The sequence below is a fragment of the Flavobacterium sp. IB48 genome, assembly GCF_016405855.1.
GTDB lineage: Bacteria > Bacteroidota > Bacteroidia > Flavobacteriales > Flavobacteriaceae > Flavobacterium > Flavobacterium ginsengisoli.
In genome coordinates, this window is sequence record NZ_JAEFCA010000007.1 from 1 (window position 1) to 57,671 (window position 57,671).

A 57,671-nucleotide genomic window follows, 5' to 3' on the forward strand; every position below is an offset into this window, starting at 1 on the left:
ACCCACGACCTGCTGATTACAAATCAGCTGCTCTAGCCAGCTGAGCTACATCGGCCTCATTACGGGTGCAAATATAAAGCGGTTTTTCAATTTCCCAAAATAAATTTGCACTTTTTTACACTTTTTTTTTCTTATAATGCGTTGATTTTTTCAATCAATTGATTAGCAGCTTGTTCTAATTCAACATTAATTTGTTTGAAATGTGCTTTTTTATTTTCAACGTTCTTTGCGTTCACTTTTGTAATCAAAGTATCGAATGCAGCGATAGCTTCATCGACCAAAGCATTCGTTTCTGGAGTAGGATTTCCTGTTGTTGACATCTCAAACAAGTAAACTGCCTCAATAATATCTCCTAATACGAAGTTGATGTCTTTCTTTAAATTCTTAACGTTTGCCATTTTCTTTTTATTTTAATTTGCGTCTGCAAAAGTACATATTATCTTTAAATTTAATGCTAAGAAATGTAAATTTCTAAAATTGAAGCTTTTCCGCTCAAATTAAATGCATTTATAGCAGCTGGAACCAAAACAGTATCTCCTTTTTTATAAGCTTGCTTGAATCCGTCATATTCAATTTCAAAATCACCTTCGATACACATATATACTGTAAATGTTTCTCCATTTTTGGCAACTTCTAATTTATTTTCTAACGGAAGAAAATTCGTTGTAAAATATGGACAGTCTACAACAGTATTTGAGGTATTAACTTTTGTCTCGTATTTTTTCTGTGTATCTACTTTATTATAGTTAATTGCATCTAGAGCAAGATCTACGTGCAATTCTCTTTTATTTCCTTGCGCATCTACACGATCAAAATCATATAATCTATATGTAATATCAGAAGTCTGTTGAATTTCGGCAACAACCAAACCAGCTCCAATTGCGTGAACTGTTCCAGTTTCTAAAAAGAAAACATCTCCAGCTTTTGCTTTTACATCATCTAAGATAGACACCAAAGTATTATCGTGTAAATGTTTCAAATATTCTTCTTTACTAGAATCTTCTTTAAAACCAACAATAATTCTAGCATCTGCATCGGCTTGCATTACATACCACATTTCGGTTTTACCAAATGAGTTGTGACGTTCTTTTGCCAACTTGTCGTTTGGATGCACTTGAATAGAAAGATCTTCTCTTGCATCTAGATATTTAAAAAGTAACGGAAATTGCTTTCCAAAACGCTCATAAACTTTAGTTCCTAAAATAGCATCTGGTGTTTCATCAATCAAATCCATTAAAGATTTTCCTTTTAAAACTCCATTTGCAACGACACTTATATCACCTTGTACAGTAGACAATTCCCAGCTTTCGCCAGTAATTTTAGAAACGATTGGTTTGTTTAGAATAGTTTTTAGTTTTTCTCCTCCCCAGATTCTTTCTTTCAAAATCGGTTCAAATTGCAAAGGGTATAAATTCTGACTCATGTTTTTTAGGCTAATATATTTGTTTAATTAATTCTAATTTGATACTATTTTGGTAATCTATGATACTAATTCTTGAACAATTTCTAAGGCTTTCGGTATATGTTTGGCAGCATTTGCACTATCAAATATCGAAATTAATAAACCATTCTTATCAATTATATAAGTAACGCGTCCTGGCAAAAGCCCGAACAAATTATTACGAACACCAAAAAGTTTTCTTAATCTTTTATCTTGATCTGAAAGCAAAATAAAAGGCAATTTATGTTTAGAAGCAAATTTATGATGTGACTTTACACTATCGCTGCTAATACCAATTACCTCAGCTCCTAAATCTTTAAAATCTTCGTATTGATCCCGAAAACTGCAAGCTTCGGTTGTACATCCTGGTGTATTATCTTTTGGGTAAAAATAAATCACCAGTGGCTTTCTTCCTAAAACACTTTGGCTTTCAAAAAGTTCACCATTGTTGTCTTTCGCAGTAAAATTCGGAACTATATCTCCTATTTTTAATGACATTTTTTATTCTCCTTTATAAGTTACAAAATTTCGGTCCGTTTCGTTCAGCACAACTTCAAGATCAAAGTCGGCATGAATTCGTTGTCTAATTTTATTCCATATCACAACAGCAATATTCTCTGCAGTCGGATTCAAATCTGCAAATTCTGGAACATCCAGATTAAGATTTTTGTGATCAAACGGAATTTCTACTTCTTCTCGTATAATGTCCGCTAATACTTTCACATCTAAAACAAAACCAGTTTCCGGGTCAATCTTTCCTGTAACACTTACTGTTAAACCATAATTATGACCATGAAAGTTCGGATTATTGCATTTTCCAAAAACAGCGTCGTTTTTTTCAAATGACCAATCCTTTCGATGCAGTCGATGTGCAGCATTAAAATGTGCTTTTCTTGATATGGTTACTCTCATTTATGTTTCTGGTTAGTTGGCTATAATTTATGGTCTTCAAGATAATGATCAAATTCATCAAAAATTATCTTAAACCAAACGGTATAAATTTCGGGCTGTTTTTCAATATCTGCTTTCACATCTTCAATACTCATCCATTTCCAATCTTCGACTTCGTCTGGATTTATATTTGGTTCCTCATTATAATAACCAATCATAACATGATCCAATTCATGCTCTGTCAAACCATTATCAAAAGGCGCTTTATAAATAAAATGAAACAGCTCTTTCAATTCAGCCTTAAAACCCATTTCTTCAAATAATCTTCGGCTTCCTGCCTCGATGTTTGATTCTCCTTCTCTCTGATGACTGCAACAAGTGTTTGTCCAAAGTAAAGGAGAATGATATTTATGATGAGCACGCTGCTGCAGCATAATTTCGTTTTTACTATTTAGAATAAAAACCGAAAAGGCACGGTGCAAAAGCGCTTTTTCATGTGCTTCTAATTTTGGCATTAAGCCAATCTGTTCATCGTTCTGATTAACTAGTATTACGTTTTCTTCTGTCATAAGGCTTCTTAAGCAAACAAAAATACGAAAAAAGAAATGGCTTAAAAATCCTAATTAAGTTTGTCAAAAGCTTTGCTTTCAAATAAATTTCTATTTCCTTGATTTACAACTCTATAATTCTGCTAAAAATTAAAAGCTGTTAAAATTAAGACATAAAAACTAGATTGTCTCATTTTACGTAACTAATAAAAAGTTAAAACACACTTAAAAAAATCTCAATAATAACCTTGTCTGTAATTTGAAGCTAAATCTCGGCGTATCTTTGAAATACAGATTATAGCACCCAAGAACTTATGAAATCTAAAAATCTAATTTTCAGCCTTTGTTTTCTACTTCCGCTCTTTATTCTGCAAGCTTGCGGACAAAACACTAAAAAACAAACTACACAAACTGCTGTTATGGAAAATAAAATCAGTAAACCCGGAAATCCTTATTATTCGAATACCGATACAACAAAATTAAATGTAAGCAACGCCGAATGGAAAAAGGTTTTGCCTGAGGATGTTTATGCTGTAATGCGCGAAGCCGACACTGAAAGACCTTTTACTGGAAAGTATTGGAATTCTGATGAAAAAGGAACTTATTACTGCGCTTCTTGCGGAAACTTACTTTTTAGATCTACAGCTAAGTTTTCAAGCAGTTGCGGATGGCCAAGCTTCTTTGAACAGGAAAACAAAAAAAGCATAGTTTTTAAAGAAGACAACTCGCTTGGAATGGAAAGAACCGAAGCGCTTTGCGGGCGTTGCGGTGGACATTTAGGCCACATTTTTGATGACGGTCCTGCTCCTACTGGAAAACGTTATTGCATGAATTCGATTGCTCTTGATTTTATTCCCGATAATAAATAAACTAAAAATGAAAAATATACTTTTAATATGTCTTTTTACGCTTTCGCTAAATGGCATTTCTCAAAATAAAAAATCCAATCTCGAAACTATTACGCTTGGCGGAGGTTGCTACTGGTGCGTTGAAGCCGTTTACGAAAATCTGGACGGAGTAAAATCTGTTGTTTCTGGATTTTCAGGAGGAAATGTTGCTAACCCTACTTACGAAGAAGTTTGCACAGGAGAAACGGGCCACGCCGAAGTGGTTCAGATTACTTATGACAAAACTGTAACTGATATTAACGAGATCTTCAAAGTTTTCTTTACCGTTCACGATCCAACTACTTTAAACCGCCAAGGTGCAGATGTTGGCACACAATACCGCTCCGTTATTTTCTATAGAAATGACGAACAGAAAAAAGCGGCTCAAAGTATTATTGCCGAACTAAACAAAGCAAAAGTCTACAATAGTCCGATTGTGACCAAGGTGGAACCTTTTAAAGTTTTTTATAAAGCCGAAGATTATCATCAAAACTATTATGCGAACAATAAAAACCAGCCGTATTGCAAAATGGTGATTCAGCCTAAAATAGAAAAGTTTGAAAAGGTTTTTAAAGATAAACTGAAAAAGAAACAAGGCTAATACAACTTATTATTATCAACCGTCCACAAAAATGGACGGTTTTTTTTATTTCACCAAACCTTGTAAACACTGGGTTTTTCTTTTAATTGAAAAAATATTTTAATTTTTTTTCTCTTTTTTGTCCAATCCTGAAAGTTCGATTGTTATTAGGGTATAAACAATTAAAAAATTATACATCATGGAAACTAGACTTAATTTATTCGAACAAGGTCAAAAAGCAGTTAGCACATTATTTGGAATTAGCGGTTATTTGAAAAAAGGAACAATTGAAGCATCTCTTATGGAATTAATAAATTTCAGAATCTCTCAAATCAACAACTGCGGTTATTGTTTAGACATGCATTCAAAAGAAGCTTTAGCCGCTGGAGAAACAACACAACGTTTATTTGGATTAAGTGTGTGGAGAGAAACTCCGTATTTTACACAAAGAGAAAGAGTCGCTCTTGCTTTAGCAGAAGCTGTAAATGCTTGTGATGTTCCAGACGAAATTTACGAAATCGCAAAAGCTGAATTTACAGAACAAGAATTAATAGATCTTACGCTTGCAGTTGCTGCCATCAACGCTTGGAACCGTCTTAACATCACTTTTTCCAATGTGCCTGGAACTTATAGAGTTGGACAGTTCGGATAAACAGTAATTGATTTTATTTTGTAAAAACAATTAACTTTATACAACTCAAAGCAAATTATTCAATTTAAAAACATAAAAAATGAATGAGTTTTTATTGATTTTCAGAAGAGATTTTAAAACAAAAGAAACACAGCCGTCTCCAGAAGAATTGCAGCAGCATTTACAGCAGTGGCAAAACTGGTTTGGAAGTCTTGCAGCTCAAGATAAACTGGCAAGACCTTTACAGAAATGGGACGGCGAGGGAAAACTTGTAAATTCAAATAAGGGAATTACCGACGGGCCTTTTGTTGAAATTAAAGAATCTATTGGCGGATTGATTATAATTAAAGCCAAAGATTATGACGAAGCAGCCGAAATTGCGCAAGGATGTCCAGTTTTAAATTTTGGCGGAAATGTCGAAATTAGAATGGCCGTTTAGATTTTAAATCAACTTAAACAAAATGCCTTTGTATCTTTACTAAGGCATTTTTCTCTTAAAACATGGAGCACAAAGAACTTTTACCAAACTTATTCAGAACCGAATATCAAAAAATAGTTTCAGTTCTCTGCAGCTTATTCGGAATTCAGCATATCGAAATTGCAGAAGATATTGTAAGTGATACTTTTTTGACCGCTTCAGAAACTTGGGCAATTAAAGGCATTCCAGAAAACCCTTCAGCTTGGCTTTATACCGTTGCCAAAAATAAAACCAAAAACTATCTGAAAAGAAACAACGTTTTTGAGACCAAAATCGTTTCCGAAATAAAACACAATACTCCATTAAACAATCCTGAAATCGACATTGATTTGTCTGATCAAAATATTGCCGATAGCCAACTGGCGATGATATTTACGGTTTGCAATCCGTGTAATTCCGAAGAAGCTCAAATAGCCCTTGCCTTAAATTTATTATGTGGTTTTGGAGTAAATGAAATTTCAGATGCTTTTTTATCTAACAGGGAAGTCATTTACAAAAGAATTAATCGCGCCAAAGAAAAGCTAAAAGAAGAAAACATAAAAATTCAGCATCCGAACAATACTGAAATAAAAGACAGGATACAAACGGTTCTCAAAACCATTTACCTGCTTTATTCTGAAGGCTACTACTCTATTTCGCAAAACACCACTTTACGAAAAGATCTTTGTTCCGAAGCCATGCGTCTGACTTATTTATTGATTGAAAATGAAAGCACAAATTTGCCACAGACAAATGCTCTAATGGCGTTAATGTGTTTTCATTCTTCAAGATTTGATGCTCGAACTGGCTTAAATGGTGAAATTATTTTATATGAAGATCAGGATCAATCGCTTTGGAATCAGGAATTAATTGATAGAGGAACTTATTTTCTTAGTCAGTCTTCGACCGGAAATACACTTTCAAAATATCACTTAGAAGCTGGAATAGCCTATTGGCACACCATAAAAACAGAAACTTTAGAAAAATGGAAAAATATTCTGGAACTCTATAACAATCTAATCATTTTAGAATATTCGCCAATTGTTGCCTTAAACAGAACTTATGCTCTATCTAAAGTAAAAGGCAAAGAAGAAGCAATCAAAGAAGCTGAAAAATTGAATTTAACCGATAATCATTTTTATTATTCTCTACTAGGAAATCTCTATTCTGGAATTGACACAAAAAAGGCACTACAGAATTTTGAAACAGCTCTTGGTTTAGCTAAAACAGCATCCGACAAAAATATCATCAGCAAAAACATTGAACACTTGAAATTAAAGACAAATTAGATTTAGCATAAAAAAAGTGAAATGATAAATTTCATTTCACCTTTCTTATATATTGATTTTGAGTACTATTGTTTAGCTACTTTTTTAAATCGCATCACTGGTACATTATCATGAATTAAATTTAGTTTTCCGTCTTTATCAACAGAATAACTCGTAACTAATTTAATTTGTTTTAAAAACTCCTGTTCTCCACCACCTTCACAAAACATCATTGTAGTTGGCCCTGCTTCTCCAAAAGTCAAAGATTTACCTTTTAAAATATAGGGTGCACTATAACCATTACATCCATTATTCCCGTATACTTTTGTTTCTTTTTGATCGAAAGTAAGTTGTGGCTTTTTATGCGGATACAATCCTTCAAAAGCAATTCTTGGTCCAGAAATATACTCAAGTTCCCAAGTTGTGTCAAATAGATCGCCTGCGCTTTTATCTGTTTTTGATGTCTTACATGAAGCAAATAATAGCGTTAAAACTGAAAGGACTGCAAATGTGTATTTTTTCATAAAAATGTTTTTTAAAGATTTATAATTTGTTTTCTTTTTTTGAACTAAAATAATTCTATAAAAATCCTATTCTCAATATTCATGCCCAGTTACAGCTTTTCTTAAGTTTAAATTTAACTCAACGCTGTTATTTTCTGTCTCTAAGTTACTACAAATTATTTAAAGTTTTATCGCCCAGATGTTTAAAATAAAACAAGTAACACTATTTTTTTTGTAATTTGCATCAATCAAAAAGCCAAATCATCAACAAAAAAACCAAAAAATGAAACAATTTCTATTTTTGTTTGTATTTGCATTGACAACTCCGTTTGTTCAATCGCAAGAAAACCTTCCAACAGATTACCTAACAAAAGAATTCCATCATGGACGACGTGAAGCTTTTAGAGCTTTAATGCCTGCTAATTCTGTCGCCGTTGTTTTTTCTTATCCAGAAAAAGTTTTTTCTAAAGACATTAACTACAATTATCATCCAAATCCTGATATGTATTACTTAACAGGATACAAAGAACCCGATGCTATTTTAGTGCTTTTTAAAGAACCTCAAGGAACAGAAAAATACAACGAAGTTCTTTTTGTAAGAGAAAGAAATGCGTCTCGCGAAACATGGACTGGAAGACGTTTAGGAATTGAAGGAGCTAAATCTAAATTAGGTTTCACAACTGTTTACAACGGAAAAGACTTTAATGCCTTTGCAATTGATTTTGCAAAATTTGACAAAGTTATTTATGACGAAATCCCAACAGATGTTGCAGAAAACAACAGTCCTGATAATTTATATGCATTACTAAAATCTTTTAAATCTAAAGCAGGAATTACAACAGCAAATGAAACTTCTACAGATTTGTTTGACAAAATCACCAATTCTCTTCGTGAAATCAAAACTCCTGAAGAGCTTGTTTTAATGCGCAAAACGGTAAAACTTTCTTGCGTTGCACATAATGAGGTTATGAAAGCAGTTGGCCCAGATATGAGCGAAAATGAAGCAGACGGAATTCATGCTTACATTCACAGACATTACGGTGCAGAAGGCGAAGGTTATCCTCCAATTGTTGGCGCTGGAGCAAACGGATGTATTTTGCATTATGGAGACAATAACGCTACAAAAATTGACAATCAATTATTATTAATGGATGTTGGTTCTGAATATCACGGTTATTCTGCAGACGTTACAAGAACAATTCCTGCAAACGGAAAATTTACTGAAGAGCAAAAAGCAATTTACCAAATTGTTTATGATGCACAGGAAGAAGTTTTTAAAATCTGTAAAGAAGGAACTCCTATTCAAGATTTAAATAAAAAAGCAAAAGAAGTTATAACTGCTGGGTTAATTAAATTAGGAATTATTACAGATCCTAAAGATGTCCGAATTTATTATCCGCACGGATGTTCGCACTTTCTTGGTTTAGATGTTCATGATAAAGGAAATTATATGGGAACTCTAAAAGAAAACATGATTCTTACTGTTGAACCAGGAATTTATATTCCTGCAAATAGCAAATGCGATAAAAAATGGTGGAATATTGGCGTTCGTATCGAAGATGATATTTTAATGCTTAAAGATTCTTATGAAAATCTTTCTGCAGATTCTCCTAGAAAATGGCAAGACATTGAAGCTTTAGCCAAACAAAAAAGTACTTTTAATGACATGAAATTCCCTAAGATCTAATTAGTTTTTTTGCCACAGATTAAATGGATTATTAAAATTTTTAAATTAAAAACTTAAAAAAATCTGTGAAAATCCTTTTAATCTGTGGCCAAGAAAAAATAAAAAAAGCCTCAAAATAATTTGAGGCTTTTTCTTTTGAATTTTCCCGAACTTTACATTCTTAAATCAATTAAAAATGAAAGCACTTACCTTTTCTTCTTTTGGAGAATCAGATGTTTTAGAATATATAGAAATCCCTAATCCGCAATTAAAAAAAGACGAAATTTTAGTCGAAATGAAAGCCATCGGATTAAATTTTGCAGATGTTTACCGACGCAAGGGAAATTATCACTTAAAAGGAAATCCGCCTTTTATTGCCGGTTATGAAGGAGCAGGAATTGTTGTTGATGCAAATAATCACTCAGAATTTAAAATTGGCGATCGTGTGGCTTTTGCCGATGCTCCGTTTGCCAATGCAGAATTGGTTGCCGTAAATGTAAATCACATTATTCCGTTATCTGAAAATATTTCTTTTGAAACCGCAGCTTCTGTTTTGCTTCAAGGTTTAACAGCTCATTATCTTGCAACAGATAGTCATAAAACTGTTAAAGGAGAAACTGTTTTGATACATGCCGTTGCAGGTGGAGTTGGTCAAATACTAACTCAGATCAGTAAACTTTTAGGCGCAACTGTCATTGGATTAACTTCATCGGCTGAAAAAGCAAAAACTGGATTTGAACAAGGTGCAGATCATGTTTTTCTTTATAATGACGATTGGAAATCACAAGTTCTTAAAGTTACTCCAAATGGTGTCGATGCTGTTTATGATAGTATAGGGAGTACTTTGATGGAAAGTTTTGAAGTCACCAAAGAATGTGGACAAGTAGTTTTCTTCGGAATGGCGGGCGGAGATCCAGCACCTGTAGACCCAAGAATGCTAATGGATGGTTCTAAAACTTTAACGGGAGGCGATTTGTGGAGTTATTTAAATTCTAAAGAAGAACGAATTAAACGCGCAACTCAATTATTTAGTTGGATTACCGAAGGAAAAATCAAACTTTCAGAACCAACATCTTTTAAATTATCAGAAGGAAAACTGGCGCACGATTTTCTAGAAAGCAGAAAAAGCACTGGGAAAATCATTTTGATTCCTTAATTTTTTTTGCCACGAATTACACCAATTTTTACTAATTTTTATTTTTGGTTTTAAATTTAATTCGTGAGAATTGGTGTAATTCGTGGCAAAACATCATAATTTAACGACTTCCATTTTTGTCACTTCAGACAATTCTAGAATCCTATTTACTTCATTTTTATTGGCTAGAAAAAACAAATAACTATCGCCATACGTTTCATACGTCATTAATTCCAAATTCCTTTTTTCTAATTCAGATTGAATGTATGGAAACAAATCATGACTATAGGTTTCTTCTGGATAATCAAACCTGAAATCTTCACCAAGCATTTCAGAAATAAAATATTCTGCATCTTCTGGATCAAATTTCCAGTCGCTATGCCATGAATTCATACCTTCAAAAAAGTCAAAATCATAATCAAATTCATCATCATTTTGATTTCTCTTATCAAAAATTTCTTGGGATTGACTTTGTAATAGTTCTTCGTCGATTTCTCCTCTAGAAACTAATTGTAGAAATTCTTTAAATGTTTCTACAGTCGCTTCTTCATTTTGCACTAAATTTTCTTGAGAAGAAAGTTCTACTGTTTTAGGAATTTCAATATTTAAATATTGGCAGATTCCCTGCAAAACCAATTTAAAATCTCTAATTCCAATTTCTTCACTTTCATTCTTCGGATTATTTACATCTAAAAGTTCGCTTTCCAGCAATCCTTTTGTATAATCGAAGAAATGTCTTCCTGAATACAATATTTTAAAATCGTTTATTTCTAAACTATTCGTGCAGCAGAAAAAGATCACGAAGTTTTTTATAGAACGCTTAAAGAACTTTTTTTCTTCTGGGGTTGGCTCCGAATAAAATTGAATGTGTATAAAATCGTACTCTAAACCTTCTTGAATCTGCTCATCAGAAAGAGTCGAAATATTCATTTTTTTATAAAGTTCATTCAAAACTTCATAAGCATTATTGAAACCTGCTTTTTTAATTTCTTCATTTCCTTCTTCATGATCAAATGAACTTGGAAAGAAAAATAAATTCACCATCACATCTTCCTGAATTCCCTTTACTTTAAATTCAAGACTTGACTGCTCATTATATAAATAGGAGTAAATAGGATCAATAACATCAAAAGAGATAATCGATTTTGGGTCGTTATTGCGTCCAAATATGTTTGAGAAAAAGCTCATTACAATTACTGGTATTAAAACTAATCGTTAGAATATTTAAAACTCTGATTCATTTTATCAAAAGGAATCACTTCATTAACAATCGATTCTAATTCATGATCTGTTAATAATCCTCTAGCAGATTCAACTATTTTTGGCGAAACATGTATTTCGTAATCAATTATATCTCGTTCTAAAATAGCTGATAGAATTGCGTTTTGCTGCTCAGTCAGATACTTTTTGTGCGATTTAAATACTGATTCTATATCGTCTCTAAATTCCTCATCAGTAAGTTCATTATAGACATCTTGTTTCGACATATCAATCAATAAAACTTTGAAAATAAAATCCTGAAGGTTTTTTGCCAAATAATTAACTTCATTAGAGTCGTGCCAAACAAAAACAATCGGCACATCTCCATTGTTTTCTTCGTTTAAAAAGAAACAATAATGATCGCCACCGCCACTTTTAGCAAACGGAATAAATTTAAATTCTGGATTTATATTTCGATAATCTTCTGGATCTTGAAGTTCTTCTATTTCTTCTGCAACAGATTTTAAATTCAGTGATTCAAAATCATAAGAATGTAAAAGCAAAGGTGGATTGTCTTTTAAAGTAGGATAGACATCTGTATACCAATTTGGACCATATTCTCCAACATCTAGCATGCCGTCAGCCTCTAACTGTTTGTATAAGAAAGGGTATTCAAATCTGTATTTTTTTTCGATTTCTTGTATTGTCATCTTTGGGGAATATTCTATTAAAATCAGAATACTAAGATAACAATCTTTACTGGACCAAAAAACCTGAAGTCAATTATTTCAAGGATTCCGCAATCATTAAGGCGCATTTTTCGCCATCAATTGCTGCTGAAATAATTCCGCCAGCATAACCCGCACCTTCTCCGCAAGGATATAAACCTTTAATTTGCAAATGCTCCAAAGTCATAGAATCTCTCGGAATTCTAACCGGTGATGAAGTTCTGCTTTCTGGTGCATGCAAAATTGCCTCGTTAGTTAAATAACCTCGCATTGATTTTCCAAAATCCTGAAATCCCTGACGCATAATTTGAGTTAAAAATCCAGGAAAAACCTGTCCTAACTCAACCGAAGTGGTTCCTGGAACATAAGATGTTTTCGGAATATCTGCTGAAACTTTACTTTTGGTAAAATCAATCATTCGCTGAGCCGGAACTTTTTGGGTTTCGCCAGCCAAATACCAAGCTTTTTGTTCGATGCTTTTTTGAAATTCCATTCCAGCCAAAGCTCCGAATTTTGCAAATGGTTTAAAATCTTCCAATTTCAACTCGACCACAATTCCAGAATTTGCCGTTGACTGATCACGTTTAGATGGTGACCAACCATTTGTAACTACTTCTCCCGGACTTGTCGCACATGGCGCAATTACTCCGCCCGGACACATACAGAATGAATACATTCCGCGGCCATTCACTTGTTTTACGATAGAATACGGCGCTGGAGGCAAATGTTCTCCACGGAAATCACAGCTGTACTGAATACTATCAATCAGTTCTTGCGAATGCTCTGCACGAACTCCCAAAGCAAAAGGTTTTGCTTCTATAAAAATTTTCTTTTTATCTAATAATTCAAAAATATCACGCGCTGAATGTCCTGTTGCTAAGATTAATTTATTGGCATGAATTTTATCTCCGTTTTGCGTTACGATTCCTTCAACTTCATTATTCTTTACCAAAATATCGCTTACACGGGTTTCAAACAAAACCTGACCGCCAAACTCCCTAATTTTATTTCTAATATCTTCAATAATTTTTGGAAGTTTATTAGTTCCAATATGCGGATGCGCTTCTACCAAAATATCTTCAGAAGCTCCAAAAGCAACTAAAAGTTCTAAAATTCTAGTTACATCGCCACGCTTTTTAGAACGAGTATATAATTTTCCATCAGAATATGTTCCTGCTCCGCCTTCTCCAAAACAATAATTCGAATCTTCGTTTACAATATGTTCACGATTTATCGCTTTTAAGTCACGGCGACGGCCACGAACGTCTTTTCCTCTTTCGAGTACAATTGGCTTTAAACCTAATTCAATTAATTGCAATGCCGCAAAAAGTCCAGCTGGACCAGCACCGACAACAATAACTTCTTGTGCATTCGAAACGTCCTTATATATAGGAAGCTCAATTTTAGTTTCCTGAAAAGGTTCGCCTTTTAAATAAATAAGAACTTTCAAATTAATTTTAATCGCTTTCTGACGTGCGTCAATAGAGCGTTTTAAAATTGAAACGTGCTGAATTTCTTGAGCAGAAACTTTAATCTGCTTAGACAAATGATCTTTTAGCAATGATTCGTTTGCAGCAATTTCGGGTGTAACTTGAAGTAAAAGTTCTTTAGGCATTTTGTTTTATTTATTCTATTAGCTTTTCTTTCTATGAAAAGAACATGCAAAAGTACTATTTTGAAATGAGATTTTATATTTACTCTAAATTTTCACGCAGATTTACGCAGATTTTATCCTTAATTTATTTTTCATAAAATCTTTGCAATTTATTTCTAGCCACAGATTATTTGGATTAAAAAGATTTCTCTTAAGAGCAGTTAGACACACTGCAGTATATCTCTACAGAAAAAAACTTAGAACCTTAGCACCTCAGAATCTTAGAACCTTTGAGAAAGACTTTGTACCTTTGCTACTCTGAACCTTTGCACCTTTAAATAAAATGTCACGAAAAATAAAACTAATCTGGGATTTCCGTGGGCCAGCTTCTGCTAAAACTGCAGAACATCACGAAATTCATCTTAAAGAATATATTACAATAGAAAAACTGCCTTTAAATATTACTGGATTTAAAATCATAGACGAAATGTACGCCATAGCATTTATGGTCGTAACCGATGAGAATATGATTCAGGTAAGAGATGCTTTGAAACCGCATCGTGGGGAATTATATACTGAATAAAATTCCAATATTTTAAATTCCAAATTCCAAAACTGAAATACTTAAAAAAATGAAATCCCAAATTCCAATGCTATAGAAAACTTGGAATTTGGAATTTTTATTTTGAATATTCCCAAAAAGGGTTGGAATTTGGAATTTAAAAACTTTGGAATTTATTTTTTAGTTCGCTACTTCACTAATAAACTTAATACGCATTAAACGAAGTTCATCAATATCATAGTCGCCATCAAACTCTTTCAGCGCATCTTCGATTTTATCAGATTCAGATTCCATGAAATAATCGTGAATTTCTTCCTGCTGATCGTCATCTAAAATATCATCTAACCAATATTTGATATTTAATTTTGTGCCAGAATAAACAATTTGTTCCATTTCTTTGATTAATGCATCCATCGTAAGTCCTTTCGCGGAAGCAATATCATTTAATGAAAGCTTTCTATCAATATTTTGGATAATATATAATTTGTTGGCAGAATTTACTCCTGTAGATTTAACCACTAAATCGTCTGGGCGAATAATATCGTTGTCTTCTACATAACGACTGATTAAAGCAACAAATTCACTACCATATTTTTTAGCTTTTCCTTCACCAACACCATGAATATTATATAATTCTTGAATTGTTATCGGATATTTTAAAGCCATATCTTCAATTGAAGGATCTTGGAAAACTACAAATGGAGGCACTCCAAGTTTTTTGGCTACTTTTTTACGAAGTTCACGAAGCATTCCTGTCAAAACCTCATCGGCAGTTCCAGAAGATTTTGATGATGTTACTATTGCTTCATCATCCGCTTCGCTGTATTCATGATCTTCAGACATCATGAATGAAACTGGTTTTTTAATGAAGTCTAAACCAGCTTTTGTGATTTTGATTACTCCATAAGTTTCAATGTCTTTAGACAAATAACCAGAAACTAGAACTTGCCTCAATAATGCCATCCAGTATTTTTCGTCGTGGTCTGAACCTACGCCAAAATAAGGCTGAGTATCTGTTTTATGTGCTTTAATTACGGCATTAATACGCCCTATTAAAGTAAACACAATTTCTTTTGATTTATAAATATGTTTGGTATCACGAACAATTTCAAGCAATTTAACCACTTGTTCTTTGGCTTCTACTTTATGTTTAGGATTACGAACATTGTCATCCATATCGGCACCTTCACCATTTTCGCTATCAAATTCTTCTCCGAAATAATGCAACAGGAATTTTCTGCGTGACATTGAGGTTTCGGCATAAGCCACAACTTCCTGTAAAAGTGCAAAACCAATTTCCTGTTCCGCAACTGGTTTTCCAGACATAAATTTCTCTAGCTTTTCTACATCTTTATAAGAGTAGTAAGCCAAACAATGTCCTTCTCCGCCGTCACGTCCTGCACGACCAGTTTCTTGGTAATAACTTTCAAGTGATTTTGGAATGTCGTGGTGAATTACAAAACGAACGTCTGGTTTATCAATTCCCATTCCAAATGCGATTGTTGCTACAACAACATCGACATCTTCCATCAAGAACATATCCTGATGTTTAGCCCGCGTTTTGGCATCTAGACCTGCATGGTAAGGAACAGCGCTGATTCCGTTAACTTGTAAAACTTCGGCAATCGACTCTACTTTTTTACGGCTTAAGCAGTAAATAATTCCAGATTTACCTTTATGTTGTTTGATAAATCGAATAATATCCGACTCAATGTTTTTCGTTTTTGTGCGAACTTCATAATACAAGTTCGGTCTGTTGAATGATGCTTTAAAAGTATTAGCATCAGCCATGTCAAGGTTTTTCAGGATATCTTCCTGAACTTTTGGGGTTGCCGTTGCGGTAAGACCAATAATTGGCACTTTACCCAATTGCTTGATTATATTTCTCAGATTTCTGTACTCTGGCCTAAAATCATGTCCCCATTCTGAGATACAGTGTGCCTCATCAATAGCAACAAAAGAAATTGGAACACTTTGTAAAAAAGCCACATATTCTTCTTTTGTTAATGATTCGGGGGCGACATACAAAAGTTTGGTCAATCCAGATGTAATATCTTTTTTAACCTGAGCAATTTCTGTTTTAGTTAGAGAGGAATTTAATACATGTGCAATTCCATTTTCAGACGAAAGACTTCGAATTGCGTCTACCTGATTTTTCATCAAAGCAATTAAAGGAGAAACAACAATTGCTGTTCCTTCTTGAATTAAAGCCGGTAATTGGTAGCAAAGAGACTTTCCTCCACCGGTCGGCATAATTACGAATGTATTTTTTCCGTCTAAAATGCTCGTAATGACTTGCTCCTGCAAGCCTTTAAATTGGCTAAAGCCGAAATACTTCTTTAATTCTTTATGTATTTCAATTTCATTTGAATTCATTCTCTATATTAATGGTATTTTGTATAAATTTGCAACACATAAAGATACAACTTTCTTTTATACATACAAATTTTAAATATTCTGTTTTGATCACAAAAGAAAATATATTGGCGATCGCCAAGAAAACAATACTCTCTGAAAGTGAAGCAATTACAAAACTAATTGATTTTTTGGACGAAAATTTTTACGAAGCCGTCCAACGCATATACGAAACCAAAGGTCGTCTGATCGTTACAGGAATTGGAAAAAGCGCGATCATTGCTCAAAAAATGGTAGCTACTTTTAACTCAACCGGAACTCCTTCTATGTTTTTACACGCAGCAGAAGCAATTCACGGTGATTTAGGAATGGTACAAAACGACGATATCATTATCTGCATTTCTAAAAGCGGAAATAGTCCAGAAATTAAAGTTCTTGTTCCTTTATTAAAAAGGTTTGGAAACACTTTAATTGCCATTACAGGAAATACAACTTCATTTTTGGCAAAAGGCTCCGATTTGGTTTTAAATACAACTGTTGATACAGAAGCCTGCCCTATCAATTTAGCTCCTACAAATAGTACAACAGCACAGCTTGTAATGGGAGATGCATTGGCTGTTTGCTTAATGGAAATGCGTGATTTTAAACCCGAAGATTTTGCAGTTTATCATCCAGGAGGAGCTTTAGGAAAAAAATTACTGCTTAGAGTAAAAGATATGATTGAGCATTCATTAAAACCTGCAGTTACACCAGAAACTTCTATTAAAAAAGCAATTTTTGAAATTTCTGAAAAAAGATTAGGAGTTACAGCAGTAATTGAAGACAATAAAATTGTTGGAATTATTACTGATGGAGACATCCGAAGAATGCTAAACGACGTAGATACTATAGCAGACTTAACAGCAAAAGATATTATGTCTAAAAATCCAAAAGTAGTTTCCTCGGAAACTATGGCGGTTGACGCTTTAAATATTTTAGAAGATTTCTCGATTACACAATTAATCGTAGCCGACAATGGCGAATATAAAGGAGTATTACATTTACATGACATTTTAAAAGAAGGAATCGTATAATGGCAAAGAAAAACCTTGGCGAGATGTCATTTTTGGACCATCTTGAAGAACTTAGATGGTTATTAGTTAGAAGTACAATTGCAATATGTATTATGGCATTTGTCACTTATTTTATCAGTGATTATTTATTTGATCAGATTATTTTAGGGCCGATTAGGCCAACATTTTTTACCTACGTTTGGTTCTGTGATTTATCGCATTCATTAGGATTTGCAGACAGCATTTGTATTACTGAATTGAATTTTATCATTCAGAATACAGAAATGGAAGGGCAAGTAAATATTTTTGTATGGATGTGCCTTCTGGCAGGTTTTATCTTGAGTTTTCCCTATATTTTATGGGAAATCTGGAAGTTTATCAGTCCTGCTTTATATGAGAAAGAACGCAAAAATGCAAAAGTATTCATCTTTGTTTCTTCAATGCTTTTCTTCTTAGGCGTATTATTTGGCTATTTTGTAGTTATTCCGATGTCGGTTAATTTCGTTGCTACTTTCTCTGTGAGTGATGTTGTAAAAAATCAGTTTACACTAGAATCTTACATGGGAATGGTAAAAACAAGTATTTTGGGAAGTGCGATCTTTTTTGAGCTTCCAATTGCAATTTACTTCTTAACAAAATTAGGCTTAGTAACTCCTTCTTTTTTAAGAAAATATTGGAAATACGCCGTTGTAATTATTTTAATTATTGCTGCAATTGTAACTCCGCCAGACGTTGTGAGTCAAACTATTGTTGCAATTCCGATGCTAATCATTTACGAATTAAGTATCTGGATTTCGAAGATTGTGTATAAAAATAAAATGAAAGAAAATGTCTGATATAATTCAAGAATTTAATGACTATCGTTCTAAAATGAACGAAAAACTGCTTGCTGACAATAACAAAATTGTAAAGCGAATTTTTAATCTTGACACCAATGCTTATGCTGAAGGCGCTCTTGATGTAAAAACAAAAGAACTTTTAGGTTTAGTTGCATCAACTGTTTTGAGATGTGACGACTGTGTAAAATACCATTTAGAAACAAGTTATAAAGAAGGTGTTTCTAAAGAAGAAATGATGGAAGCAATGGGAATCGCAACTCTTGTTGGAGGAACAATTGTAATTCCACATTTAAGAAGAGCTTACGAATTTTGGGAAGCACTTGAAGAAGCTGGAAAATAAATAATTGTTAATACGTTTAACTGTTGAATCGTTTATTTGTTAATTTGCAACGAATAAACGATTTATCGATTAAACGATTAAACTTAAAAAATGAAATTAAGAGCCGATAATTTAATCAAAACCTATAAAGGACGTAGTGTTGTAAAAGGAATTTCTGTTGAAGTAAATCAAGGAGAAATCGTAGGGCTTTTGGGGCCAAATGGAGCTGGAAAAACAACGTCTTTTTACATGATTGTGGGATTAGTAAAACCAAATCAAGGAAACATTTATCTTGATGATTTGAATATTACCGATTACCCAATGTACAAACGTGCACAACAAGGAATTGGTTATTTGGCACAAGAAGCTTCTGTATTTAGAAAACTTAGCATTGAGGATAATATTCTTAGTGTACTGCAATTGACTAAACTTTCTAAAGAAGAGCAAATTGCTAAAATGGAAAGCTTAATTGAAGAATTCAGCTTAGAGCACATTCGTACTAACCGAGGAGATTTACTTTCTGGAGGTGAGCGCCGCCGTACCGAAATTGCACGCGCATTGGCAACCGATCCAAAGTTTATTTTATTGGATGAGCCTTTTGCGGGAGTTGACCCTGTTGCGGTTGAGGATATTCAGCGAATTGTTGCGCAATTAAAAAACAAAAATATCGGAATTTTAATTACCGATCACAACGTTCAGGAAACATTAGCAATTACTGATAAAACATACTTAATGTTTGAAGGAGGAATTCTAAAAGCAGGAATTCCAGAAGAATTGGTAGAAGACGAAATGGTTCGTCGTGTTTATCTTGGACAAAACTTCGAGCTACGTAAAAAGAAACTTGAATTTTAAGACAGTTATATATCAATGGTAAAAAGTAAAATTCTTTTTACCATTTTTTTTTAATCTAAGATTCTTAAAAAGTTGCAAATGAAATCAGAAAAACCAACTCAGGAAGATTACGACAACTGGCACAAAGACCCAAAAAATTGGTATTTCTTCAATAGCTTTTATTATAACCCAAAAGACAAAAGATTACTTCCTCCGAAAAAGATTCAATGGATGGGCTATACCGTAAATTTTGCCAATCCATATTCTGTAATGCTTTTATTGCCTTTTGTAATAATTGTTATTTTGGTTTTATGGAAATAGTTCTCGACAGAAACTAAAACTACTCAACAGTAATAAAATGCAATTGCTCTAAATCTCCATTGTAAATATTAACATCAACACGATGTTTTATTCCTGGCAGAGAAGCTTTTTCTGTAAATTGCCAGAACAACCAATCATCTTCAATTTTTTCTCTGTAGAAATTATAATTCGCAATCCAGAAAAGATATTCACTAAATTCTTCTTTTAAAAAATCAGAATAATATCGTTCTCCTGAATAAATTATTGGGCGAACTTGATAATGTTTTTCGACTTTATTCAACCAACGTTTCAATCCTTTTTTTAAACTATCTAAAGGCTGATTTTTAGGCAATTTTTCAATATCTAAAACTGGCGGAAGATCTCCTTTTTGCAATTTTACTGTTTTGATAAAAAGATCTGCCTGTTCAATAGAATTTTCGTTTGGACGATAATAATGATAAGCGCCGCGGATGATTTTATTCTCTTTTGCACCTTCCCAATTTCTTTTAAACTGTCTGTCTACGCGGTCGTTTCCTGCTGTTGCACGAATAAACACGAATTGAACAGGATATTTTTCATCCAAGATTTCGACTTCTTCCCAATCGACTTTTCCTTGAAATTCAGAAACGTCAATTCCAATTACTTTTCCTTTATGGTTTTCGAGAACACGAATGTTTCGAACATCAGAAAGATGTTTGTCTACCTCATCTTCATCTAAAACTCTTTCTGTTTTAAAACCTAAATAATAAGCAAGTCCTTTGCGATAATGATAAATTATCCCAATGAATAAAAGTCCGAAAAGAATCAATAAAAATGAACGAAAAAGCCTGCTTAGAAATGATCTTCCAGCGGGCTTTCTTGCATATGTTTTACGATAAGTCGTTTTTCTTGCCATTAAACAGATTTACTTTTTCAAGAAAAGATTATTGATAACTGACAACAATACATAAAAAGCAATAATTAGTGGAATTGCGATGTAATGAAGTAAAATAATCATCAATACCGAAATAACAAGAAACACAATTTGAAGGGCATTTTCTTTCAAACTGAATTTTTTAATTTTTAAAGCAAACAACGGAATCTCAGCATTCAAAATATAAGCACTACATAATGTTATAATCAACAAAACCCATTGATTGGTTAACAATTCAAGAATAAACAGTGACGATTCTGCATACATATCTAGAACAATTTGCAAACTAATAATAAAAAGAGCATTTGCTGGAGTTGGCAATCCGATGAAAGAATCTGTCTGACGAGTATCAATATTAAAATTAGCCAAACGATAACAAGATCCTAAAGTGATAATAAATCCTAAAAACGGAATTGCAGGGTGAGTTCCTAATTCATGACCGCTATGTACAAACATACTGTACATCACATATCCTGGAGCAACTCCGCTTGTTACCATATCTGCAAGAGAATCTAATTGCAATCCAAGCGGACTTGAAACTTTAAATAATCTAGCAAAAAAGCCGTCGAAGAAATCAAAAAAGATTCCTAAGCAAACCATGAAAAAAGCCATTAAATAATTGTTTTCGGAAATAAAGACAATTGCGACACAACCGCAGAAAAGATTAATTAATGTAATTAGATTTGGAATGTGTTTTTTAATATTCATAGCTTTAAATTTTGATAATGGCAGAGAACAAATTTAGTATAATAACTCGATGCAAAACGAGTTTTTTAGAGAGTTTTTTAATTCGAAGTATGACTTTGGGAATATTTAACTAAAGGAACTTATTAGATGAGTAAAATATTATATTTTTGATAAAAATTTTAAAACAGGCCTCGATCTGCAAAAACATATACGTTGAAGAAATATTTAGTGTTTTTATTATTTTGCAGCTGTACTTTTCAGTATGCACAAACCGTTCGAAAATACTCGAATGAATTTATGAATATTGGGGTCGATGCCGCAGCTCTTGGAATGGCAAGTGCTGTGACTGCCGCAACAAATGATGTAACGGCAGGTTACTGGAATCCGGCAGGTTTAACTCATCTTGAAGATCATCAAATTGCTTTAATGCATGCCAGCTACTTCGCCAATATTGCACAGTACGACTACATAGGTTACGCAAGTCCAATTGATGACAGAAGTGCTTGGGGAATTTCGATGATTCGTTTTGGAGTAGACGATATTATGGACACCACGCAGTTAATCGATAATCAAGGAAATATTGATTATAACAGAATCAGCTTGTTCTCTACGGCAGATTATGGCTTTACTTTTTCTTATGCTCGAAAATTGCCTGTTGATGGATTTCAATATGGTGTAAATGCAAAAGTAATTCGAAGAATAATTGGGAAATTTGCCAATTCTTGGGGATTTGGATTTGATATCGGACTTCAGTTTGAAAGAAATGACTGGAAATTTGGTTTAATGCTTCGCGATATTACCACAACTTACAATGTTTGGAATATTGATGAAGAAGAATATGCTAAAATTGCAAATGCAATTCCGGGAGAAAACAACGAATTGCCGGAAAGTACAGAAATAACATTGCCAAAAGCTCAATTAGGAGTTTCAAAAAGATTTGATTTCCATAACGAATGTAGTCTTGTCACTTCTGCAAATTTAAATATGCGCTTTGAGCAGACAAATGATATTATTTCATCAAAAGCTGTAAGTATAGACCCAGCTCTAGGGTTTGAATTTGGTTATACCGATTTAGTTTTCGTAAGAGCTGGAGCAGGAAATTTTCAGAATGTAACACAATTAGATAATACCGAAAAAATAAACTTTCAGCCTAATATTGGCTTAGGGTTTAGATATAAAGGCATACAGATTGATTATGCTTTAACCGATTTAGGAAATCAAAGTACCGCTTTGTATTCTAATATTTTTTCGTTAAAAGTAGATTTGGGTATCTTTAGATAATTTCGAAACCACAAAACATTTAAAATTTTAAATCATGAAAACTCTCATGTCCAAAAAAGCACTTTTAATTTTATTATTCTTATCAAGTTTTATTGGTGTCAGCCAAAGTTTAGCTTTATCGAAAGATGCCAAAATAAGTATTTTGACCTGCGGACTTGGAAACGAAACTTATTCTTATTTCGGACATACGGGAATTAGAGTTTTAGATCCCGTAAACAATTTTGATGTTGTTTACAATTATGGAACTTTTGATTTTAGAACTCCAAATTTTGTTTTAAAGTTTGCTAAAGGAGATTTGCAATATTTTGCAACTGTACATTCATTTGCTGATTTTTTTAATGAATACACTTACGAAAAAAGAAGTATTTATGAGCAGGAATTACTGATCTCTCAAGATTTAAAACAAAAACTTTTTGACCAGTTAAATGCCGTTTTAGATTCTGAAGAACGTTATTATACTTATAAATTCATCGATAAAAACTGTACTTCGATGGTTGTAGATGTAGTGAATAAAACTTTAGGCAGAGATGTTATTGTAAAAACACAAGACACAGACAAAACATATCGTTCTATCCTATTTCCTTATTTTGATGGCCATTTCTACGATCAGTTGGGAACAAGTATTATTTTTGGAACGAAAGTCGATCAAATGGGAACAAGAATTTTTCTTCCTTTTGAATTGAAAAATAGTTTAGACAAAACAAGTTTTCAAAATAAACCCTTAGCGGCAAAAAGCAAAACACTATTAGAGTTTGCAAAAGAAACACCAAAATCTTGGTGGAATAACATTTACACTTATCTCTTTATCTTGCTTTTTGTAATCTTTGCAAGAAACAAAACGGTAGATAAAATCTACTTTGTGATTTTATCTCTTATTGGGATATTCTTCGTTATTATGGGATTTTATTCTTTTCACCAAGAATTGGCGATGAATTACAATGTTCTATTATTTAGTCCATTTTTATTGGTTTTGGTTTTGTTTTCTATTTTCAAAAACAAATTATGGACTTATAGATTTTCGCTAATCAATTTTGTGTTTTTAGTGATTTACTTTCTATTTTTGATTAACAAGGCGCATTTCTTTATCACTTTACCATTAATCATTACGAGCGGGGTGGTTTTAGTGCGAACAGCAATTCGTAACAAAAAACCTATTCCAATTATAATCTAAAAAAATTATTGCCCTCTGTAGAATAAAACCGTTGTAATGGTTTTGAAAGTGATGCTTAAATCAAGAAAAACACTTCTGTGCTTGATGTAGTATAGATCGTATTGAAGCTTAATCAAACTTTCGTCTATAGATTCTCCATAAGAATAATTTACCTGCGCCCAGCCCGTAAGTCCAGGTTTAATTACATGGCGTGTTTCATAAAAAGGCATTACTGCGGCGATTTCTTCGACAAAAAATGGTCGCTCAGGTCTTGGCCCTATTACTCCCATATCTCCTTTTAAAACATTAATAAATTGAGGCAATTCATCAATTCTTGACTTTCGCATGAATTTACCAAACGGAGTAATTCTTTTATCATTATGACTAGCGAAAACAGCTCCATTGGCTTCTGAATTCTCTGTCATGGTTCTAAACTTATAAATCTCAAAAATGATTCCATTCTTCCCTACTCTTTCTTGAGTATAAAAAAGACTCCCTTTATTTGCGAAGATGTTACAAAGAAAAATTATTGGGATAAAAAATAGGGAAATTAATAGCCCTAAAATAGAAAACATGATTTCTATAAGTCGAACAAAAGACAAATAAAGCTTATTACTATTGCTTCTGCTGAAAGGAAAAAATCTATAAAAATCTCTTTCTATATGATGAACGGGGATTCTTTGCGTTTTACTTTCGTAAACTTGAGTGTATTCTCGTATAATAATTCCTTTTTCTAATAAATGAAGCAATTGCTGATATAAATCTGGAGTAATACCATCTGTATTCTGAGAAGCAATAATAATTTCTGAAATATGGTTCGTTGATACAAAATGTTCTAAATCGTCCTTTTTTATTTCTTTTACGTAATGAAAATCTAAATTTTCATCTGCAATAGAATCGGAGTTTACAAAACCAATAATTTTATAATGCGGATCGACATTCTCCAATCCTAAAACCAGTTTTTCAACTTCATTTTGATCACAAATCAAAACGACATTTTGAGAAAATCTATGAGAAGCTAAAAAGTAGCAGTAAAACAAACGCCATAATAGTAATGTAATTAATATTGTGAAATAAAATATTAATATTACAACTCTTTGTTTCGGAAGTAAGGGAGAAAGAACTGGCGTAAATAAATAGGCCAAAACAGTAGCGGTAGCAGTAAAAATAACATTTTGAAGAATCTGAAGATGATTACTTGCTATCTGTAAATTATATATTTCGAATATTACGCCAAAAATGTAAAGATACACTATTAATAAAACAATACTTAAAGAACTATTTATTCCAAAATCAAAATAATGATACTCAAATATTGAACTTAATAGATATAAAGCGGATAAAACAAATACAGCATCAAAAGAAAGAAGTAATATTCTCCTTTCCGAAATTTCGAAATGCATTTTCTTTTTTGACAACATTATTTTTCAGTTTGTTAGGGGCTTAAACTTGAGGCAAATGTATTATAAAAATTGAATTTAGCTAATTTGCTTCTCCTGTTTTTTCAGGAATTTTTATTTGTACTGAAAGAAGACTTAATGCATATATAAATGCAGGAGCTGCGGTTCGCATAGCAGCGTGATTTATCGTAAGAAACCAAAAAACAAAAAATGAGAAAAAATATATATGTTGTTTATTATTAATATATAATGTGAAGGGTGTGATAAGAAGAATCAAGAATGCAAAAATTCCGAACAAACCATGTTCACTAAACATTCTGGTTATTTCATTGTGTGATGCAACTTCTTCATGTGTAATTAGAGCTCTCTCATACTTACTCATTCCAGCACCTACGCCAAAGATTGGATTATCAATAAAAATATCTGTCTCTTGATTCATAATCTCTTCTCTACCTCCTAAACGATCTTTTTTCTCACGTCCTCTCGCATCTTTATTAGCATAACGTTTTTCAATAAGACCGTGAGTTTGAAACGAACTATAAAACCATATTCCTGTGCCAATTAAAATCGTCAGAACAAATACGAAACTAAATTTTCTTTTTCCTTCAGCATTAGAAAAATAATATAAAACGGCAAAAAGACATGCAATCATAGCGGCTGCTGTAATAATTCCTCCTCTCGAAAAAGTAACAATTCCTCGATAACTGATAAAAATAAATAGCCCTCCGTTAATTAACAATTGTAATCTAGACTTAGAAAAAAGCACTAATTGTGTAAAAAAAACGAACATTCCAAGACCTAAAATTGTAGAAACCTGATTTGGACCAAAACCTCCTGAAGTTTCAAAATTTGATTGAGTCCCCGTTACAACATCCTTAATATTCGGTGTATATAAAAACAAATAAACTGTAGTAGTAACTATTGGCAATCCTAATGAAATTAAAATATTCTGAAGTTTATCAAATGTAATTCTTCTTTTAAACATATAAACAGCACAAATAGCCAAACACAAGGGACCAGACAAATTAAAAACTAAAACTTTTTTAACATCTACATTAAAAGTAGCTTCGCTAGTGGTTACAAAAATTGCCGGAATTAAAAAAATTATGTAAATAAAATATATAAATGCATTTTTAGAAAAATTGCTATAAATCATTCCATAAAGCATAAAAGCCATTACGGAAAACTTTACATATTCATTATTAAAATTACCTGCTGTCATACGAAGAAAAACCTCAGCACCTACTAGGTATGCACTAACAAACAGTGCTTCGTTATTTCTGTTTTCGTTTCTAGTGATTACAATAAACCCTATTAAAACAATCAATAAAGCATATATTTTTGATAAAAAAGGAATAACAAAAATAATTAATGCTATTAATGCATGAAAAACGATTATGGCTAAATAACTAAGTTTTTTATTTTTCATTATAAAATATTTACTTCGTAATGGTCGTTAAAGGTTTCAACCATGTCATGTATTCTTTTAAAATTGATTTTTCACCGAAATTTCTTTTTACATAAAAATTCAGCTGTTTTCCTAATGATTTACGAATATGTTGATTCTCAATCAATATTTGAACTGAATTTATAAATTGCCCTAAATTATTAGAATCAATTATCAAGCCCTCTTTAGATGAGGGAATGACTTTTGAAATTTCGCCAACATTGGTTGCCACAACTGGTAAATTAGCTAGTCCGTATTCTAAAACAGCCAAAGGTAGTCCTTCTGAAAGAGAAGTTAAAACTGCTATTTCGCTCTGCTTTAACAATTCCTGAACGTTATTCACTGCTCCGTAAAAAAATACCGTTTCAGAAAGCCCTTTTTTTCTAACCAATTCTAATAGATTAGCGCTGTAGGAATCATTAAAGTCTTTGCCTATTAAATGAAAAGTCCACTCTGGAAATTTTTCATTAATTTCCTTTGCACCATTAATCAATAATTCATGGTTTTTTTGGGGGCGCAAATTTGCAACACAAATTATTCTTTGGCCATCATTTCCTTTTAACTGAAAATCATCAAAAAAAACAGCTGATTTGATTATAAAGTTTGGAAAATAAATAAGGTTTTTACAATTCAAATAATTTCGAGCCCATTTTTGTAAAGAATCGTTTACAGAAATAATTCCTGAAAAAAGAAAAGATGAAAATTTTAATGTCAAGTTTTTTCGTAATGCAAGATTTTGTGAAATCCCATAGTGATCATGCCAGATTATTTTAATCCATGGCATTGTTATTTTTACTAAAACTGCAATAAAAAATGAAGAGCTGTGTGCATGAATAAAATCTACTTTATTTTTTTTCAGATAATTTCTTAATCTAAAGATTGCAATTAAATCTATAGTAGATTTTCTCTTCAAGAATAAATATGTGACTTTTTGATCTATATGATCTAAAAGTAAACCCTCATTTCTTGTAGAGACTAATCCTGAAAATTCAATTTTGTTAGCAAGTGAATTTGCATAATTTATAGCCATACGTTCTGCACCACCAACCTCTAAAGAATCTATAATTTGTACAATTCTCATTTTATCAGCAATTTTTCGATTTCTTTTTCAAAAACATCTGTAGTAAAATTGCGTGACCACTCCATCGCTATTTTACTTTTCTCTATATACGCCCTTTGGTTCATTATTAAATCTCCTATCTGCTCAGTATCTTTATCCAAATTCAGATCAAGGAGAGTTCCACGTTTACCAAAATCTAACATATAAGGAACACATGACACTTTTGTTGCTATTGGGATACATCCCCAAAACATCCCTTCTGCTATGGCTTTGGGCCACCCTTCGCTTTTTGAAGGCAGAATGACAAAATGACTTTTTTGATAAGCTGCTTTTAAAGCTTCTCTATTCTGATTTCCTTTTATAATGATATATTCATGTAATTTATACATTTTAATATAACCTTCTAGAGAATCTCTCTCTACACCATCTCCATACAAATCTAGAGTCACATTATACCCCGCTGTTACTAATCTCTCAATTAATTTGATAGCATATAAAGGATTTTTACCTGACACTAAACTTCCAACAAAAACAACTTTAGTTCCGTTCGTAAAATCAGCTTTTTCAACATTGGTCTTTTCTAATTCTGAGTAAGTTGCTGTAAAAAATGATTTTGTATTCTTTGATTGATTTTCCCAATATCCATATACTAAAACCTTCATGTTTCTTGTTAGAAATGTATTATTAAGAATCCATTTTTGCATCTGGTAGCTCCAAGGTTGTTTATTTTTAGAATCCCAATTTCCAGCATATTTTGCTGTCTTAATTTTATTTGGAAAAAGAATCTGAACAAAGCAGCCTATTAGCCCCATGTTTCCTGGGCATCTTAAATGAATATGATCTGCCTCTTTCATTGCCCAAAATATCTTCCAAAAAATAACAGGTAATTTAAAAATTGATGTGATAATATTTTTTAGATTAATAAAACTAAAATCAGGAACTACTTTAAAATTTATTCTATCGTGTTGATACGAAATGTCTATTGGAGTTATTTCCCGATTTCTTAATGGAGCTACAATAATAACCTCATCAACATATTTCAGCCAAATATTCATTTCTTGAACATACGGCGAGTATCCCAAATATTCATTGTTTTTGTATACATGAGATACATGAGTTATAATAACAAATTTAACTGAGTTCAATCTTGGTATTTTTTTCTACTATTGTTAGAATTCTTTTAATATAATTTTTAGGATGCAAATAACTCTCACTCCAAAGTAAATTATTTTGACCCATTTCTAGATATTTCTTTCCAGAAAGCAAATATTCTATCTTTTCTGGCAATTCTTGATAAGCGCTTCGGTTACTAAGCTTTTCGTAATTAACGTGCTCGTGAAAATCATCGACAGCAATGTTGAGAGGAGTTGAAATTACAGCCTTTCCAAACAATAAATATTCTCCAATTTTCCAGCCTGGAGTATCTTTAAGTCCATCATCTGCTACACAAACATTAAATTTACTCAACATGTTAAAATAATTATTTTTATTTGAATGTTTCGCGTCTAATAGTAAATCAGGTGCTAGTTCTGCTGCTAATTGATCTGCAAGCAGCCCAACCGAAGCATTTTTAAATTCTTTCTTTAACAAACGACAAGCGTTAATTCTAAATTCGTTTTGAAATTTTCTACGTTCTTTTTCATCAGTATCCGCATGATTGTTTGGGTTCCATAATCGCGTATGAAAAATTATATTACCTCCAAAATCTTCTACTTTCTTCGGATATCTTTTAAAATCTAAAATAGCATGGGAAGAGTTTGTGAATAATGAAAACAAATCCATCGCCCTAATTATTTCTGTTCTACTATTTTTATTAAATAGTATATCCAAACTTAAATTCATTACCAATAAATGGCTCTTATACGACAATGAAAGATTAAAATTTAAAGGATAAATATTCTTCTCATGATTTTCCTCTCGAAGTGATCTCTTAAAATAATAGTCGTACAAATTAGCCGAGTCTATAAACTCTGGGGCATCAGAATAATCGAAAAAAATACGTTTATTATCAATATTCAATATTGCGCCACTATGAGCTACTCGTTCATTTCTAACTATATTAACTGTTGTTCTTTCGTTTTTACAATAATAAAAATAGGAATATATCAGCTGATTTAAATGAGGTACCCAAGATGATATTTCTAATTTCATATGTATTTTTTCTTTAAATAAATTGCTTATTTTTTTTATAATGGTCTATCAAAAAACAAACTAAACCATCCAATTGTTCTGCCAATAGCTTCAGTAAAAGGAGTTTTTTTATTTTTTTCGGTCAAGGCATTTGTAAATCGAATCAAAGTCAATAAAATTGTAATTGCATTCCATTTCAATCGATCTTTAATTTTTGGATTTGGATTTTTTATTCTCCACACATACCAGCCATTTCGAACAACCATTTTGCCATATTTATATTGATTTGGTCTTCCGGCTACGTCATGAAAATGACTTAATTTTGCATTTGTATTAATTACATTTTTACCAAATTGCTGTGCTCTCAAACTAAAATCGGCATCTTCATATAAGCCATATCCCTCAAAGAATTTAGAGAATTTTATTTCATTAAAAACCTTTTTCCTAAAAGACATTGACATCCCAATCAATAAATCAACTTCATAAATTTTACCCGTCATAGGAAATCCACAAGTTCTTCCGTGTGAATATAGTGGCATTCGCCCAGGCTCTAAATTAGACGCAAGTCTAAAATAATTTCTAGCAATATTTCTCAGACCTTCTGGATAAAAATATCCTTCAAACAAATAATACTTTTTAGTGTTATAAACGCTACTTTCTTTTTGTACTTGCCATTTATTTTCATTAATAGCTACTCCACCAACACCAACAATTTCATTATTATCTTGAAATGTTTTTACAATTTCGGCAAAATAATCAGGTTCTAAAATGGTATCGTCATCAAGAAAACATACTATTTCAGATTCAAGATTTACTTTAGAAATTCCAAAATTGCGTTGTTTAGTTAATCCTCTGTCATCATCTTTAACTTTAAAATATTTTAGTTTTTCAAAAGTATTTTTTTGAAAAAAAGTATTAGTTTCATCATTTGTTGAACCATCGACAATTAAGATTTCATCAGGATATAAAGTCTGATGTTTTACTGACTGAAGCAATTTACAGAGTGCCTCTGCGCGCATGTATGTACATATTATTAATGAAAAACGCATCTTCGAATTATACTTTTAAGACAAGCAGAATATTTCCCGCAGTCAGTTCTTCATCAGAATATTTACTAAAATCTTCATGAAGTTTTACCTTTTTAAACAAATCATATTTTTCAGTTCCTTTCTGTAAACTTTCGTAATCCAGATACAAAATTTCATAATCATATTTCTTAAATATCTCTATAAATTGAGGTAATCTTAATCTGTTATGATAATCAAATTTAGTTCTAATTTTATCCCAATCTGTTTCACTATATTGCAAAAAATCTTGTAGTGCCAAAGAACTATCTCCATGCTGTCTTAAATCGCTTGGGGAAATAAAATGAACTATCAACGAATCTTTTTTAAGTTGCGTTTTCATTTTTTTATGTAAAATATCAACATCGTTTTCCTTCATATGTGACAATACATATCTTGAAAAAACAAAATCAACTTCTGGAAAATCTTGGTTTATAATATTATAATTCGGAAAATATTCTACATCAACAGGAAGTCCGTATTTATTATGCAATTCGGGAATTACAGTAACATCATAATTTTTCGAAAAAAGACCATTCAATTCTAAAACAGTTTCTTTTTTAAAATGTTTATTAATATCAATTGTTATTACTTTTTCGGCTTCAAATTTATATTTAAAAAAATATGGCATTGTAGGAAACCATCCTGAACCAATTTCAAAAACTGTTTTGTTTTTTAAATCAATATTTAAATCTTTTAAAACTTTAAAAAGTCTTAAATAAGTTGGCTCAACACTCTTGAAACGATTCTCTAAAGTAGATTTATCAAAAAAACTCTGAATTTTATGATAGCAATAATCGTCTATTTTATTGGGCAGTAAGGCTATTGTCTTAAACAAAAATGTCTTTATTTTATGATTCATTTATTCTTAGTTTAATTTTCTCATGTCTAAAATCGAATTCATTTCTGCAAATAGATCACCATTTTGATCAATATTTAAAACAATTGTTTCGAAGTTTTTCCAATATTCAATAAGTTCTGTTAATGTCGGATTCCAAATTTCTTTGTTTCTGATTTTTTCTCCTAAAAATTTAAAATTATCAGATACCTTAATATCAATGGTTTTAGGATCCGAAAATAATCGTCCTTTATGATATTCCATTGGTACAGAAAAATAAGTATGCGCTATAAAAATACCTTTTTCATTAATAAGCGTTTCAAGATTATTTTTAGATAAAGATTTTTGAAAATCAAGCATTTCTAAAGTTTGAAAAATATAAAACTCTTTTTCTGCAATTTTATGTTTAAAAACAATAGGCGAATATTTTGCCAACTTATAAGGTTTGTTTTTAGAGGTATTCCAAGATAAAAGTATTGAAAAAATAGACAATCCAAGATCAAAAGAATTTTTAAGAAAAGGTAAAACAAACTTTATCTTTTTTTGAAAAACAATCTTCTTAAAATTACCCGCAACACTTTTATATTTTATAATCATATCTTCATCATTGTAATAATGAAAGACAATGTTTTTAATCATCATCTGGATTTTTTTTACAAAATCCAAATTTTTATTTCCTTTTAAAAAACCTCCTAATGTAAAATGTCGAGAATTTAATTGATTAATAACTCCACTCGTGGAAGTTCCTGAATCTATATAATTCCAAAGCGTATTGATATTTTTATCGCTTAACGTTTTTTCAAACTCTTTATCGCTCAGCCTATTTTGCTTTAAAAGAGAAAAATTATACGGCTGATATCCATGATCAATCCATACTTTTATATCCTTTAAGGGTGGAACAAATGCCGCAAAATCTTCAAAACTCCCAGCTTCGTTTTTTATGGATTGCGAAAGGGAATGATAACACAATTCATGTCCATCGTTTTCCCATTTCAAAAGTTCTTCTTTATCATTTTGAAATGAAGCATTATCAGCACGTTTCGAAAAATGATTTAAGAAAAAACCTTTTGTAATTTTTATTCGATTTTCTTTGAAAAACATTCTTTGTAACGAAAGATTTTCTGCAGTATCAAAATCACAATGATCCGTAAAACAAGCTATAGCAGTAAACGGATATTTAGATCTGCTGAACTCCAAAGCGAGATATTTAGGAAATAAAAGAGCTGGATGTTCTGGGAAATCAAAATTCTTTTTAGACGATTCCAAAACTTTTCTATTAGAATTTCCTGAATAAACAGTGATCGGTTGCGAAAAATCAGGATTGAAACGCCAAAGTAAAACATTATTTCTTTTTTTACTTATTTCCCAAATTCCAAAATGAATATTACTTTGAACCAATTGTCCGTTTTGAAGTTTTATTATTTTAGGACAAAATTGGTTTGCAATTCTATCTTCGTCACATTTTACCCATTTATAATCATGATTTCTAAATTCGAGAATAGGCTGTTCAAATACAATTTCAATATCAAAAGAGTAATGTTCAGAAAGATTTATTTTGGTAAGGTCAATGCTCAATTTATGTTTTTGATTTTCATCAAAAGCATAAATCTGTTTTATTGCATTACTATTTATTGAAATCGATTTTATCAATTTATTTGAATAAAATTATTGTTTTAATTTCTTTGCCCAAAACAAACTTACCTTCCATTGTTTGCGAAAGTTTAAAAAGTACTTTATTGGATTTTTAATATTTTGCTCTTTATAAAATTTAAAAAACAAAACCGTTTGATAACCGTTAAGTTGTTGTTGTTTTAAATTTAGAATTTTGTAAAGCATTACTGTTGGTGAAGGTTTTGGCTGAATTTTATCTTGTTGCCAAGCTAAAATCGGTTTTGTCCTAAATCCTCCAATTGGTGCTTTAAGATGAATAATTTCTGGTTTAGGCGCATAAATAATATCAAACCCAGAATTTCTTAACTGAGCTCCAAAATCACTGTCTTCACCGTAACCAAATTCAAAACTGGTATTGTAAAAAATAGCTTTAATATTGTTTGCTTTTACCACACTGCAACCTGAACCGAAATTGTCCCATTGAATTTTTTGTTTTTCCTTTTTATACTCAGGATAATTAAGTTCATAACACCCAAAAGTTATCTGTTCTGCACCTTCGTTTTCAATTAAACCTAATGCTTTTTCTAAAAAATCATTTGCAATTCGAATATCATCGTCTGCCATAAAAATCCATTCACTTTCAACTTCTTTTAAAGCTAAATTTCGCGCATTACAGGCTCCAGTCTGCTTCGTAAACGTATGTTTTATATTGAAAAGCCAATTTTCATTTACTAAATAGTCTAACTCTGAACTACTATTTAAATCTGAATTTTGTTCCACTATAATAACATTTTCGGGCAAAAGAGTCTGATTCGATAAATCTTTCAAGATATCGTAAAGATATTTTTTTCTTCCAATTGTTGGAATAATGATATCGATTGTCTTCTTATCAATAGTTTTCTTGGTAGATTGTACTTTTATTTTGTCTAATAAATCTCCATCTAACTTTCGTTTTTTAAACCAAATACTGTACAAAAATGGTAGAAAAAATATTTTTTTTTCATAGAGTAATACGTTTAAAAATAATAAAAAAGTCCAACGTGTTTTGTAATGTTGTTTAACAAAACGAAATGTCAAAAAGTTATTCCTTTTATGTTTTCCTTTATTTTTGAGAACATCCTTAATTAACAATGGTTCCGAATAACAAAAAAGCCCTGCTAATGATGCTAATTTTGCCATTGAATGCAAAAAAAAGTCAAAATTTACATCAACTTTAATTTTATTATTTAATGTATTTAGAACTTCTGCATGAATTCCACCAACATCTCCGCTCATCATCCAAGTCGGATAATTAATGTCTTTTTTAATATTTAAAAATAGTGATTCGTCTACATATCCTATTATTTCTGACATTAACGAATCTACTGATACATTATAAGAGGCTGTAATTTTCTTATGATGAAAAATTTCATCAAATTTATTTGTATTTAAATTTGACTTTAAATCTAAGCGGCACCAAATAATAAGCTCTTGAGGATATTTCTCAGCTATCTGAAATAAATTACAAGCTATACTCTTTTCAGAAAACAAAATATTTTCTTCACAAAAGTCAACCTCAACAATTTTATTATTTTGATGATAAACTATTATCACACTCTTACTTCTTTTGATTTAAAATATTTCTGTAAAATTCGATGTTTTTAAGTACAAGCTTATCAATGTCAAATTTTTCTTCTACTTGCGCTCTCGCAATTTTACCTGTTTTTTGTGCTAAAAGAGTGTTCCCTAAAATCTGTTTAATTCTTTCTGCGTATAAATCATGATTTGAAGGATGAACCAAAAAACCACTTTCTCCATCTATAATTAATTCCTGAGACCAGCCAATATTACTATTTACAACTGCTTTTTGCATTGCCATAGATTCTATAGTTACCATTCCTAAAGTTTCTGCAAAAGTTGGAAAAACACACACATTTGCATTTTTTATATAGTTTTGAATTTCGTCATACGGGATTCTTCCTAAATAATTTACGCTTTTCAAGTCATCTTCGGTAAATAAATTCTTCATTAATTCCCAAGTTGATTTTGAATTTGTTTTCAAATCAGGAGCATCACCACCTATTAAAACTAATTTAGCATTCGGAAAAACCTTTCGTACTTTATTAAAAATTTCTGGAAGTTCTAAAACTCCTTTTTTTCTAATTAAAGTACCAGCATATAGAATCAGGTCTTTTTCAAATATTTCAGATGTTTCGTTTTCAAAATTCTTAAGATCCAAACCATAATGAATGGTCTTGATTTCTTTTCCTTTTATATTAAAAAGATTCTTGGAAACTTCTCCCGCAAATTTGGTCGGAGCTATGAATGCTTTTGCTCCATTAATGGCAAGCTTTTCGAACCAAAAATTTTTAAGCTTTTGTTTTCTATTATCTAAATGACAGAAATAAGCATCACTTCCATGAAAACGAATTATTAAAGGAATATTAAAAGACATCAAAGCTGTAATCCCGGTCCAATCTGGAGCCTCAATGATGTCAATTTTTTTTTCTAAAATAGTCTTATGCATAAATTTTTCTATTTTTTTTCTATTCCAGTAAAAATTAAAATATTTCCCCTTACTATTACTTAAACTATAAATTGTAACATTTTCTTCTTCAATAACAAATTCTTCTTGTTGGCCATACACAAATACAGAAACTTGCACATTGGATTTTCTTAGTCTTTCGACCAAAGTAAAAACACTAGTTCCAATTCCTCCATCATGTCCGAAAGCCTTATGAGGATAATGTGATACTATATAAGCAACGTGTAGGTTTGGTTTCATTTTTTTATTTTATACAATTTTTTCTTTATGCTACGCTTCAAATCATTTTCCTTTCTTTTCAAAAATCTCTTAAAACTGAATTTATAACCCGCGACATTAAGAAATCTACCTGCAGAAAAATCTATTAAAATTTCATTTTGATTTATGCTTTCTTGCTTTAAATCCTTTTTTAAATAAACCTCCCTATTATCATTTTTCTTTCCTTTATTTTTATTGGGGAATGAAAATATCTTAGAGAAAAAACCAAAGTCATTTTGCGGTGTAAATTCATTATAATTCAAATATTTAGAAACTTCAAATATTTGAATCACATTATTAATTATCAAATTAAAATTTGATTTTTCAAGTTTTAGCCAAGAAAAATATATTAAAACTGGAGGTATGAAGTAATCCTTATTAATGAAATAAACATTTTTTTGAGTTTCTGAATTATTTTCACTCAAAACAAAATCGGCTTTAAAATAATCAGATATATATGTTTTTATTTCTTCCTTGTTTTTTTGAGTATTTATAGCAAACGACACATCGGTCAGCTCAATTTTTTGATCTATATGGTTATATTCTGTCCATCTTTCAGGATAATAATCTTTGTCATCAAATTCTTTGCTTTTTTGTCCGTCAAAATTTTTTAATGGTCTTATAATCTTCGAATCCTTCTTTTCTCCCAACCAAGCGGTCCACCAAGAAAAAGTAGAATTACTTATTATAAAATCATTACACATTGCTCCTAAACAAAGTTGTTCTGGCTCATTTAAACCATCTCCAAAAAAGGCATTCTCTAAAAATGAAAAATGATACTTGCAATAGTTAATATCATCGCTCAAAATAACAAGATTGCAGGACTCCCAATTCGGAAAAAAAGTTGCTAAACTATTTAAATAATAATGTATTGGAAGCTGAAAATAGTCTTTATGGTTTACAAAATCTCCTCTTCTTATAGATATCAGTATGGTTCTTTTTTCAAATGTTTTCCTGTATAATTTACTTATTTTTTCTTTCAAAGAATCTGAAAAATCAAAATAGTGCTTGGTTAACTCTGTATCAAAATATTTTTCTGTTTGAAGCCAACCATTGACATCATAATTTTGAGTTTCAAAATTCCATTTATGAAAATGATACTCTTTTTCTTCGATGTTTACAAAATCTTCTAGATTTGCTGATAGAAAAGGCAATTTATTTTTAAACGCGTCTTGATATTTCCATAGTAAAAAAACGAATTCACGATCATTTTTGGTCGCCAATCCTATTGTAGAGGCTATTTGAAAAAGCTGATTTCCCAAATTTCCTTTTTTACCTATTTTACTGTATGTAATCATATGAAAAATACTCTCGAGAAAGTTTATTTAGGAAAAAAGTCTTCTAAAATTATTTCTGTAAATTTTTTAGCTCCTGCATCGTTCATGTGCGCACAAGAAGAAAAATTTTTATCATCATCAACTCTGTCTTCATAATTATAAATTTCTGGATATAATAAATTTACTTTTTGAAAATAATCTTTTCCTATTAATTTGCTACATATTGGTGTCATGACAGGAATTAATCTGATATTATTTAATTTACAAATCCTTTTAATTTCCTCATAATATTTATTCTTTTGGGGAGGAAAAGTAAAATCTTCAAAATGTAGTTCTTCATTTTCAAATTTTGGTTCGTATCCTCCATATTGAACATCTTTTGCTTTTTTATCCAATATGTAAAAAAACATCTGTCTAAACCCGATCTTTGCATCATATTTTAAATATCTATAAAATGGAATATAATATAGGCTATTAAAATTCTCTAAGCTTTCATAGTGTTTTTTTATTGCAGGCGAACGATGTAAAAATGGTAAAAATTTCAGAATTGTACCTTCTGATTTTTTTTCTTCTGATCTTAATGTAATATCAACATCAATTATAACATTTTTGATTTTGTTTTTTTTCTCTAATAATAATTTCAAAACCAAATCTGATTCGAATAATTTAGATCCCGGCATTCCAAAGTTATATGTTTTCAACCCCCTCTCTTCAAACATCTGAGTTACGAAATGATTATTTGCTCTAGAAGAACCTAATATTACGACGTCATATTCTTTTGGCTTGGAATTATATATCAACCCTATTTTATCCCTTTTGTTAGATTGAAGAAAAATAAACGAGTATGCTTGATCCAATATAAAGGCCAAAACGAAAACCAGAACTAAGATCTTTAATAAATAAAGCAGAAATTGTCGTTTTTTCATAAAATAATTTAGCCTTTAATTTTATTTATTAAAAAAATCATAAATAATTCTTGCTGTAAATAATTTTGCACCTTGATCTGTCATATGCCCGCAAGAAGAAAAATATTTATTTTCTATAACAACATTTTCATAATTATGAATTTCAGGATACGCCTTTTTTAACTTATCAAAGTAATTCATTCCAACAACATTCTCGCACATTGGCGTCATAACAGCAATAAAATTGATGTCGTTCTTTTTGCAAATATTTTTAATCTCTTCATAATATTTATTGTGTGGCAATGGCTTCAAATTGGCAATGTTATTTTTCATATTGCCGTTCTTATGCTTTTCCAAAGGGTAATATCCTAAATTATCTAGAGCATTAGTTTTTTCATTTTTAGCTATTTTATAAATCTCACGAAAACCAATTTTAGAATCAAATTTTATATATCTATAAAAAGGGATGTAATACAATTCATTAAAGTATTTTTCTGTCGAAAATTGATCTTTTATGACTTTTGAACAATGAATATATGGCAGAAATTTTGCAGCAACTCCTTCAGATTCCTGATCATTAGAAAGATTTAAATCGGCTTCGAGAATTAAATTTTTTATTTCATATTTTCTTTCTATCATTAATTTTAACATTAATGAAGCTTCAAATAAATGTCCGCCACTCATTCCGTAGTTAAACGTTTTTAATCCTTTATCTTCGAACATTTGAGAAACAAAATGGTTATTAGCTCTTGAAGAGCCTAAAATAACCACATCATACTTTTTTGCTGTAGAATTGAAAACGGTTTCTATTTTTCCACGATTTTTGGACTGTATAAAAGCATAAGTATACAATCCGTCCAAAAGAACTGCTATCACAGCTGTTAAAAGAAAAATTCCTAATATGTACAATAAAAACTTCTTCATTAAAACTGGAAATAAATAAATTCTTTATAATCCGAATAAGTTCCAAGAGCTAGTATTGCCAAAATAGCCAATGCCATTTTCAAAAAACTTCTTTTTCCAGAAATTGGTTCTACTTTAGTTTTATTATTCCATTCTACTAAAACAAACAGACCAATCATCAATAGTAATTCATAATTATATCGTTCGTTATCTAAATATTGAGGGCTAAACTCGCCGTTAGTAAATATTCTTTTTAGATACAAAACAGCATCTGTAATGGTTTTTGCTCTAAAAAACACCCAAGCAATACAAGTCAATAAAAATGTTGTTAGAATACTAAACAATACTTTGACAGAACCTAGATTCCATTTTAGAATTATAGAATCCATATTATTTCTATTACTATTTGAAATCAATAGTGGAAGGAAATAAACAGCATTTATAAATCCCCAAACAATATATGTCCAGTTGGCTCCATGCCAGAATCCACTAACAACAAAAATGATAAATGTATTTCGGATTTTCATCCAAAGTCCACCTTTGCTTCCACCTAGAGGAATATATAAATAATCTCTAAACCAAGAAGAAAGTGAGATATGCCAACGACGCCAAAACTCTGCTATATCTCTTGAAAAATATGGATAATTAAAGTTTCGTAATAAGTCTAAACCAAATAATTTAGAAACCCCTAGTGCGATATCTGAATATCCTGAGAAATCTCCGTAAATCTGAAACGCAAAATAAATTGCCCCCATAATTAATGAAAAAGAATTCATTGACTGATAATGATCAAAAATAGCATTAGCATAAACTGCACAAGTATCTGCAATAACCACTTTTTTAACAAGTCCCCAAACAATTTGGTAAATTCCTTCTTTTGCTTTTTCTAAATTAAACTCGCGCTTTTCTTTTAACTCTGGAAGTAAATGCGTTGCTCTTTCAATTGGTCCAGCAACTAAAAGAGGAAAGTAACTTACAAATAAAGAATAATCTATAAAATTATATTCTGCTTTAATTCTTTTATAATAAATATCAATTACATAAGATAATCCATGGAAAGTGTAAAATGAAATTCCAACAGGTAAAATTACATTCAATAACATTGGACTTACTTTAAAGCCTAAAGACGTAAACATTTCTGCAAATGAGCTTGCAAAGAAATTATAATATTTAAAAATTCCTAAAAATCCTAAATTGATTATAATACTCAACCAAAACCAAAATTTTCGACTTTTTCCCGAATTACTTTTCTCGATTTGAATTCCTGTGAAATAATCTAAAAATGTTGAAAAAACTAGCAGAAATAGAAATCTCCAATCCCAACAAGAATAGAAATAATAGCTTGCAACAATTAATAAAGCATTTTGGGTACTTTTGGTTTTATTGAAAATAAACCAATATAGAAAAAAAACAATTGGCAAAAAGATGGCAAATGCCAGCGAGTTAAAGAACATAAATATCTACTTTTTTAAAATGCAGTTTAAACTTTTCCAAATTTTTTCAGATGCTTGAGTAGGATTTGGTCCAACAATAATCTCAAACCACTTTTTACTGTCTTTAACACTTGAAATTTTTCCGTCAATAATATCTTTAACCATATTGGTTAGATCTTTTTTATCTCTTATCCATAAAGCAGCCTCCTCTGAGGGTTTTGATCTAAAATGAATGTATTTATAATTTTGCCCAATATCACGAATTCCCTTTCTAAGTTGTGGCTGTTCATAGTCAAAAAACAAGCAAGATTTATCGTGCGCAGAAAAATCAAATACCATTGATGAAGCTATATTACCAACAAATTCTGTGTATTCACAAATATTTGCCTGCAATGCAAAATCTTCTTTTGTCGGCATAATTTCATTCCAACTTTCCCCAACTGGACTCCATAACGGATCAATGCTTACAATAACATCTTGATATTTCTTCAAAACCTCATCATAACGATCTGTAAAGTCTACTGGGCATTTTCGGTAAATGACACCTAAAGAATATCCGTTTTGGTTTAATTCTCTAACTGATAATGCTAAATCTTCTAAATAGTATTGATCTAAAGGAGATGTAACTATATCATCACCAGAATAACAAATATATTTTTTGTTTAAGTCGAGATCATGTGAATTATAAAATTCTTCTTTTGATTGTAAAATTGTTTTATCAAAATGACTTTCGAATTGAGGCGTTCCTGTTACAAAAATCTGGTTTTCTTTCACATAAGGACAATACATTAAAACCTCTTTTTTCATGTGTTCGCTCCACACAAAATAATAATCAGTTTCGACTAGCGTCGTTGCTTTAGGAAGATTATCCCAAGAAAAGATAAAAGTTCCTGTTGGAATTCCTAAGTCTTGTGCTGCTAAAATAGAAGCAATTGCCTGCGTTGGACGCTGATTGGTGCAAAAAACAAAATCTGGTTTGTATTTTTCTAATTGTCTTTTACTTTCTTTGTATTTACTTGTAGTTCGCTCGCCTTTTTTTATTTGCTTTCTAACAAATTTGATTCCTTTTTCGTTAGATCCAAAAGTTGTCAAGGCATCAACCATTAAACTTTTAGCAAGGTTAGCAACTCCTTTATAAGATTGCGGAAAATTATAGGTATTGTAAACCACCTCTTTAAATTTCTTATCAAAGAAATTTAATTCCATTCTTTTACGCGCACGGCTATAAACTGTTGTTAACGGATGTAGTGATTTTTCTTGAATTTTTAATTCTTCAAAACCTAGTTTCTCCTTAATCGAAAATGGAGTGTTGTTCCAATATGTAATATCGAAATCATTTTGTTCTCCAATTTCTTTAAAAGAGGTTAAGGCAAAATTTCGAAGTCCAACACCATCAGGCAAAAAAATAAATATGTTTTTTTTCATTTTAATTTAAATAGAATCTAATAGGAAAATTTTACATCTTCATTTTTAGCCTCTGTTACAAGTTAAGATATTTAAATGGCTTTAATTGAATTCCTTTAAGCTTGTACTTTTTTGTTTTTTAGTTTGTCTCTTTGAATTTGTTCGATTGGCAAAATATCGGTAGACTTAAAATTCAACGCTTGATAAACCGCCTCAAGATCACGAGTAAGTTTGCGTAAACCCATTGGTTCTAATGAAGCAGCATGATCTGTACCTTTCCAAGTTCTGTCTAGGGTATAATGCCTTTCGATAATATTAGCTCCTAAAGTATAAGCCGCTATATCTACAGCAATTCCTAAATGATGACCAGAAAAACCTATATGCTTTACCAAATGCCCATACTTTTGCTGTAGGATAGTAATATCTAAAAGGCAAACATCCTCAAAAGGAACTGGATAACCTGATGTACAATTATATAAAACTAAATCTTGGTTTCTTTCTTTTTTAGTAAAAAATTCAACCAAAGTATCTGTCTCATCTTTAGTTGTCATTCCTGTAGAAATATGAATTTCTCCTGAATAATTTTCGCTAAGCCATTCCAACATTTCAAAATTGTTGTTGCAAGCAGATGGTATTTTAATAAAATCTGGATTTAATGATGCGATTTCTTTTGCTGAAGTTGTATCCCAAACCGATGTAGAATATATAATTCCGATTTCTTCGCAATATGATTTTAACTCTCTATGCTGTTCAACATCAAATTCTAAGAACTCCCTATGTGCACCATAAGTTTCTCCATAAGAATTAGAAGCATTTGGATGCGGAGCATAATATTGTTCCTCTGTTAGAAGTTCTTTATTATTACGCTTTTGGAATTTTACTGCATCTGCGTTTCCGAAGATTTTTGCAATTTTAATTAATTCCTTTGCTATTTCCATTTCGCCTTTATGATTACATCCAATTTCTGCAATCACATAAGGTTTTTTAAATTCCTTCATAACGTTTATTGTACTTTAATAAAATTTCACAAGTTTCTCGTATTGCTCCACCTCCAGATTGGTGTGTTAAAACATAATCTGCATTTGCTTTTACAATATCTGTTGCATCAGCTGGTGCGAAAGACCATCCAACACTGCAAATATTAGTCAAATCATTTACGTCATCACCCACGTAGGAAACGGCGCCAAAACTACTATTTCTCTCTGAAAGAAAATGTGTTAAAAAGGAAAATTTATCTTTTACTCCTAAAAATATATGTTTAATCTGCAATTTCTTCATTCTCTGCGCAACTAATTCAGAATTTTCTGAAGTCATAACTACAACTTCAACATTATTCTGTCTTAAAATTTCCAAGCCCATTCCGTCGCGCATGTCAAACTTTTTAGCCATTTCGCCATTGGCATCATAATAGACGCATCCATCTGTAAAAACGCCATCGACATCTAAAACTAAATAATCTATTCTTTGGTGCAATTTTTGTTTTTTCTGACGATCTCCTAAAAGTTTTTCAATAATATCCCAATCAGATAAACTATCAATTTCTACAAGAGATTCTTCTGCCATTTTTACCAAGCCAATAGAACCGCTTACTCTATTTTTCGAATTTAAGAAAGCGTCTTTTGTGGTAACATAAACAGCTCCATTTTCAATCAATAATCCATCAAAATCTTGGCGTCTTGGTCTTTTAAAAACATCATAATTACTTGGAGTTCCATTTGAATTCCAAATAAAACGGTGTGTATTGACAACAGTCAAAGCCGATTCTTTTTTATTGATAAGGATTTCGTTTAATGCAGTATTAATATCTTGGGCTTTTGTCATTGGAGAAGTTGCCTGCAATAAGCACAGCACATCAAAATCGTTTTTTACCAATGTTGCAAATTCCAGCATGGCGCTTTCTGTAGATGCGGTGTCAGAAGCATTTTCGTCATTCCTTAAGAGCGTCTTTACTTTTGGAGTCCAAAAATATTCTCTCTTGATATAATCAATAATATCTTGATCGTCTGTAAAAACATAAACCTCATCTAATTCTGAGAAAATAGCTTCTGTTAAAACCCATGAAAAAAGTGGTCTTCCAAGCATTTTCTTTTTATTTTTCCCAGGAATTCCTTTTGAATTTTTACGAAGTGGAATTATAGCGGTTTTTTTCATAAAATTTACCTTTTTAATTTGTCTCTTTAAATAAGATTATGAATTCATTTATTAACTATTCAGTTTTAGAATTTATTAGGCCTTTTCAATATAAATTTAATTTTAAACCAAAATCGTAAAAATGTATAATAGATATCAACTGCAAAATTTTTCAATAATATCAAAAGCGACTTAATGAGCCCTTTAAAGGCTGAAAAGAATGAGATGTCCTCATGCCAAAGTTGGTAGTTACCAATTATATCATTTTTGAATCTAAAAAAAACTTGCTTCTTTGTTCTTTTAATTTCATAATGAAAAATTGATTCTACAAACTCGATATCGTATCCCTCTTTCAATACTCTTTTTGTCCATTCTTTATCTTCAAAAGTCGCGACATCACTTCTAAAATTATGTTTCTTCCATACTTCTCTATTAAAAGCAGATCCCGAAAAAATTAATCCCGATTTATTCGGATCCTCTTTTGCCAAAACATTATTTATAAAATTCTTATAATCATTTGAACTATGAAGACACCTCAAACCTGCTAGATTTTCATTGTTTCGAAATTTCTCTTTTATTAGTTTAAAGAAATCATGACTTACCGGATATGAATGTGCACTAAAAATAACCACTATTTTTTGACTAGCCTGAGCTGCTGCAAGATTTGCACTTTCTCCGTAACTAAAATCTACAATAGACACAAATCTGGCTCCATATTTCTCAACAATTACTTCACTTTCATCTATAGACAAGTTATCAATTACAATAATTTCATGAATGTCATCATTATATCTTTGCCTAAGATTTCTTAGTAAAAACTCTAATGCTTTTGCTTGATTTTTATTTCTGATTACAACTGAAATCATTCTTAATTATTTATTACGTATTCAAAAGTATTTACTTCAAATATTTTAAAAAATTTATTTTTTGTAAAATTCTAAAAGGCTTCATTATTATTTTAGCTATTTTATATTCTAGTGAATTCTTAATTTTTTTTTCACTCTGACTATATCTTTTTAATAGAAAAATAAAATAGGATAAGGTCATGTCAAAATTTTCAACATAAATTTCCTTATGTTTCATATATATATATTCTACATTATTCTGCGCATGATTTTGTAAAGTGTCAATCAACATCGATTTTTTAGCTTTTCTATAATAAAACAATGATTCCTCTACAAATTTGAATTTCCAGGATCTTTTTGTTATGTTAATCCAAAACTCCCAATCCTCAAATCCATTTTTCATATTTTCATCATATCCTCCAACTTGCTCCCAACATTCCTTTCTATATAATGAAGATGCCATCATTATGTTTTCATACATGAGGTCACGATAATTAGAGCCAGAAACTTTAGTTTCAAAAATGATATTACTTTTTTTGTCTCTAAAAAAATAACTTTGACATGAAACAATCCCTAGACTTAGATCCTTATTAAGTTCCGGAATTAATCTTGACAAATAATTTTCGTGCAAAAAATCATCTGAATCTAAAGGAAGGATGAACTCTCCTTTAGAAATTTTAATTCCAGCATTTCTCGCACTTGAAAGCCCTCCATTTTCTTTAAAAAGATACTTGAATCTATCATCTTTAGCACACCATTTTGATGCTACAAGCTCTGTATCGTCTGGACTTCCATCATTAACAATTATACATTCCCAATTATTATAATTTTGATTTAAAACAGACTGCAATGTCTCATCTAAAAAATGTGCTTGTTTATAACAAGGGACAATTATAGATACTAAAATTTTAACCTCCATTTTATTTATTTATGACTTTTTTTAGATGAACTCGGAATTTATTCATTCCAACACCTTTAATACTGAAAAGTCTAGTATTTAATAATAACATTAAATTTAACAAACAAGTCTTTTGCTTAAATGAATACAAATCTGATCTTAAAAACCATTTGAAAAGTAAATTAACCTCTTTTTTATTTTTATCAAAATGCGGAATAGCAAATTCTAGAATAATTTTACAGCTAAATTTTCTAAAATCAGCAAGGTAATTCTGTTTCGTTAACAAATCTGAGTGTATATCGTAAAATATAACTAAGGATTCAAGTACATTAGAAATGAAATTATTATTTAAAACTTTAGATTCATCTACTCTATAATAAGTATCAATCTTAAAATCTCTATATAATTTTAATTGATTTGTTTGCGAAAGCACTTTTACATTGAAACTTACATCTTGAAATCGTTTTAGATTTTCATCAAACTTACAATTTCTAATGCAACTTTTTTTATACAAACCTGCGGTAGTCTGCCAAGGAATTGTATAACTTAAGAACATCCTTAAATAATTTGTACTTTCCTTTAATTCTGGATCTTTGTTAAAAGAAAATGATAGTTTTACATCATCAAGAAGAAAAGCTCCATCTCTAATTAATAAATCTATCGAAAGGTCACTAGTAACTATCTTTACCCTTTCTTCTAAGCAAAAAGACTCACAAATATCATCTGAATCTAAAAACATTATATATGCCCCACAACTATTTTCAATCCCATAATTTCTGCAAGCATTCGCTCCCTTTAAACGATCAGCTGGGCGACGGTAAAATTTGAAGCGATTATCATGCTTTAAATATTTGTTTATTATGTTTTCTGTTTCATCATTTGAACCATCATCTACAATAATACATTCCCAATTTTGATAGATTTGGTTTAGTATACTATCTAGCGTCTCACTAATAATGTGTGCACGATTATAGGTTGGAATTATTACAGAAACTTTAGGTGAATTCATGAAATTATATTTTCGAAACTGCTCAATTCTTTTGAGAATGCTCTTCTAATCACTTATTTTTTTATTTTGAATCTGATACTATTTAATTCGTCACTTACCTCGTACAAGTAAGGAAAAACATGATAAAAAGAAATAATATGAAGCAACAGTAAATCATTAATTTCTTTTAAAGTATAATATTTAGGTACTTTCTTGCCTAAAACTTTCTTTAGTTTATATTTCAGAGAATTCTGAAAAGGATCTTCCATAAAACTAATGTTTAAAATATCGCCTTCAAAATTCGGTAATTCACAAAACAGAAAGTGGCTGACAACCTCTTTTTTGTTAAGCATTATTTTTTCTTGCCTGTCCTTTTTTAAAATCTCAAAATCATTTTTACAAATACCAGTTCCCCAGTTTATACTATTAACTTGTACTCCCTTATTTTTGGTATTTGCTAACAGTTTTTGATTATTTATTTTTATAATATCTGTCAGTTGCAGATCTTTTGTAAGCACTTTTTTTTCTTCTTTTCTATAGCTAATATGCCATTGATGAAGCATTAAAATATCTTGTGAATAAAAAATACTTTCAACCCCATTTTTTTCTAATCGATTATGAATATCGATATCTTCTGCTCCCCAAAAATGCAAAAACTCATCATATCCTCTTACTTCTTTCAAACCATTAAGATGAAATAATGATAATCCTTGCGCGCCAACTCCACTGCTAAAATCAATTTCAAAATCTTGAAATTTCTTATCAGATTCTGATTCTTTTTCATTCAAGAAACCAACTTTAAAATAATAGCCTTTAAGTGGATTTTTTAATTCATGAAGTTTACAAACAAAATTTGGACTAAAAATCATATCAACATCAGCTGTAAATATGTACTCTGTGGTAGCATTTTTTAGTCCGATGTTAATTGCTTTAGCTCTTGACCAAGGCTGAAATTCTGAATAATTATAAATGTATTTTACAAATTTATAATTAGCCATCAAGTCTTTAATATTGGATGCTGAAACTGAATTTGAGCCATAGTCTACAAAAACAACTTCAAAATCAGAATTTGTCTGTTCTTTCAGCGAATCTAAAGAGCGTTTAACCCGGACGGATTCTCTATTGCGATAAGGAAAAATTATTGTTATCATTTTCCTATATATTTTTTTATACTTTTTTTAAGTCTTTTCTTAAAATTAAAAAATCTCCTTTTAAAAATTTGGACGTCTTTTAAATTGATTGATGCTTCTTCAATCTTAAATTCTTTTATATAATGATCAATTCTTTTGGTTTGTTTTTCATGGACTTTATAGGCTCGAGCATACCAACTGTGAAAAGCTATTTTATTTCCATTTACATCAAGAACTATATTTCCCGTTTTGTCATTATTAACTGGATTTATTGTATCGAGATATAAAATTTTAAAGCCTTTTAGAATAGCCCAAAAATAAAAACAGTAATATGGTTCATCAAGGCTTTTTATATCATAATCGTATTTTAAAAAAGAATAGTCTTTATTCTCAAAAATTTCTGGGATAAATATTTGGTGTTCTTTGACTAACTTAAAATCGTATATTTCTGATAATTTCTTGAAATTTATTACAGAGAAAAAAGTGTTAATTACTTCTGGATTATTAATTCTGTGTTTAATTAATCCACCATCTCTAACTCCGGATATTTGATAATCATTTTTGTCCATGTACGTAATCAAATCGAAAACAAGATTAGAATCATAGAAAAAAATGTCTTCATCTGCCATTATAATCCACTCATACTTTTTACTGTTGAGTTTCTTAAACATATAGTTTATACTCTCTAAACCATACATACCATTAGTTCCATCAATAACGATTTTATCAATCTCCTCTGGAAAAATTGTAGCTGTTCTTTTATACAACTCAAAATTTGCAACAGTGGTAAGAATGGCAATTTTAGATTTATCAATCGTATGCATATTTTTTAAGTATTTTTTGATTACAACCGTTCTATCATACTAACGATAACAATTAATCAATTTTAAAATTCCAATGTATCTTTTTAAATTGCGAAATAATTTTATATTAAAATTTAAATTCTGAAAACTCTTTAAATTTTCATCAAACCTACAATTCGCAATACTATTCTTTTTATATAGCATGCCATTATCATCCAAGAAATTTTAAAGCTCAAGAACATACTTAATTATTCTTCACTCTTTTGTTTCCAAATCTTTATTAATAGAAAATAATCGCTTAACATGATTAACAAGAAAAGCCGTGGAACTAATTTATAGATCTATTGATAGGTCATTCATAAATATACTCGCCCTTTCTTCTAAACAAAAAGGTTCGCAAATATCATCTGAATCTAAAACATTACATATTCGCTATTACTCTTCTCAAATCCAAAATTTCTACAAACATTTACTCTTTTTTTTGAGTATCTAAATGATGATAAATTTAAAGCAACATTTTTTTATAATTTTATCTGCTTTTCTTTACCGTCTCTTATGGGGCACTATTTATAATTATATAATCCTTATTTTTATAAGATTGTGCACAAATACCTTCTAAAGTTTCATGTATAATAATATACTCTATTATAAACTAGAATTATGATATAAATTAAAGGACTACATATGTGTTATGCCTGATAAATCTTTATTAATTTCTGAGTAAGCTTATTTTTATCATAATTAAGAATTATATTATCTTTCGCATTAGATCCATAAATATCCCACTTGTCTTTATTTCTAAACATTTTTTCTAAAGATTCAATAACAGCCTCTTCAGAAACATCAGATAAAAAGCCCGTTTTATTATCAATTACCAAATCTTTAATAGATCCCACATTGGTTGCAAGAACAGGAAGTTCACACGCTTGAGCTTCTAAAATGACTGTTGGAATTGCTTCTTGCAAACTAGTAAGAAAAAGAAAGTCAGAGTTTTGAATTTTTCTTCTTACAAATTCAGAATTTTGCGACAAATGAAAAGTAATCAAAGACTCAATATTTAAATCTTCAGATTTTTGTTTTAATATTTTTTCGAGATGTCCTGCTCCGACAATATCATAATGAAACTTTATTTCCGGATATTTTTTAGCAAAACCAGAAATTGCACTTAAAGCCAAATCATATCCTTTTTCTTCAACCAATCTTCCAACTGATATTATTCGTACTTCTCCATTTTTATTTTCTTTGTGTTTTGTTTTCGAAGAAACAGAAACACCGTTGTTGAGATCTTCAATTTTTTTTGGATTCAAACCAAAAGACAGTAATTTTTCTCTATTGTAATTTGATATTGAAAGTATTGAATCTGCGTAATGGAACAAATCACTGTAAAAAGTTTTTCCTTTTTTTATTCCTAAACGAATATCATATCCGTGAAATGTACAGATTAATTTTACGGGTACATCAATTTTTTTTACAAATACGGCATCTTTTCCTATTGGCCCAAAATGACAATGAATAACATTTATTTTTTGAGCTAAAATAAAATTGAGGATAAAAAAAGAACTAAAAGAATAACTCTTTCTTTCGATAAGTAAAAGCTTTGATAATTTAATAAAATACCAAAAATTACGAGTCAGAAAATGATTTAGCAGAACTTTTAAAAGGCTTTCTATTTTCTTACGGTTTGATTGAGGCAGAATATCTTTAAAATCTATCGTCTTGCTTAACAAATTGTATTTTTCAAATCCTTCTAATCCTTGTACATTTTCATTTTTGTTGTTGCAAAAAATCTGTACATCTATTCCACTATCAATCAAATCAACTATCTGATTTCTGATAAACGTTTCCGAAACGGTTGGAAAAGAACTTAGCCAAAACAAAACTTTCATTTATATTGTCCTCTATTTTTTTTCAAAAACGAAAATTACATTCTCTCCTATAATCTTTTTTTGATTGTATTTTTTATGAAGTCTCAATTTAGAAACTATAAAATCTGTCCATTTTTTAACTTTGTTTAGCCTATCAGGATCTATTACAATTTTATTCTGAGGATAAATGATATTTACAACCTTTTTTAACATAACAGCCTTAAGGTATTGGCTTGTTGTAATGTTCTCAGAAATTGGTATAACTTTATAATCTATTAATTTCAGGTCAAAGAGATCTATCAATTTTGTAAGCGAGCTAATTTTCCATCTTGTTATATGATGTGGAGGAAGATTAAGTATATGGTTATGATTACTTGTTAAGGCCGAATCGTTACAAGGAACTGCTATAATAAGTTTGCCTTTAGAATTTAGTTTACTCATGCAAGCCTCTAAAAATTCTCTCGGATTTTTCACATGTTCTAAAACATGGAAAGAACAAACTACATCAAATTTTTTTGTAGTACTCTTAGCATAATCTTCAATATTCTGTTTAATCAATTCTATTCCTTTTTCCCTCGCTTTTTTAATAGCTTCATCATTAAATTCTAAACCAACATAATTATTGTTTTTTATTTTTTGGGCAAAAAAACCTGACCCTGAACCAATTTCTAAAACCGATTCATTTTCTTTTATAAATTCTGATGCAGACTCAAATTCTTTTCTATCTGGACTATAATAAACTTTTCTTTTAAGCTGTAATTCTTCATAAAAAAAAGCATTTCCTGCAAATTTGGGTTCAAAAAAATCTAAACTGCAATTTTCACAATGATAAAATTTTATATCAGCATCACTTTCTAACCCTTTTGAGATATCGATATTCAGAGAATTTTCATAAATTTTTTTCAATAATTTGAAATTAACATTTTGATAAATGCTGATCTTTTTAGATTCGCATAAAATACAATTCTTCATTTAAAATATATTTTTAATAAATCCATTCTGTTTTTGCATAAGTTGAGCCCCATCCCTTTTTCGGACCGATTACATTTTCATCATCCCAAAAAACATTAAATAGTACTGCATCTTCGAGAATATCCAAGTCAAATGCTCCATTACTCAAATATAATGATAGCGAATAATTTCCTGGATTAAGTGGCAAATGATCAATTTGAACGCCAATTTTGTTCTGGCCTTGATTAATTGTTAAATTTTGTCCATACTGATGCATATTGGCTGCCATAACAGCCTGACCACTTTCATTTTTAATTAAATATCCTAACGAGGCACGAGTCAATTCACTATTGTTAAAATATATTGAAAAGCTAAATTGTCTACCTGAAAAAATTTGAGTTTTCTCTGGCATTTCAATATTAGTAATTACCTTACCTTCATTTTTTTTAATCACTAATTCTTCAGAAGCGCTAGAATCTAAATAACTATTTATCACGGTGTCTGTGTCAGAAATCATTTGAATTGTACCATTGTTAAGCAATATTGTTTTCAAACATAATGCTCGAATAGCAGCTAAATCATGGCTCACAAACAAAACCGTTCTTCCTTCGCCACTTGCAATATCTTTCATTTTTCCAATAGCTTTTTTTTGAAATTCTGCGTCTCCCACGGCAAGTACTTCGTCCACAATAAGAATCTCAGGCTCTAAAAATGCAGCGACTGCAAAAGCCAAACGAACAGTCATACCCGAGCTGTATCTTTTTACAGGAGTATCTATATAACGTTCGCAACCAGAAAACTCAATGATTTCATCAAGCTTTGAAGTAATTTCCTTTTTGGTCATTCCTAAAATAGCTCCATTAAGAAAAATATTTTCTCTTCCTGTCATCTCTCCGTTAAACCCTGTTCCAACTTCTAGCAAAGAAGCGATACGCCCTCGTGATTTTATATTACCTGTTGTTGGAGCCGTAACTTTTGAAAGTATTTTTAAAAGCGTAGATTTTCCTGCTCCATTTTTTCCAATAATTCCTAAAACTTCTCCTCTTTCAACCTCAAAGTTTATATCCTGTAAAGCCCAAACGTAATCTGAAGTTCCTTTTGTAGAGCGATCGTTGGTATCACCAATTTTTAGATATGGATTTTCTTTTCCTCTAATTTTATGCCACCATCGATTCAAATCATGGCTTAAAGTACCTGTACCGACTTGACCTAAGCGGTATTGTTTAGAAATATTTTCGGCCTTTAATATTATATCTTTCATTTATACGGTATCTATAAAGCTTTTTTCTGTTCTATTAAAAACTAATAATCCAGTAAAGAAAACAACAATTGTAACTACCATTGTATATATTAAACCTAAAATTGATATATTCCCAATATTTAATAACATATAACGTGAAGTTTCTATCACATAAGCTAATGGATTGTATTCTACAATCCATCCGAATTTTGGGAGTTTTTCTTTTATTAATTCCATCGGGTACATTACGGCAGATATATACATTAAAAGCTGTACGCCAAAACCAACTAAATTATTTAGATCCCTATATTTTGTAACCATTGAAGAAATCATCATTCCTAAACCTAGTCCTAAAATTCCCATAAACGAGATTAAGATTGGGAAAAATAATATAGATATATTAAGTTGTAAATCTACTCCTTGAAAATAAAAGAAAATGTAAAAGAAAATAAATATACCTAATTGAATCCCAAATTTAATTAAGTTCGAAATCACTATAGACAAAGGAGTAATAATTCTTGGGAAATATACTTTTCCAAATATATTGGCATTAGATTTAAATGTATCAGAAGTCCCATTTAAACAAGCAGTAAAATAATTCCAAACCATTATTCCTGCTAAATTGAATAAAAATGGAGGAATCGTTCCTGTCTTAATTCCTGCAACGTTATTAAAAATAATAGTAAAAGTAATAGAAGTAAACAAAGGCTGTATTAAATACCATAGAGGCCCCAAAACAGTTTGTTTATAAACTGTTATAATATCTCTCTTAACAAAAAGCATTAATAAATCTCTATATTGCCAAATTTCCTTAAAATTGAGCGTAAGAAATTTATTTTTTGGTGTTATCTCAAACAACCAATCGTTTGTATTTTTAGAATCCATTTAAGAGCGTAAAAACCTTATTGTGAAAAATTAACAAGATTTTTAATATTTTAGAATTTGTTTAAAAATGTCAAAAGGCGTTTAAAAAAACACCTCTTGATTATATTTGATTTTATTTTTGTTTAATATTATTTATCTAAAACTTCAAAAGTCGAATTCATACTTTTAAATTCTGGAACTATTTTTTTCATTTTAGCAACAATATCATCATTTTCGTAAAAATCAGCAATTCCAATTAACTCATCAACATCAATATGAAGATTCTCATACTCGTCTTGAATTTCTTGCGCAATCATAATTTTATTATGATATGTTGGAAGAGTCTTTGAAGTATCATTTAATAATTCTTCATAAAGCTTTTCTCCAGGTCTTAATCCGACAATTTTAATTTTGATTTCTTTATCTGGTATAAAACCAGCCAGCTTAATCATTTTCCGAGCTAAATCGATAATTCTAACTGGTTTACCCATATCAAAAATATAGATTTCTCCTCCATTCCCCATAGCTCCAGCTTCCAATACAAGTTGACAAGCTTCTGGAATTGTCATAAAATAACGTATAATGTCTTGATGTGTGATTGTTACAGGTCCACCTTCTGCAATTTGTTTAGTAAACAACGGAACGACTGACCCATTTGAACCCAGAACATTTCCAAAACGAGTCGTTATAAATTTTGTCCCTCCTTGAATGTTCTCTCTTTGATTTTTTAAGAATAAAGACTGTACATATTTTTCTGCGATTCGTTTACTGGCTCCCATTACATTGCTTGGGTTAACCGCTTTATCTGTAGAAACCATTACAAATTTCTTCACATGATATTTACAAGCCAAATCAGCAAGATTTTTAGTTCCTTTGATATTAGTTTGAATTGCCTGAGAAGGATTTTCTTCCATCAAAGGTACATGCTTATAGGCTGCAGCATGAAAAACTACATGTGGATTATAATTTTTAAAAACCTTATCTAAAGCTTTTTTACTTCTTACATCTGCAATTACCGCAACTATTTTAGTGCTTACATTCATTGCTTGAGTTTCCAAACACAAATTATGCAATGGTGTTTCTGCATGATCTAAGACAATAACATTTTTTGGATTAAAATTCAAAACTTGTCTTACAATCTCACTTCCTATTGATCCTGCTGCTCCTGTAATTAAAATTGTTTTATCTTTTAACTGCTTAGAAATAGATCTACTATCTAGAACTATAGGTTTTCTCTCTAACAAGTCTTCGATTTGGATATTCTTAACTTTTTGCGAAATTTCTTTTTGATTTTCCCAATCTGAAATAAGAGGTACTGTATATACTCTGTAATTAAACTCCAAACATTGATCAACTATAATAAGCTGTTCGTCTTTGCTTAAACTTTTATCTGCAATAATTACACCTTCTGCAGCTACAGAACGCATTAAAGCAGGCAACTTCTTTCTTAAAATAAGGATAGGAAGATCTAGCATACGTTTAGACGCATTCTGATTATTCTTATCAACAAAACCAACTATTTTAAAACGAGAAGGGCTTTCAAATTTCAATGCGTTTGCAACAGAAATTGCATTAGCATCTGTACCATAAATTACAGTTCGAATTAATTTAGTCGTAGCTTTTTCAGAAAAATACATTTCAAATGTCTGCTTTACTACAACACGATATAAGAAAAGTCCACAAAAAGACAATACTAAATTAATAAAAAGGGCAGTATTTAAAAATGCTTTATGGCCCGTATATAATTCAAATATTAAATTTATAAACAAGAAAAATACAAGAACAGACATTTGAGAAAACAACAATTTTATTGCATCTATATAGGAAGAATGCCTAATAATTCCTGAGTATGTTCTAAAAAGCCAGAAAAAAAACACATTGGCAATAATTAATCCTGCAACAAAGAAAAAATTATGAGACGTAATAAGATACCCTATTGCCGTACCTTCAAAAAGCAAATAGGTAAGACAAAAAGAAAAAACCAAAACCATAACATCTATAGCAACAATAATCCATCTAGGCAAATAACTTAGATTATTAATATTTGCCCGAAGATTTCTTGGCGAAAAGGTATTATATAACAAAGAGGTTATATTATTTGGTTTTTCTGTGTTCAATTGTTCTCTTTTTTAAGTGCCTTTAATCCGACATTTATACAAAAATACAAATTAAAGATTTTAAATAATTAGTTAAAGATACAAATTAAATTTTAACACTTTTTTTCTTTTGTTTTAGAAAATCTATTAAATATGATCCATATCCTGATTTTAACAGTGGTTGTGCTAACTTTTCAAGTTGTTGATCATCAATAAAACCTTGTCTCCAAGCAATTTCTTCAATGCAACCAATTTTTAGTCCTTGTCTTTCCTCAATTACTTGAACAAATTGTCCTGCTTGCATCAAACTATTAAATGTTCCTGTATCTAACCAAGCCGTTCCTCTACTTAATATTCCAACCTTCAATTTTCCTTTTTCTAGGTAAACTTTATTGACATCTGTAATCTCATATTCACCACGGGCACTTGGTTTTATATTTTTAGCAATTTCTACAACAGAATTATCATAGAAATATAGTCCTGGAACTGCATAATTTGACTTAGGTACGATAGGTTTTTCTTCTATAGAAATGGCCTTTTTATTTTCATCAAATTCAACGACGCCATATCTTTCGGGATCCGCAACGTGATAAGCAAAAACTACACCTCCATCTGGATTAGCATTATCCTTTAAAAGTTGCTGCATATTTGTTCCAAAAAAGATATTGTCTCCTAACACTAAAGCCACTTTGTCTTTGCCTATAAACTCTTCTCCAATAACAAAAGCCTGAGCCAAACCATTTGGATCTGGTTGTTCTGCGTAACTAAACTTACAACCAATCGCGCTTCCATCACCTAGAAGTTTTCTAAAATGAGGCAAATCATGAGGTGTGGAGATTATCAAAATTTCACTAATTCCTGCCATCATCAAAGTTGATAATGGGTAGTATATCATGGGTTTATCATATACGGGCATTAACTGCTTACTAACCGCTAAAGTTAATGGGTGTAATCTTGTGCCAGAACCTCCAGCTAATATAATCCCTTTCATAAATTTTAATTTTAGTATTTTAAACTTTGACTTTAATCAGAATATAAAAATCAAACTCAATATTTATATTATAGAAATATCTTTTTTAAACTTTCTTTATAATATGGAATTTCTAAATTATAGATTGATTTTATTTTATTTTTATCTAATAATGAAAAACTCGGTCTTTTTGCAGGTGTTGGATATGAAGAAGATGGAATACCGTTTACTTGGCAATTATAATTCCCTAACTCTTTAATGCTCAAAGCAAATTCATACCAGCTTATTTCTCCTTCGTTAGAATAATTATATGTTCCTGAAATCCAATTTGGTGAATTAACAATATTGATCATTGTCCGCGCTAGATCAGCTGCATAAGTTGGTGAACCAACTTGATCATTCACAACACTTATCTCTTCTTTCTCTTGCATTAAGCGTTGCATGGTTTTTACAAAGTTATTTCCAAATTTACTGTAAACCCAAGAAGTTCTAATAACAATTGAATCTGGATTTTGCTTCATGCATGCAATTTCTCCTGCTAATTTACTTTCCCCATAGGCATTAATAGGATTTGTAAATGCTTCTTCGTTTAAAGCAACTGATGAAGTACCATCGAAAACATAATCTGTGGACACATGAATTAACTTCACATTATTCTCTGAAGCATATTTGGCAATTATTTCTACTGCCGAAGAATTTACTGTAAAAGCGAGTTCTTTTTCTGTTTCAGCTTTATCAACCGCGGTATAAGCACCACAATTCAAAATCACATCTGCCTTAATTTCATTTAACTGAATAGGCAAAAGATCTAGATTGTCT

General features: G+C 30.7%; 56 protein-coding genes (1 of these 56 running past the window's edge). 15 read left to right on the forward strand and 41 right to left on the reverse strand.

Features of this window, described 5'->3' with window-relative positions:
- Window positions 1-131: 131 nt before the first annotated feature.
- Genes JC605_RS18885 through idi form a run of 5 tightly spaced genes read right to left on the reverse strand, consistent with a single transcriptional unit; the run spans window position 132 to window position 2,901 of the window.
- Window positions 132-398: a hypothetical protein gene (locus tag JC605_RS18885; RefSeq protein WP_111364281.1), complete on the reverse strand. Its 267-nt coding sequence runs from the start codon at window positions 396-398 to the stop codon at window positions 132-134.
- A gap of 56 nt (window positions 399-454) precedes the next feature.
- Entirely contained in the window at window positions 455-1,423 is a 969-nt protein-coding gene (locus tag JC605_RS18890; RefSeq protein WP_198857690.1) for a type I phosphomannose isomerase catalytic subunit, read from the reverse strand.
- A 57-nt stretch (window positions 1,424-1,480) separates the two neighbouring features.
- Window positions 1,481-1,939 (reverse strand): peroxiredoxin, encoded by a 459-nt coding sequence (locus JC605_RS18895; RefSeq protein ID WP_198857691.1) that lies wholly within the window; start codon window positions 1,937-1,939, stop codon window positions 1,481-1,483.
- 3 nt (window positions 1,940-1,942) lie between these two features.
- Window positions 1,943-2,353 carry a 6-carboxytetrahydropterin synthase gene (locus JC605_RS18900; RefSeq protein WP_095929382.1) on the reverse strand — a complete coding sequence of 137 codons (411 nt, stop codon included), beginning with the start codon at window positions 2,351-2,353 and terminating at the stop codon, window positions 1,943-1,945.
- Between the two features lie 20 nt (window positions 2,354-2,373).
- Window positions 2,374-2,901 (reverse strand): isopentenyl-diphosphate Delta-isomerase, encoded by a 528-nt coding sequence (gene idi, locus JC605_RS18905; protein ID WP_129749010.1) that lies wholly within the window; start codon window positions 2,899-2,901, stop codon window positions 2,374-2,376.
- Window positions 2,902-3,194: 293 nt separating this feature from the next.
- Here idi and msrB point away from each other — a divergent pair, with 293 nt between their 5' ends.
- The 5 genes from msrB (at window position 3,195) to JC605_RS18930 (ending at window position 6,724) form a co-directional block, all read left to right on the forward strand.
- The gene (gene msrB / locus JC605_RS18910; protein WP_198857692.1) at window positions 3,195-3,749 is read left to right on the forward strand and encodes a peptide-methionine (R)-S-oxide reductase MsrB; all 555 of its coding nucleotides are present in this window, start codon (window positions 3,195-3,197) and stop codon (window positions 3,747-3,749) included.
- 7 nt (window positions 3,750-3,756) lie between these two features.
- The gene (gene msrA / locus JC605_RS18915; RefSeq protein WP_198857693.1) at window positions 3,757-4,368 is read left to right on the forward strand and encodes a peptide-methionine (S)-S-oxide reductase MsrA; all 612 of its coding nucleotides are present in this window, start codon (window positions 3,757-3,759) and stop codon (window positions 4,366-4,368) included.
- Between the two features lie 178 nt (window positions 4,369-4,546).
- Window positions 4,547-4,999: a carboxymuconolactone decarboxylase family protein gene (locus JC605_RS18920; protein ID WP_198857694.1), complete on the forward strand. Its 453-nt coding sequence runs from the start codon at window positions 4,547-4,549 to the stop codon at window positions 4,997-4,999.
- A gap of 79 nt (window positions 5,000-5,078) precedes the next feature.
- Entirely contained in the window at window positions 5,079-5,417 is a 339-nt protein-coding gene (locus tag JC605_RS18925) for a YciI family protein (RefSeq protein WP_198857695.1), read from the forward strand.
- 62 nt (window positions 5,418-5,479) lie between these two features.
- Entirely contained in the window at window positions 5,480-6,724 is a 1,245-nt protein-coding gene (locus tag JC605_RS18930) for an RNA polymerase sigma factor (RefSeq protein WP_198857696.1), read from the forward strand.
- A 65-nt stretch (window positions 6,725-6,789) separates the two neighbouring features.
- Here the strand turns inward: JC605_RS18930 and JC605_RS18935 are convergent, their stop codons facing one another.
- On the reverse strand, window positions 6,790-7,227 hold the full coding sequence (locus JC605_RS18935; RefSeq protein ID WP_198857697.1) for an META domain-containing protein: 438 nt from the start codon (window positions 7,225-7,227) through the stop codon (window positions 6,790-6,792).
- Window positions 7,228-7,489: 262 nt separating this feature from the next.
- On the opposite strand from JC605_RS18935, the gene JC605_RS18940 reads away from it, so the two are divergent.
- Both JC605_RS18940 and JC605_RS18945 read left to right on the forward strand, forming a co-directional pair.
- Window positions 7,490-8,893 (forward strand): aminopeptidase P N-terminal domain-containing protein, encoded by a 1,404-nt coding sequence (locus tag JC605_RS18940; protein WP_198857698.1) that lies wholly within the window; start codon window positions 7,490-7,492, stop codon window positions 8,891-8,893.
- Between the two features lie 175 nt (window positions 8,894-9,068).
- Window positions 9,069-10,028 (forward strand): quinone oxidoreductase, encoded by a 960-nt coding sequence (locus JC605_RS18945; protein ID WP_198857699.1) that lies wholly within the window; start codon window positions 9,069-9,071, stop codon window positions 10,026-10,028.
- Window positions 10,029-10,121: 93 nt separating this feature from the next.
- On the opposite strand, the gene JC605_RS18950 is transcribed toward JC605_RS18945, so the two are convergent.
- The 3 genes from JC605_RS18950 to JC605_RS18960 form a co-directional block, all read right to left on the reverse strand.
- Window positions 10,122-11,195 (reverse strand): hypothetical protein, encoded by a 1,074-nt coding sequence (locus JC605_RS18950; protein ID WP_198857700.1) that lies wholly within the window; start codon window positions 11,193-11,195, stop codon window positions 10,122-10,124.
- Between the two features lie 20 nt (window positions 11,196-11,215).
- A complete protein-coding gene (locus JC605_RS18955; RefSeq protein WP_198857701.1) occupies window positions 11,216-11,917 on the reverse strand; it encodes an SMI1/KNR4 family protein in 702 nt (233 codons plus the stop codon).
- Window positions 11,918-11,990: 73 nt separating this feature from the next.
- The gene (locus JC605_RS18960; RefSeq protein ID WP_198857702.1) at window positions 11,991-13,550 is read right to left on the reverse strand and encodes an NAD(P)/FAD-dependent oxidoreductase; all 1,560 of its coding nucleotides are present in this window, start codon (window positions 13,548-13,550) and stop codon (window positions 11,991-11,993) included.
- 322 nt (window positions 13,551-13,872) lie between these two features.
- Between JC605_RS18960 and JC605_RS18965 the strand changes: the two genes are divergently transcribed.
- Window positions 13,873-14,112: a hypothetical protein gene (locus tag JC605_RS18965; protein ID WP_198857703.1), complete on the forward strand. Its 240-nt coding sequence runs from the start codon at window positions 13,873-13,875 to the stop codon at window positions 14,110-14,112.
- Between the two features lie 159 nt (window positions 14,113-14,271).
- On the opposite strand, the gene recQ is transcribed toward JC605_RS18965, so the two are convergent.
- Complete coding sequence (gene recQ, locus JC605_RS18970) at window positions 14,272-16,467, reverse strand: DNA helicase RecQ (RefSeq protein ID WP_198857704.1); 2,196 nt, start codon at window positions 16,465-16,467, stop codon at window positions 14,272-14,274.
- A gap of 86 nt (window positions 16,468-16,553) precedes the next feature.
- On the opposite strand from recQ, the gene JC605_RS18975 reads away from it, so the two are divergent.
- The 5 genes from JC605_RS18975 to JC605_RS18995 all read left to right on the forward strand — a co-directional run bounded on the left by JC605_RS18975 (window position 16,554) and on the right by JC605_RS18995 (window position 19,808).
- A complete protein-coding gene (locus JC605_RS18975) occupies window positions 16,554-17,519 on the forward strand; it encodes an SIS domain-containing protein (RefSeq protein WP_198857705.1) in 966 nt (321 codons plus the stop codon).
- Window positions 17,519-18,334, forward strand: coding sequence for a twin-arginine translocase subunit TatC (gene tatC / locus JC605_RS18980; RefSeq protein WP_198857706.1), 816 nt, complete (start codon window positions 17,519-17,521; stop codon window positions 18,332-18,334). Before JC605_RS18975 ends, tatC begins: the two co-directional genes overlap by 1 nt.
- Window positions 18,327-18,677 carry a carboxymuconolactone decarboxylase family protein gene (locus JC605_RS18985; protein ID WP_144217757.1) on the forward strand — a complete coding sequence of 117 codons (351 nt, stop codon included), beginning with the start codon at window positions 18,327-18,329 and terminating at the stop codon, window positions 18,675-18,677. The genes tatC and JC605_RS18985 overlap by 8 nt, the downstream gene beginning before the upstream one ends.
- 90 nt (window positions 18,678-18,767) lie before the next feature.
- The gene (gene lptB, locus JC605_RS18990; RefSeq protein WP_026982881.1) at window positions 18,768-19,508 is read left to right on the forward strand and encodes an LPS export ABC transporter ATP-binding protein; all 741 of its coding nucleotides are present in this window, start codon (window positions 18,768-18,770) and stop codon (window positions 19,506-19,508) included.
- 78 nt (window positions 19,509-19,586) lie between these two features.
- Window positions 19,587-19,808 (forward strand): DUF5808 domain-containing protein, encoded by a 222-nt coding sequence (locus tag JC605_RS18995; protein WP_198857707.1) that lies wholly within the window; start codon window positions 19,587-19,589, stop codon window positions 19,806-19,808.
- A gap of 19 nt (window positions 19,809-19,827) precedes the next feature.
- Here the strand turns inward: JC605_RS18995 and JC605_RS19000 are convergent, their stop codons facing one another.
- Both JC605_RS19000 and JC605_RS19005 read right to left on the reverse strand, forming a co-directional pair.
- Window positions 19,828-20,682 carry a glycoside hydrolase family 25 protein gene (locus JC605_RS19000; protein WP_198857708.1) on the reverse strand — a complete coding sequence of 285 codons (855 nt, stop codon included), beginning with the start codon at window positions 20,680-20,682 and terminating at the stop codon, window positions 19,828-19,830.
- 9 nt (window positions 20,683-20,691) lie between these two features.
- A complete protein-coding gene (locus JC605_RS19005; RefSeq protein WP_198857709.1) occupies window positions 20,692-21,408 on the reverse strand; it encodes a phosphatidylcholine/phosphatidylserine synthase in 717 nt (238 codons plus the stop codon).
- Between the two features lie 276 nt (window positions 21,409-21,684).
- Between JC605_RS19005 and JC605_RS19010 the strand changes: the two genes are divergently transcribed.
- Together JC605_RS19010 and JC605_RS19015 are read left to right on the forward strand one after the other, a co-directional pair.
- On the forward strand, window positions 21,685-22,668 hold the full coding sequence (locus JC605_RS19010; RefSeq protein ID WP_198857851.1) for a PorV/PorQ family protein: 984 nt from the start codon (window positions 21,685-21,687) through the stop codon (window positions 22,666-22,668).
- A gap of 34 nt (window positions 22,669-22,702) precedes the next feature.
- Window positions 22,703-23,839, forward strand: coding sequence for a DUF4105 domain-containing protein (locus tag JC605_RS19015; protein WP_198857710.1), 1,137 nt, complete (start codon window positions 22,703-22,705; stop codon window positions 23,837-23,839).
- Window positions 23,840-23,844: 5 nt separating this feature from the next.
- Here JC605_RS19015 and JC605_RS19020 read toward each other — a convergent pair whose 3' ends face one another.
- From JC605_RS19020 to rfbD, 29 genes are all read right to left on the reverse strand, one after another.
- The gene (locus JC605_RS19020; protein ID WP_198857711.1) at window positions 23,845-25,239 is read right to left on the reverse strand and encodes a sugar transferase; all 1,395 of its coding nucleotides are present in this window, start codon (window positions 25,237-25,239) and stop codon (window positions 23,845-23,847) included.
- A gap of 61 nt (window positions 25,240-25,300) precedes the next feature.
- Entirely contained in the window at window positions 25,301-26,647 is a 1,347-nt protein-coding gene (locus tag JC605_RS19025; RefSeq protein WP_198857712.1) for an O-antigen ligase, read from the reverse strand.
- 10 nt (window positions 26,648-26,657) lie between these two features.
- Window positions 26,658-27,746, reverse strand: a complete 1,089-nt coding sequence (locus JC605_RS19030) for a glycosyltransferase (protein WP_198857713.1) — start codon at window positions 27,744-27,746, stop codon at window positions 26,658-26,660.
- Complete coding sequence (locus tag JC605_RS19035; RefSeq protein WP_233074173.1) at window positions 27,743-28,870, reverse strand: glycosyltransferase; 1,128 nt, start codon at window positions 28,868-28,870, stop codon at window positions 27,743-27,745. The genes JC605_RS19030 and JC605_RS19035 overlap by 4 nt, the downstream gene beginning before the upstream one ends.
- On the reverse strand, window positions 28,857-29,876 hold the full coding sequence (locus JC605_RS19040) for a hypothetical protein (RefSeq protein ID WP_198857714.1): 1,020 nt from the start codon (window positions 29,874-29,876) through the stop codon (window positions 28,857-28,859). Before JC605_RS19040 ends, JC605_RS19035 begins: the two co-directional genes overlap by 14 nt.
- Before the next feature lie 35 nt (window positions 29,877-29,911).
- A complete protein-coding gene (locus JC605_RS19045) occupies window positions 29,912-30,904 on the reverse strand; it encodes a glycosyltransferase family 2 protein (protein WP_198857715.1) in 993 nt (330 codons plus the stop codon).
- 7 nt (window positions 30,905-30,911) lie between these two features.
- Window positions 30,912-31,781: a hypothetical protein gene (locus JC605_RS19050; RefSeq protein ID WP_198857716.1), complete on the reverse strand. Its 870-nt coding sequence runs from the start codon at window positions 31,779-31,781 to the stop codon at window positions 30,912-30,914.
- Between the two features lie 6 nt (window positions 31,782-31,787).
- Complete coding sequence (locus JC605_RS19055) at window positions 31,788-33,407, reverse strand: hypothetical protein (protein WP_198857717.1); 1,620 nt, start codon at window positions 33,405-33,407, stop codon at window positions 31,788-31,790.
- 15 nt (window positions 33,408-33,422) lie between these two features.
- The gene (locus tag JC605_RS19060) at window positions 33,423-34,961 is read right to left on the reverse strand and encodes a glycosyltransferase family A protein (RefSeq protein WP_198857718.1); all 1,539 of its coding nucleotides are present in this window, start codon (window positions 34,959-34,961) and stop codon (window positions 33,423-33,425) included.
- 4 nt (window positions 34,962-34,965) lie between these two features.
- A complete protein-coding gene (locus JC605_RS19065; RefSeq protein WP_198857719.1) occupies window positions 34,966-36,132 on the reverse strand; it encodes a glycosyltransferase family 4 protein in 1,167 nt (388 codons plus the stop codon).
- Window positions 36,129-37,448 carry an alpha-1,2-fucosyltransferase gene (locus tag JC605_RS19070; RefSeq protein ID WP_255562400.1) on the reverse strand — a complete coding sequence of 440 codons (1,320 nt, stop codon included), beginning with the start codon at window positions 37,446-37,448 and terminating at the stop codon, window positions 36,129-36,131. Before JC605_RS19070 ends, JC605_RS19065 begins: the two co-directional genes overlap by 4 nt.
- 23 nt (window positions 37,449-37,471) lie before the next feature.
- A complete protein-coding gene (locus tag JC605_RS19075) occupies window positions 37,472-38,071 on the reverse strand; it encodes a hypothetical protein (protein WP_370569066.1) in 600 nt (199 codons plus the stop codon).
- A gap of 303 nt (window positions 38,072-38,374) precedes the next feature.
- On the reverse strand, window positions 38,375-39,256 hold the full coding sequence (locus JC605_RS19080; RefSeq protein ID WP_198857722.1) for a hypothetical protein: 882 nt from the start codon (window positions 39,254-39,256) through the stop codon (window positions 38,375-38,377).
- Complete coding sequence (locus tag JC605_RS19085) at window positions 39,256-40,689, reverse strand: MBOAT family protein (RefSeq protein WP_198857723.1); 1,434 nt, start codon at window positions 40,687-40,689, stop codon at window positions 39,256-39,258. Before JC605_RS19085 ends, JC605_RS19080 begins: the two co-directional genes overlap by 1 nt.
- Window positions 40,690-40,695: 6 nt before the next feature.
- On the reverse strand, window positions 40,696-42,093 hold the full coding sequence (locus JC605_RS19090; RefSeq protein WP_198857724.1) for a UDP-glycosyltransferase: 1,398 nt from the start codon (window positions 42,091-42,093) through the stop codon (window positions 40,696-40,698).
- 95 nt (window positions 42,094-42,188) lie between these two features.
- Window positions 42,189-43,070, reverse strand: a complete 882-nt coding sequence (locus JC605_RS19095) for an N-acetylneuraminate synthase family protein (RefSeq protein WP_198857725.1) — start codon at window positions 43,068-43,070, stop codon at window positions 42,189-42,191.
- On the reverse strand, window positions 43,057-44,223 hold the full coding sequence (locus tag JC605_RS19100) for an acylneuraminate cytidylyltransferase (protein ID WP_198857726.1): 1,167 nt from the start codon (window positions 44,221-44,223) through the stop codon (window positions 43,057-43,059). The genes JC605_RS19095 and JC605_RS19100 overlap by 14 nt, the downstream gene beginning before the upstream one ends.
- Window positions 44,224-44,288: 65 nt before the next feature.
- Window positions 44,289-45,068, reverse strand: coding sequence for a glycosyltransferase family 2 protein (locus JC605_RS19105; RefSeq protein WP_198857727.1), 780 nt, complete (start codon window positions 45,066-45,068; stop codon window positions 44,289-44,291).
- 31 nt (window positions 45,069-45,099) lie between these two features.
- On the reverse strand, window positions 45,100-45,966 hold the full coding sequence (locus JC605_RS19110) for a glycosyltransferase family A protein (protein ID WP_198857728.1): 867 nt from the start codon (window positions 45,964-45,966) through the stop codon (window positions 45,100-45,102).
- A gap of 1 nt (window position 45,967) precedes the next feature.
- Entirely contained in the window at window positions 45,968-46,954 is a 987-nt protein-coding gene (locus JC605_RS19115; protein ID WP_198857729.1) for a glycosyltransferase family 2 protein, read from the reverse strand.
- 53 nt (window positions 46,955-47,007) lie between these two features.
- Window positions 47,008-48,084, reverse strand: coding sequence for a glycosyltransferase family 2 protein (locus JC605_RS19120; RefSeq protein ID WP_198857730.1), 1,077 nt, complete (start codon window positions 48,082-48,084; stop codon window positions 47,008-47,010).
- Window positions 48,081-48,887 (reverse strand): hypothetical protein, encoded by an 807-nt coding sequence (locus JC605_RS19125; RefSeq protein WP_198857731.1) that lies wholly within the window; start codon window positions 48,885-48,887, stop codon window positions 48,081-48,083. Before JC605_RS19125 ends, JC605_RS19120 begins: the two co-directional genes overlap by 4 nt.
- A 668-nt stretch (window positions 48,888-49,555) precedes the next feature.
- A complete protein-coding gene (locus JC605_RS19130) occupies window positions 49,556-50,752 on the reverse strand; it encodes a glycosyltransferase (protein ID WP_198857732.1) in 1,197 nt (398 codons plus the stop codon).
- A gap of 12 nt (window positions 50,753-50,764) precedes the next feature.
- On the reverse strand, window positions 50,765-51,703 hold the full coding sequence (locus JC605_RS19135) for a bifunctional 2-polyprenyl-6-hydroxyphenol methylase/3-demethylubiquinol 3-O-methyltransferase UbiG (protein ID WP_198857733.1): 939 nt from the start codon (window positions 51,701-51,703) through the stop codon (window positions 50,765-50,767).
- 13 nt (window positions 51,704-51,716) lie between these two features.
- Window positions 51,717-52,943, reverse strand: coding sequence for an ABC transporter ATP-binding protein (locus JC605_RS19140; RefSeq protein ID WP_198857734.1), 1,227 nt, complete (start codon window positions 52,941-52,943; stop codon window positions 51,717-51,719).
- Window positions 52,944-53,807 carry an ABC transporter permease gene (locus JC605_RS19145; protein ID WP_198857735.1) on the reverse strand — a complete coding sequence of 288 codons (864 nt, stop codon included), beginning with the start codon at window positions 53,805-53,807 and terminating at the stop codon, window positions 52,944-52,946. It abuts the gene before it with no gap.
- A gap of 128 nt (window positions 53,808-53,935) precedes the next feature.
- Window positions 53,936-55,903, reverse strand: a complete 1,968-nt coding sequence (locus JC605_RS19150; RefSeq protein ID WP_198857736.1) for a nucleoside-diphosphate sugar epimerase/dehydratase — start codon at window positions 55,901-55,903, stop codon at window positions 53,936-53,938.
- An 85-nt stretch (window positions 55,904-55,988) separates the two neighbouring features.
- Window positions 55,989-56,873: a glucose-1-phosphate thymidylyltransferase RfbA gene (gene rfbA / locus JC605_RS19155; RefSeq protein WP_198857737.1), complete on the reverse strand. Its 885-nt coding sequence runs from the start codon at window positions 56,871-56,873 to the stop codon at window positions 55,989-55,991.
- Between the two features lie 68 nt (window positions 56,874-56,941).
- Window positions 56,942-57,671, reverse strand: the 3' portion of a protein-coding gene (rfbD, locus tag JC605_RS19160; protein WP_198857738.1) for a dTDP-4-dehydrorhamnose reductase. The gene runs 116 nt beyond the window's last position; 730 of the gene's 846 nt are visible here — the last part of the coding sequence; its start codon lies off the right edge, out of view; the stop codon is at window positions 56,942-56,944.

Coding starts and splice junctions, on each gene's coding strand:
- JC605_RS18885 (WP_111364281.1), bottom strand. CDS start 398: ATGGCAAACGTTAAGAATTTAAAGAAAGACATCAACTTCGTATTAGGA.
- JC605_RS18890 (WP_198857690.1), bottom strand. CDS start 1,423: ATGAGTCAGAATTTATACCCTTTGCAATTTGAACCGATTTTGAAAGAA.
- JC605_RS18895 (WP_198857691.1), bottom strand. CDS start 1,939: ATGTCATTAAAAATAGGAGATATAGTTCCGAATTTTACTGCGAAAGAC.
- JC605_RS18900 (WP_095929382.1), bottom strand. CDS start 2,353: ATGAGAGTAACCATATCAAGAAAAGCACATTTTAATGCTGCACATCGA.
- idi (WP_129749010.1), bottom strand. CDS start 2,901: ATGACAGAAGAAAACGTAATACTAGTTAATCAGAACGATGAACAGATT.
- msrB (WP_198857692.1), top strand. CDS start 3,195: ATGAAATCTAAAAATCTAATTTTCAGCCTTTGTTTTCTACTTCCGCTC.
- msrA (WP_198857693.1), top strand. CDS start 3,757: ATGAAAAATATACTTTTAATATGTCTTTTTACGCTTTCGCTAAATGGC.
- JC605_RS18920 (WP_198857694.1), top strand. CDS start 4,547: ATGGAAACTAGACTTAATTTATTCGAACAAGGTCAAAAAGCAGTTAGC.
- JC605_RS18925 (WP_198857695.1), top strand. CDS start 5,079: ATGAATGAGTTTTTATTGATTTTCAGAAGAGATTTTAAAACAAAAGAA.
- JC605_RS18930 (WP_198857696.1), top strand. CDS start 5,480: ATGGAGCACAAAGAACTTTTACCAAACTTATTCAGAACCGAATATCAA.
- JC605_RS18935 (WP_198857697.1), bottom strand. CDS start 7,227: ATGAAAAAATACACATTTGCAGTCCTTTCAGTTTTAACGCTATTATTT.
- JC605_RS18940 (WP_198857698.1), top strand. CDS start 7,490: ATGAAACAATTTCTATTTTTGTTTGTATTTGCATTGACAACTCCGTTT.
- JC605_RS18945 (WP_198857699.1), top strand. CDS start 9,069: ATGAAAGCACTTACCTTTTCTTCTTTTGGAGAATCAGATGTTTTAGAA.
- JC605_RS18950 (WP_198857700.1), bottom strand. CDS start 11,195: ATGAGCTTTTTCTCAAACATATTTGGACGCAATAACGACCCAAAATCG.
- JC605_RS18955 (WP_198857701.1), bottom strand. CDS start 11,917: ATGACAATACAAGAAATCGAAAAAAAATACAGATTTGAATACCCTTTC.
- JC605_RS18960 (WP_198857702.1), bottom strand. CDS start 13,550: ATGCCTAAAGAACTTTTACTTCAAGTTACACCCGAAATTGCTGCAAAC.
- JC605_RS18965 (WP_198857703.1), top strand. CDS start 13,873: ATGTCACGAAAAATAAAACTAATCTGGGATTTCCGTGGGCCAGCTTCT.
- recQ (WP_198857704.1), bottom strand. CDS start 16,467: ATGAATTCAAATGAAATTGAAATACATAAAGAATTAAAGAAGTATTTC.
- tatC (WP_198857706.1), top strand. CDS start 17,519: ATGGCAAAGAAAAACCTTGGCGAGATGTCATTTTTGGACCATCTTGAA.
- JC605_RS18985 (WP_144217757.1), top strand. CDS start 18,327: ATGTCTGATATAATTCAAGAATTTAATGACTATCGTTCTAAAATGAAC.
- lptB (WP_026982881.1), top strand. CDS start 18,768: ATGAAATTAAGAGCCGATAATTTAATCAAAACCTATAAAGGACGTAGT.
- JC605_RS18995 (WP_198857707.1), top strand. CDS start 19,587: ATGAAATCAGAAAAACCAACTCAGGAAGATTACGACAACTGGCACAAA.
- JC605_RS19000 (WP_198857708.1), bottom strand. CDS start 20,682: ATGGCAAGAAAAACGACTTATCGTAAAACATATGCAAGAAAGCCCGCT.
- JC605_RS19005 (WP_198857709.1), bottom strand. CDS start 21,408: ATGAATATTAAAAAACACATTCCAAATCTAATTACATTAATTAATCTT.
- JC605_RS19010 (WP_198857851.1), top strand. CDS start 21,685: ATGAATATTGGGGTCGATGCCGCAGCTCTTGGAATGGCAAGTGCTGTG.
- JC605_RS19015 (WP_198857710.1), top strand. CDS start 22,703: ATGAAAACTCTCATGTCCAAAAAAGCACTTTTAATTTTATTATTCTTA.
- JC605_RS19020 (WP_198857711.1), bottom strand. CDS start 25,239: ATGTTGTCAAAAAAGAAAATGCATTTCGAAATTTCGGAAAGGAGAATA.
- JC605_RS19025 (WP_198857712.1), bottom strand. CDS start 26,647: ATGAAAAATAAAAAACTTAGTTATTTAGCCATAATCGTTTTTCATGCA.
- JC605_RS19030 (WP_198857713.1), bottom strand. CDS start 27,746: ATGAGAATTGTACAAATTATAGATTCTTTAGAGGTTGGTGGTGCAGAA.
- JC605_RS19040 (WP_198857714.1), bottom strand. CDS start 29,876: ATGAAATTAGAAATATCATCTTGGGTACCTCATTTAAATCAGCTGATA.
- JC605_RS19045 (WP_198857715.1), bottom strand. CDS start 30,904: ATGCGTTTTTCATTAATAATATGTACATACATGCGCGCAGAGGCACTC.
- JC605_RS19050 (WP_198857716.1), bottom strand. CDS start 31,781: ATGAATCATAAAATAAAGACATTTTTGTTTAAGACAATAGCCTTACTG.
- JC605_RS19065 (WP_198857719.1), bottom strand. CDS start 36,132: ATGAAACCAAACCTACACGTTGCTTATATAGTATCACATTATCCTCAT.
- JC605_RS19070 (WP_255562400.1), bottom strand. CDS start 37,448: ATGATTACATACAGTAAAATAGGTAAAAAAGGAAATTTGGGAAATCAG.
- JC605_RS19080 (WP_198857722.1), bottom strand. CDS start 39,256: ATGAAGAAGTTTTTATTGTACATATTAGGAATTTTTCTTTTAACAGCT.
- JC605_RS19085 (WP_198857723.1), bottom strand. CDS start 40,689: ATGTTCTTTAACTCGCTGGCATTTGCCATCTTTTTGCCAATTGTTTTT.
- JC605_RS19090 (WP_198857724.1), bottom strand. CDS start 42,093: ATGAAAAAAAACATATTTATTTTTTTGCCTGATGGTGTTGGACTTCGA.
- JC605_RS19095 (WP_198857725.1), bottom strand. CDS start 43,070: ATGAAGGAATTTAAAAAACCTTATGTGATTGCAGAAATTGGATGTAAT.
- JC605_RS19100 (WP_198857726.1), bottom strand. CDS start 44,223: ATGAAAAAAACCGCTATAATTCCACTTCGTAAAAATTCAAAAGGAATT.
- JC605_RS19105 (WP_198857727.1), bottom strand. CDS start 45,068: ATGATTTCAGTTGTAATCAGAAATAAAAATCAAGCAAAAGCATTAGAG.
- JC605_RS19110 (WP_198857728.1), bottom strand. CDS start 45,966: ATGGAGGTTAAAATTTTAGTATCTATAATTGTCCCTTGTTATAAACAA.
- JC605_RS19115 (WP_198857729.1), bottom strand. CDS start 46,954: ATGAATTCACCTAAAGTTTCTGTAATAATTCCAACCTATAATCGTGCA.
- JC605_RS19120 (WP_198857730.1), bottom strand. CDS start 48,084: ATGATAACAATAATTTTTCCTTATCGCAATAGAGAATCCGTCCGGGTT.
- JC605_RS19125 (WP_198857731.1), bottom strand. CDS start 48,887: ATGCATACGATTGATAAATCTAAAATTGCCATTCTTACCACTGTTGCA.
- JC605_RS19130 (WP_198857732.1), bottom strand. CDS start 50,752: ATGAAAGTTTTGTTTTGGCTAAGTTCTTTTCCAACCGTTTCGGAAACG.
- JC605_RS19135 (WP_198857733.1), bottom strand. CDS start 51,703: ATGAAGAATTGTATTTTATGCGAATCTAAAAAGATCAGCATTTATCAA.
- JC605_RS19140 (WP_198857734.1), bottom strand. CDS start 52,943: ATGAAAGATATAATATTAAAGGCCGAAAATATTTCTAAACAATACCGC.
- JC605_RS19145 (WP_198857735.1), bottom strand. CDS start 53,807: ATGGATTCTAAAAATACAAACGATTGGTTGTTTGAGATAACACCAAAA.
- rfbA (WP_198857737.1), bottom strand. CDS start 56,873: ATGAAAGGGATTATATTAGCTGGAGGTTCTGGCACAAGATTACACCCA.